General features: G+C 28.2%; 53 protein-coding genes, 1 rRNA gene and 1 riboswitch (1 of these 55 running past the window's edge). Of the genes, 10 read left to right on the top strand and 44 right to left on the bottom strand.

Annotation, left to right across the window (positions count from 1 at the left end; genetic code table 11):
* Positions 1–332, bottom strand: a 16S ribosomal RNA gene (locus I4U89_RS12235); the annotation flags it as partial.
* 488 nt (positions 333–820) lie between these two features.
* Here I4U89_RS12235 and trhA point away from each other — a divergent pair.
* Positions 821–1,468 carry a PAQR family membrane homeostasis protein TrhA gene (gene trhA / locus I4U89_RS12240; protein ID WP_195940635.1) on the top strand — a complete coding sequence of 216 codons (648 nt, stop codon included), beginning with the start codon at positions 821–823 and terminating at the stop codon, positions 1,466–1,468.
* Between the two features lie 49 nt (positions 1,469–1,517).
* Here the strand turns inward: trhA and I4U89_RS12245 are convergent, their stop codons facing one another.
* From I4U89_RS12245 to I4U89_RS12280, 8 genes are all read right to left on the bottom strand, one after another.
* On the bottom strand, positions 1,518–2,936 hold the full coding sequence (locus I4U89_RS12245; RefSeq protein WP_195940636.1) for a HAMP domain-containing sensor histidine kinase: 1,419 nt from the start codon (positions 2,934–2,936) through the stop codon (positions 1,518–1,520).
* Positions 2,937–2,956: 20 nt separating this feature from the next.
* Entirely contained in the window at positions 2,957–3,676 is a 720-nt protein-coding gene (locus tag I4U89_RS12250) for a response regulator transcription factor (protein WP_195940637.1), read from the bottom strand.
* A gap of 178 nt (positions 3,677–3,854) precedes the next feature.
* Entirely contained in the window at positions 3,855–4,610 is a 756-nt protein-coding gene (locus tag I4U89_RS12255; protein WP_195940638.1) for a hypothetical protein, read from the bottom strand.
* Positions 4,611–4,612: 2 nt separating this feature from the next.
* Entirely contained in the window at positions 4,613–5,500 is an 888-nt protein-coding gene (locus I4U89_RS12260; protein WP_195940639.1) for an ABC transporter ATP-binding protein, read from the bottom strand.
* A 23-nt stretch (positions 5,501–5,523) separates the two neighbouring features.
* Positions 5,524–6,552: a hypothetical protein gene (locus I4U89_RS12265; protein WP_195940640.1), complete on the bottom strand. Its 1,029-nt coding sequence runs from the start codon at positions 6,550–6,552 to the stop codon at positions 5,524–5,526.
* 159 nt (positions 6,553–6,711) lie between these two features.
* Positions 6,712–7,896, bottom strand: coding sequence for a hypothetical protein (locus I4U89_RS12270; protein WP_195940641.1), 1,185 nt, complete (start codon positions 7,894–7,896; stop codon positions 6,712–6,714).
* 221 nt (positions 7,897–8,117) lie between these two features.
* On the bottom strand, positions 8,118–10,487 hold the full coding sequence (locus I4U89_RS12275; RefSeq protein WP_195940642.1) for a heavy metal translocating P-type ATPase: 2,370 nt from the start codon (positions 10,485–10,487) through the stop codon (positions 8,118–8,120).
* A gap of 12 nt (positions 10,488–10,499) precedes the next feature.
* Entirely contained in the window at positions 10,500–10,868 is a 369-nt protein-coding gene (locus I4U89_RS12280) for a metalloregulator ArsR/SmtB family transcription factor (protein WP_195940711.1), read from the bottom strand.
* Positions 10,869–11,074: 206 nt separating this feature from the next.
* Between I4U89_RS12280 and I4U89_RS12285 the strand changes: the two genes are divergently transcribed.
* Positions 11,075–11,551, top strand: coding sequence for a hypothetical protein (locus I4U89_RS12285; protein ID WP_195940643.1), 477 nt, complete (start codon positions 11,075–11,077; stop codon positions 11,549–11,551).
* Positions 11,552–11,692: 141 nt separating this feature from the next.
* On the opposite strand, the gene I4U89_RS12290 is transcribed toward I4U89_RS12285, so the two are convergent.
* Positions 11,693–12,775, bottom strand: a complete 1,083-nt coding sequence (locus I4U89_RS12290) for a hypothetical protein (protein ID WP_195940644.1) — start codon at positions 12,773–12,775, stop codon at positions 11,693–11,695.
* Between the two features lie 255 nt (positions 12,776–13,030).
* Between I4U89_RS12290 and I4U89_RS12295 the strand changes: the two genes are divergently transcribed.
* Together I4U89_RS12295 and I4U89_RS12300 are read left to right on the top strand one after the other, a co-directional pair.
* On the top strand, positions 13,031–13,759 hold the full coding sequence (locus tag I4U89_RS12295; RefSeq protein ID WP_195940645.1) for an HAD family hydrolase: 729 nt from the start codon (positions 13,031–13,033) through the stop codon (positions 13,757–13,759).
* A gap of 102 nt (positions 13,760–13,861) precedes the next feature.
* Positions 13,862–14,647 carry a hypothetical protein gene (locus tag I4U89_RS12300; RefSeq protein ID WP_195940646.1) on the top strand — a complete coding sequence of 262 codons (786 nt, stop codon included), beginning with the start codon at positions 13,862–13,864 and terminating at the stop codon, positions 14,645–14,647.
* A gap of 134 nt (positions 14,648–14,781) precedes the next feature.
* Here the strand turns inward: I4U89_RS12300 and I4U89_RS12305 are convergent, their stop codons facing one another.
* The 6 genes from I4U89_RS12305 to I4U89_RS12330 all read right to left on the bottom strand — a co-directional run bounded on the left by I4U89_RS12305 (position 14,782) and on the right by I4U89_RS12330 (position 19,336).
* A complete protein-coding gene (locus I4U89_RS12305) occupies positions 14,782–15,273 on the bottom strand; it encodes a hypothetical protein (protein WP_195940647.1) in 492 nt (163 codons plus the stop codon).
* 9 nt (positions 15,274–15,282) lie between these two features.
* Positions 15,283–15,726, bottom strand: coding sequence for a tetratricopeptide repeat protein (locus tag I4U89_RS12310; RefSeq protein WP_195940648.1), 444 nt, complete (start codon positions 15,724–15,726; stop codon positions 15,283–15,285).
* A complete protein-coding gene (locus tag I4U89_RS12315; protein WP_195940649.1) occupies positions 15,716–16,555 on the bottom strand; it encodes a DUF5685 family protein in 840 nt (279 codons plus the stop codon). The genes I4U89_RS12310 and I4U89_RS12315 overlap by 11 nt, the downstream gene beginning before the upstream one ends.
* Positions 16,556–16,591: 36 nt before the next feature.
* The gene (locus I4U89_RS12320; protein WP_195940650.1) at positions 16,592–17,089 is read right to left on the bottom strand and encodes a metallophosphoesterase family protein; all 498 of its coding nucleotides are present in this window, start codon (positions 17,087–17,089) and stop codon (positions 16,592–16,594) included.
* Between the two features lie 126 nt (positions 17,090–17,215).
* Positions 17,216–17,479, bottom strand: coding sequence for a hypothetical protein (locus I4U89_RS12325; protein ID WP_195940651.1), 264 nt, complete (start codon positions 17,477–17,479; stop codon positions 17,216–17,218).
* A 54-nt stretch (positions 17,480–17,533) separates the two neighbouring features.
* A complete protein-coding gene (locus I4U89_RS12330; protein WP_243279212.1) occupies positions 17,534–19,336 on the bottom strand; it encodes an HD domain-containing phosphohydrolase in 1,803 nt (600 codons plus the stop codon).
* Positions 19,337–19,616: 280 nt separating this feature from the next.
* Between I4U89_RS12330 and I4U89_RS12335 the strand changes: the two genes are divergently transcribed.
* A complete protein-coding gene (locus tag I4U89_RS12335) occupies positions 19,617–19,892 on the top strand; it encodes a hypothetical protein (RefSeq protein ID WP_195940652.1) in 276 nt (91 codons plus the stop codon).
* A gap of 97 nt (positions 19,893–19,989) precedes the next feature.
* Here I4U89_RS12335 and I4U89_RS12340 read toward each other — a convergent pair whose 3' ends face one another.
* From I4U89_RS12340 to purE, 14 genes are all read right to left on the bottom strand, one after another.
* Positions 19,990–21,360: an MATE family efflux transporter gene (locus I4U89_RS12340; protein ID WP_195940653.1), complete on the bottom strand. Its 1,371-nt coding sequence runs from the start codon at positions 21,358–21,360 to the stop codon at positions 19,990–19,992.
* A gap of 210 nt (positions 21,361–21,570) precedes the next feature.
* Positions 21,571–21,891 carry a hypothetical protein gene (locus tag I4U89_RS12345; RefSeq protein ID WP_195940654.1) on the bottom strand — a complete coding sequence of 107 codons (321 nt, stop codon included), beginning with the start codon at positions 21,889–21,891 and terminating at the stop codon, positions 21,571–21,573.
* A 109-nt stretch (positions 21,892–22,000) separates the two neighbouring features.
* Entirely contained in the window at positions 22,001–23,407 is a 1,407-nt protein-coding gene (locus I4U89_RS12350) for a DUF4179 domain-containing protein (RefSeq protein ID WP_195940655.1), read from the bottom strand.
* Positions 23,400–23,975 (bottom strand): sigma-70 family RNA polymerase sigma factor, encoded by a 576-nt coding sequence (locus I4U89_RS12355; RefSeq protein ID WP_243279213.1) that lies wholly within the window; start codon positions 23,973–23,975, stop codon positions 23,400–23,402. Before I4U89_RS12355 ends, I4U89_RS12350 begins: the two co-directional genes overlap by 8 nt.
* A 376-nt stretch (positions 23,976–24,351) precedes the next feature.
* Positions 24,352–25,884, bottom strand: a complete 1,533-nt coding sequence (locus I4U89_RS12360) for a DUF5643 domain-containing protein (RefSeq protein ID WP_195940656.1) — start codon at positions 25,882–25,884, stop codon at positions 24,352–24,354.
* Positions 25,884–26,402 (bottom strand): sigma-70 family RNA polymerase sigma factor, encoded by a 519-nt coding sequence (locus tag I4U89_RS12365; RefSeq protein WP_195940657.1) that lies wholly within the window; start codon positions 26,400–26,402, stop codon positions 25,884–25,886. Before I4U89_RS12365 ends, I4U89_RS12360 begins: the two co-directional genes overlap by 1 nt.
* A 149-nt stretch (positions 26,403–26,551) precedes the next feature.
* Complete coding sequence (locus tag I4U89_RS12370) at positions 26,552–30,340, bottom strand: phosphoribosylformylglycinamidine synthase (RefSeq protein ID WP_195940658.1); 3,789 nt, start codon at positions 30,338–30,340, stop codon at positions 26,552–26,554.
* A 199-nt stretch (positions 30,341–30,539) separates the two neighbouring features.
* Positions 30,540–31,811 carry a phosphoribosylamine--glycine ligase gene (gene purD, locus I4U89_RS12375; RefSeq protein ID WP_195940659.1) on the bottom strand — a complete coding sequence of 424 codons (1,272 nt, stop codon included), beginning with the start codon at positions 31,809–31,811 and terminating at the stop codon, positions 30,540–30,542.
* A 10-nt stretch (positions 31,812–31,821) separates the two neighbouring features.
* The gene (purH, locus tag I4U89_RS12380) at positions 31,822–33,354 is read right to left on the bottom strand and encodes a bifunctional phosphoribosylaminoimidazolecarboxamide formyltransferase/IMP cyclohydrolase (protein ID WP_195940660.1); all 1,533 of its coding nucleotides are present in this window, start codon (positions 33,352–33,354) and stop codon (positions 31,822–31,824) included.
* Complete coding sequence (purN, locus tag I4U89_RS12385) at positions 33,347–33,940, bottom strand: phosphoribosylglycinamide formyltransferase (protein ID WP_195940661.1); 594 nt, start codon at positions 33,938–33,940, stop codon at positions 33,347–33,349. The genes purH and purN overlap by 8 nt, the downstream gene beginning before the upstream one ends.
* Positions 33,934–35,004, bottom strand: a complete 1,071-nt coding sequence (purM, locus tag I4U89_RS12390) for a phosphoribosylformylglycinamidine cyclo-ligase (protein WP_195940662.1) — start codon at positions 35,002–35,004, stop codon at positions 33,934–33,936. Before purM ends, purN begins: the two co-directional genes overlap by 7 nt.
* Positions 34,991–36,364, bottom strand: coding sequence for an amidophosphoribosyltransferase (purF, locus tag I4U89_RS12395; RefSeq protein ID WP_195940663.1), 1,374 nt, complete (start codon positions 36,362–36,364; stop codon positions 34,991–34,993). Before purF ends, purM begins: the two co-directional genes overlap by 14 nt.
* An 11-nt stretch (positions 36,365–36,375) precedes the next feature.
* Entirely contained in the window at positions 36,376–37,071 is a 696-nt protein-coding gene (gene purC, locus I4U89_RS12400) for a phosphoribosylaminoimidazolesuccinocarboxamide synthase (protein WP_195940664.1), read from the bottom strand.
* Positions 37,072–37,073: 2 nt separating this feature from the next.
* On the bottom strand, positions 37,074–37,553 hold the full coding sequence (purE, locus tag I4U89_RS12405; RefSeq protein WP_195940665.1) for a 5-(carboxyamino)imidazole ribonucleotide mutase: 480 nt from the start codon (positions 37,551–37,553) through the stop codon (positions 37,074–37,076).
* Between the two features lie 354 nt (positions 37,554–37,907).
* On the opposite strand from purE, the gene I4U89_RS12410 reads away from it, so the two are divergent.
* Positions 37,908–38,561 (top strand): biliverdin-producing heme oxygenase, encoded by a 654-nt coding sequence (locus I4U89_RS12410; protein WP_243279214.1) that lies wholly within the window; start codon positions 37,908–37,910, stop codon positions 38,559–38,561.
* A gap of 55 nt (positions 38,562–38,616) precedes the next feature.
* On the opposite strand, the gene I4U89_RS12415 is transcribed toward I4U89_RS12410, so the two are convergent.
* The gene (locus tag I4U89_RS12415) at positions 38,617–38,961 is read right to left on the bottom strand and encodes a hypothetical protein (RefSeq protein WP_195940666.1); all 345 of its coding nucleotides are present in this window, start codon (positions 38,959–38,961) and stop codon (positions 38,617–38,619) included.
* A gap of 201 nt (positions 38,962–39,162) precedes the next feature.
* Positions 39,163–40,491, bottom strand: a complete 1,329-nt coding sequence (locus tag I4U89_RS12420) for an NCS2 family permease (RefSeq protein WP_243279215.1) — start codon at positions 40,489–40,491, stop codon at positions 39,163–39,165.
* Between the two features lie 334 nt (positions 40,492–40,825).
* Between I4U89_RS12420 and I4U89_RS12425 the strand changes: the two genes are divergently transcribed.
* A complete protein-coding gene (locus I4U89_RS12425; protein ID WP_195940668.1) occupies positions 40,826–41,692 on the top strand; it encodes a potassium channel family protein in 867 nt (288 codons plus the stop codon).
* 26 nt (positions 41,693–41,718) lie between these two features.
* Here I4U89_RS12425 and I4U89_RS12430 read toward each other — a convergent pair whose 3' ends face one another.
* The 12 genes from I4U89_RS12430 to I4U89_RS12485 form a co-directional block, all read right to left on the bottom strand.
* Positions 41,719–42,741 carry a BMP family lipoprotein gene (locus tag I4U89_RS12430; RefSeq protein WP_195940669.1) on the bottom strand — a complete coding sequence of 341 codons (1,023 nt, stop codon included), beginning with the start codon at positions 42,739–42,741 and terminating at the stop codon, positions 41,719–41,721.
* 79 nt (positions 42,742–42,820) lie between these two features.
* Positions 42,821–44,158, bottom strand: coding sequence for an NCS2 family permease (locus tag I4U89_RS12435; RefSeq protein ID WP_195940670.1), 1,338 nt, complete (start codon positions 44,156–44,158; stop codon positions 42,821–42,823).
* 160 nt (positions 44,159–44,318) lie between these two features.
* Positions 44,319–45,851: a glutamine-hydrolyzing GMP synthase gene (gene guaA, locus I4U89_RS12440; RefSeq protein WP_166506084.1), complete on the bottom strand. Its 1,533-nt coding sequence runs from the start codon at positions 45,849–45,851 to the stop codon at positions 44,319–44,321.
* Between the two features lies 1 nt (position 45,852).
* Positions 45,853–47,316, bottom strand: coding sequence for an IMP dehydrogenase (gene guaB / locus I4U89_RS12445; protein WP_195940671.1), 1,464 nt, complete (start codon positions 47,314–47,316; stop codon positions 45,853–45,855).
* A gap of 213 nt (positions 47,317–47,529) precedes the next feature.
* Positions 47,530–47,631: riboswitch (purine riboswitch) on the bottom strand.
* A gap of 47 nt (positions 47,632–47,678) precedes the next feature.
* On the bottom strand, positions 47,679–48,098 hold the full coding sequence (gene larC / locus I4U89_RS15875) for a nickel insertion protein (RefSeq protein ID WP_207744184.1): 420 nt from the start codon (positions 48,096–48,098) through the stop codon (positions 47,679–47,681).
* A gap of 29 nt (positions 48,099–48,127) precedes the next feature.
* The gene (gene larC, locus I4U89_RS15880) at positions 48,128–48,862 is read right to left on the bottom strand and encodes a nickel pincer cofactor biosynthesis protein LarC (protein ID WP_195940672.1); all 735 of its coding nucleotides are present in this window, start codon (positions 48,860–48,862) and stop codon (positions 48,128–48,130) included.
* A gap of 30 nt (positions 48,863–48,892) precedes the next feature.
* A complete protein-coding gene (gene larB / locus I4U89_RS12460) occupies positions 48,893–49,636 on the bottom strand; it encodes a nickel pincer cofactor biosynthesis protein LarB (protein WP_195940673.1) in 744 nt (247 codons plus the stop codon).
* A 150-nt stretch (positions 49,637–49,786) separates the two neighbouring features.
* A complete protein-coding gene (locus I4U89_RS12465; RefSeq protein WP_195940674.1) occupies positions 49,787–50,302 on the bottom strand; it encodes a GNAT family N-acetyltransferase in 516 nt (171 codons plus the stop codon).
* Between the two features lie 123 nt (positions 50,303–50,425).
* A complete protein-coding gene (gene groL, locus I4U89_RS12470) occupies positions 50,426–52,051 on the bottom strand; it encodes a chaperonin GroEL (protein ID WP_195940675.1) in 1,626 nt (541 codons plus the stop codon).
* Positions 52,052–52,069: 18 nt separating this feature from the next.
* Positions 52,070–52,354, bottom strand: a complete 285-nt coding sequence (locus I4U89_RS12475) for a co-chaperone GroES (RefSeq protein WP_092922004.1) — start codon at positions 52,352–52,354, stop codon at positions 52,070–52,072.
* Between the two features lie 138 nt (positions 52,355–52,492).
* Complete coding sequence (gene cls / locus I4U89_RS12480; protein WP_195940676.1) at positions 52,493–53,983, bottom strand: cardiolipin synthase; 1,491 nt, start codon at positions 53,981–53,983, stop codon at positions 52,493–52,495.
* A gap of 16 nt (positions 53,984–53,999) precedes the next feature.
* Complete coding sequence (locus I4U89_RS12485; protein WP_195940677.1) at positions 54,000–54,875, bottom strand: DNA-3-methyladenine glycosylase family protein; 876 nt, start codon at positions 54,873–54,875, stop codon at positions 54,000–54,002.
* A 175-nt stretch (positions 54,876–55,050) separates the two neighbouring features.
* Between I4U89_RS12485 and I4U89_RS12490 the strand changes: the two genes are divergently transcribed.
* From I4U89_RS12490 to I4U89_RS12500, 3 genes are all read left to right on the top strand, one after another.
* The gene (locus tag I4U89_RS12490; protein WP_195940678.1) at positions 55,051–55,719 is read left to right on the top strand and encodes a deoxynucleoside kinase; all 669 of its coding nucleotides are present in this window, start codon (positions 55,051–55,053) and stop codon (positions 55,717–55,719) included.
* Complete coding sequence (locus I4U89_RS12495) at positions 55,707–56,360, top strand: deoxynucleoside kinase (RefSeq protein ID WP_195940679.1); 654 nt, start codon at positions 55,707–55,709, stop codon at positions 56,358–56,360. The genes I4U89_RS12490 and I4U89_RS12495 overlap by 13 nt, the downstream gene beginning before the upstream one ends.
* Positions 56,361–56,533: 173 nt before the next feature.
* Positions 56,534–57,671, top strand: the 5' portion of a protein-coding gene (locus tag I4U89_RS12500; RefSeq protein ID WP_195940680.1) for a cation:proton antiporter. The gene runs 122 nt beyond the window's last position; only the first 1,138 of its 1,260 coding nucleotides appear in the window; it begins with the start codon at positions 56,534–56,536; its stop codon lies beyond the right edge, outside the window.

A 57,671-nucleotide genomic window follows, 5' to 3' on the forward strand; every position in this document is an offset into this window, starting at 1 on the left:
GTAGGAGTTTGGACCGTGTCTCAGTTCCAATGTGGCCGATCACCCTCTCAGGTCGGCTACTGATCGTCGCCTTGGTAAGCCGTTACCTTACCAACTAGCTAATCAGACGCGGGTCCATCCTGTACCGCAAAAGCTTTGATAAGAAAGCCATGCGACTCTCTCATATTATCTCGTATTAGCATACCTTTCGGTATGTTATCCGTGTGTACAGGGCAGGTTACCCACGCGTTACTCACCCGTCCGCCGCTCTTCACCGAAGTGAATCGCTCGACTTGCATGTGTTAGGCACGCCGCCAGCGTTCATCCTGAGCCAGGATCAAACTCTCAAATATAAGTTTTCCTGCTCAGACTATCATTATCTGAATATCTGGCTTGGTTGTATTCGATTCTTTAAAGAATCATTTTAGTTATATAAATTAACCTACTGTTTAATTTTCAAAGTTCATTTTAAGCGACTGTGTCGGCGCTTACTTTTTTGTTTCATCCGAATCTCTCTCGGACAAGTAATACTATATCACCCTGAAAATACATCGTCAATACTTTTTTTTAATTTTTTTAAAAAAATTATTATTTTTTATATTTTAAATATAATAAATATATCCCAAACTCTTGTATTTAAGAGAATTTCCAGTTAATTTGATTTTATTTTTATATAGTAAATTTTTTTAAAGTATATATACATTTATAATTTAGAGTATAATAGTAATATAGTATTAAAACCAGATACTAATTTTGTTATAATTTGTTAGTTTATTTACTTATTTGTGTAAAAACACGTAAAATAAATTATATATTCAACTTTAATTTATGGAGGTAAATTATGAATAATTATCTTAGAGAGCCAATTAATGGTTTTACTCATCTTGCTGGTGCAATATTGTCTTTTATTGGACTACTAGCATTAGTAATAAAAACAACATTAAATACCCCATCTACCTTAGACCTAACAGCTGTAATAATATTCGGATTAAGTATGATTCTTCTGTATGCAGCTTCCGCAACTTATCATTTAGTTATTTCTAGTGATAAGGTAATAGGATTTTTAAGAAGATTAGACCATGCTATGATATTTGTTTTAATAGCAGGTTCGTATACTCCATTTTGCCTAATTGCTTTAGATGGTTCTACTGGATGGATTTTATTTGGAGTTATAATGGCTACTGCTGTTGCTGGTGTGTCTTTTAAATTAATTTGGTTTAACTGCCCTAGATGGATTTCTACAGCTATATATGTTGCTATGGGATGGGTTTCTATATTCCTTATTAGCCCATTGTATAAAGCTTTATCATTCCATGGAGTTTCTTTACTTGTATTAGGCGGCGTTTTTTATACTATAGGCGCTTTAATATATGCAACTAAACCAAAATTTTTAGACTTTAAATACTTAGGTTTTCATGAAATCTTCCATATATTTATAATGCTTGGAAGTTTAACTCACTTTTTCTGTGTATTTAATTATGTAATATAAATAAAAAAAGGAGAGCTATCATCCTTGATTAGTCTCCTTTTTTATTTATTTAAAATATCATTTCTATTTTAGTACCAATACCTATGTTACTTTCCACTTTTATTTCTCCATTATGAGCCTTTACAATATCTCTACTTATAGCCATACCTAAACCTGAGCCTTTATGGGCATCACCTGTATTAGTCCCTCTATAGTACCTTTCAAAAATATACTTAAGGTCTTCTTGACATATTCCCTTTCCATTATCTTCAATAATTATATGAGTCTTTTCATTTGATGCTACATTTACTTTTATACTTACATCTTCATCATTATGAATAATAGAATTGTATAATATATTATTTATTACTCTCTTCATAAGTAACTCATCTATATCTAATATTATTTTATCTTCACTAGAATTAAAATCTATATCTACGTGACTATATTTAGGATCATTAAGAATGTCTATAATGCATCCTCTAACCAGTGATACTATATTCTTTTCCTCTCTAGATATATTCGAATATCCATCCTTCAGCTTCATAGTTAAATTTAGATCATCTACTAATTCTTTTATATAGTTAGCCTTACTATCTATAATTTCTGCATATTGAGATACTTCATCAGACTCTATATCATAATCACTAGACATTAACTCTGCATATCCTTTTATAGATGCCAAAGGTGTTTTTATATCATGAGATATATTTGCAATCCATTCATTCTTCATAGATTCGATTTTTTTTCGTTCTCTTTCATTTTCTTTCAATGTATCTGCTAGATTATTTAACTTATTAAATACAGGTTTATATATTCCTTTTTCTTTGTAGTATGATTCATAGTTGCCACCAGCTAAATCTTCAACTCCACCTATTATGCTTTTTACAGGTTTAGTTAAAGACTTACTAAACATATACCCTATTACCGTGGCTACTATTATATCTACTACTATAATAGATAATAAAACTTTTGATATTATATTTTTTATTGAATCTGCATCAGTAGTTATATTTATTTTATCTACCTGAGTCATAGGAAATCCAATTAGATATGTATATGAGTAATTATTTATATTTTTTTCAGCAACTAAAACAGTAGATTTATTACCTTCTACCCCAGAATATTTATATGTATTTATTAACTGAACAGGTGTGTATTTATTTTGTATATTATCAGGTGCATTATACTTATAAATCACATTTCCATTATTATCTAATACTTGTATCCATAGACTACTTTTTTTTAAAATTTCTTTACCCTTGTCATTTACATAGACATTATTTATATCATATGTATCATTAAAAATATTTTTATTAAAATCTCTTACAAATGATTCTACATTATTAAATATTCCATGTCCATTGTGTGGTGGGTTTACATTTATCATCACAGATATAAAAATAGCTATAGCTATATTTAATTGAACAACTATCATAGCAACTATTACAGTTGATAAAAGGTACTTTAAAGTTAATTTCCATTTCATACTAAACCATCCTTAGCTAATTATTCTTTTATTACAAATTTATATCCAAGTCCTTTTACATTTAGTATATACTCAGGTTTTGAAGGGTTATCTTCGACCTTTTCTCTTAACCTTCTTATATGAACCATTATAGTATTATCATATCCTATAAAATCATCTCCCCACACTTCATCACAAAACTTTTCTTTACTTATTATCTGATTTTTATGTTTTACCATATACATAAACATCTTCAATTCTTTAGGTTTTAGTTCTAACAACTCTCCATTTTTCTTAACTTCCAAAGTTTTATCATTTACTTCAAATGGCCCTGCTTTTATAATGTTATATTTTTCTTTTTCTTCTACATTAAATTGTTTCTTACTCCTTCTAAGCTGAATTTTTACTCTAAGTGCTAGTTCTTTTATACTAAATGGTTTTGTTATATAATCATCAGCACCTAAAGATAACCCTACTAATTTATCTAATTCTTCTCCTTTTGCTGATAAAAATAGTACCGGTATGTCTGATATTTGTCTTATTTTTTTACATATATCATATCCTTCAATATCTGGAAGCATAATATCTAATATAGCTAAATCCAGATTTTCTCTTTCAAATATTTCTAATCCTTTAGTTCCATTATCAGCTATATAAATATTTTTAAATCCTTCTTTATCAAGTGCCTTTTTTATTAGATTTAATATCTCTATTTCATCATCAACTACTAATATCTTACTTTTTCTTATTAAAGACTCCACTTAAGACCCTCCTATCACAGTAATATAATTTTTATTATTACATATTATTTTTAATTTTACGTTCTTTTTATATTTAATTTATACCATATTTGTACGTTTTATTTTTAATGAAAAAAGAAAAGCATAACTAGTGTTTTGCTTTTCTTTTTATTATTTCTAAATTATTTATATTTATAGACTATCTTTCACTTAAAAATCTTCTCTTAGCTAAATTGTAAAATAATACCACTCCTACTATACTTGTCCCTATAAATACAGCCCATATGCTTGCTGGTAATTTGTATCTTATAATTGGAGTTGCATACATTCCTAATATAGGCCATTCTAAAACATTACTAACCATACCTCTAGCTTCCATAAAGTAAGGTATTGCCATACATGCTCCACCTATTAAAAATGGTACTATTGCATTTTTACTTATTGATGATAAAAATAATCCTAAAGCTGCTAATAAGAATGATCCTATTATTATGTTAATAGTCATCATTAATATCATTTGAATTACTGTCATATTAGATCCGCTATTTCCAAAGTACCATAAATTCTTTAATGGAGTATTTAATCCTTTAAAGTTTAAAGATACTAATGCTCTTAATACCATTGTATATAATGTTGTAATATTTACTATAATAGCGCTTATTCCAGCTGCTATAAATTTACTTATAACTAACTGTTTTTTACCATTTTTTGTAGCTTTTATTAATCCATCCATATTTGAATTATACTCTATAATAAAACTTCCCGAAAACATCATAAACATAGTTAGTCCCATAAATGGAGCAAGGCCAAACCATTTAGAAAATAAATTTGCATATGTTTCATTAACATCAAAATTATAAGTAGAACTATATGCTAGAAATATTGTTAACGCCCAAACAATAATTACCCCAAGCTTAAAATTCTTTTTTATCTCTGCCTTGATAACTGAGAACATTATTATACCTCCCTTGCATCTTCTAACTCAAAGTAGAACATGTAAACATCTTCAAACCTTGGTTCAGTTAGTTTTGAATTTTCATATGATGGTGCTTTATCGCTTATTATTCTTAATTGAGTATCTTCAACCCCACGATTTATACTTACTACTTTGTAATTTCTTTGAATCTCATTTACTTCACTTTCATTATTTGTAGTTATTGTATATACTTTACCTTTCATATCTTCTAAAATTTCTCTGTGAGTTCCTTTTAGTAATAATTTTCCATCTTTTATCATAATAGTTTCTTTAGCTACTGACTCTATATCAGAAATTATATGAGTTGAAAGTATTACTATTGTTTCCGTTCCTATATTTGATAGTAAATTTCTAAATCTAGTTCTTTCTTGAGGGTCAAGACCTGCTGTTGGTTCGTCTAATATTAATATTTTAGGGTTATTAAGTAACGCTTGAGCTATACCAACTCTTCTTTTCATTCCTCCAGAAAATTTAGATACATTCTTATTTCTTACTTCATAAAGACCTACTAATTTTAATAGCTCATCTACTCTTTTCTTAGCTTCACTATTGCTCATTCCTTTAAGAGCTGCCATATACATTAAGAATTCTCTCGCTTTAAAGTTTTTATATGCATCAAAGTCTTGTGGTAAATATCCAACTAATGCTCTATATTCATCATCTAAAGACTTTATATCTTTTTCGTTATATAATATTTTTCCACTACTTGGAGTTGTTATAGTTGCTAGTTGCTTCATTAAAGTTGATTTACCAGCCCCATTAGGTCCTAATAAACCATATACTCCACTATTTAAAGTTAAACTTATATTTTCATTTGCACTTTTATGTTTATATGTTTTAGTTAAATTTACAATTTCTAATTTATTCATTTTTACTTCCTCCATATTTTTATTTATCTATTTAATATTTTCTTGAATACGTAAACATTTAGTAGTATCCCAGATAAAACTATTAATACTAATGTACTTAAGCAAGTTGTGACTAAGTCAAAATTCATTGAGAATAGTTTAATTTGTCCCATATATGCAGTAGATATAAAACTATTTTTTGAAAGTATATCTATAAAACTACATTGGTGTATTATCATCATTAAGTTATAAGGTAAAAATTGTAAAAATACTAATATTTTACCGATAGCTATAAACAAAATTGAACAAGATATAGATTGTATTGAGTTTTTAGTTATAAACGAGAATAAAGCCGAGAATATTGATATTGCTATAAATACTAAAGATACTACCCCTATTTCAGATGCTATATATTGAACAATATTCATCTCTCTAACTAAACTTGCTATATTAGATATTCTATATGCTTGTAAACCTCCATTTATCGGAGCTCCGTATTGAATATATGTTGCTATAAAAGTTGCAATTAAATAAATTGCGTAAACAATAATTGGTAAAATTATTGATATTAAAAGCTTTGAATTTAAAGCTTTATATTTATTTTTAGATGATAAGATTATAGTATCTACATTTGATAATCTTTCATCTGTATATAAATTTGAAGAAAGTGTAACTATTATAGCTACAATAAGTAGTGTAGCTAAAGGAAAAGTTGCTCTATTTTCAAATACTTGATAGAATGTTACATCTTTATATTTTTCACCATTATCTTTATTTAGCTTTTCTTTTGACATTTTGCTAATTTGCTTTTCATTTTCATCTTTTAAGCCATGAGTATTCTTATTGGCAATCGACTTTATCTCATTTACTTTATTATTTAATTTTTCTTGTGCTATTACATCTCCTGGTCTTTTGTCGATTATATATTCATTTTTACTTTCATCAAAATATTCATTTTCAGTTTCTAACATAGGTTTTACAAACCCAAGTTGTATAAATAAAAGTCCCATAAATATAAGTGCTATTATTGAGGTTTTATTTTTAACTATTTTTTTTAATTCCCATCTTAACATGTTTGTTCTCCTCTCTTGTGATTACAAATTTATTATATATATCTAGATTTACACCATCATAAACTTAATCTTAAATAAACCTTACAATTCAAATTTTTCTAGCAAAATAAATAAGGGCAAAGCTATCTTTTACATAACTTTGCTCTTATTTACAGTTTTTTAATTATTGTTATTTGCTAAATCAACTAATTTTTGTCCTTGTTTTAGCAATTTATTATAATCATTTTCTTCTTTTATCTGATTTATTTTATCTTCTGTAATTTCCTTATCTAATATGCTAAAATATTTCTTTAATATTTCATATTGAGTTTCTCCATTTTTATCTTTATTATCTTCTATATCTTTTTTCCAATTTATATTTATTTTATCCATTATCAGCCCTAAAGCAGATCCCGTTTCATACTTCATTGGTCTTTCTAAATAAGATGGTGATTCTGCTATTCCATCTGCGATACAGTTAAAGGCATGTGAGAAAGTAACGTAATATGGCTTTTCTTTATTTGCAAGAACTCTTAATTTTCCACCTATTAAATTACTATATTTATATTCAATATATCTTGCAGTTCCTTCTATTGCTTCTGTATTTGTTTCTGCTTCTAATTGTGGCCATTTTTCATATCTATAAGCACGTATAATTGTCCATTGTTTTAAATACTTCTTAACTTCTTCTTTGTTATTAGCTTCCATGCATTTATCTAAAAGCTTAAATTCTAATCCCATTAAAGCATAGTTTTCCTTATTTACTGGATAATTTTCTATATATTCTCCATCATTTTTATCATATGTCCAATCCTTTTGGTTATATGTATGGAATGATTCATGTAATAAAAATGAAGAAAAATCAAAATATAAATCTGGATTTTCTATCATTTTAGGATTATATTTAAAGTAAAAAATATTTTGACCATCAATAGTTACAGTGCCGAAGTTTGAAGGCATCCAAGTTGAAATCATACTTGTATCAAATTTACTTATTCTATAAACCTCTGGTAAATTTAAATATTTAGGCATAACTATTTTCTTTGAAAAAATACTTTTTTCAATTTCTTTTACATTAATTGCATAAGCGTATTTTCTCATAATTCCTTTATCTTTATTAGTTCTTATTAAAATTAATGGTTTTTCATTGAACTTATAATTGTCAGTCCATAATTCATCTCCATTTTCATTGAACTGTTGATATATACTTGATAATTGTTCAAACATTTCTTTATCTATAGAATTAAATTCTTCATATTTAGTTTTATAAGTTTTATTTAATACAATGTTACTTACTATAATTCCTAATAATAAAACCATAATGGCTGAGATTATTATAAGTACTTTACTCGACTTTATTTTCATTAAATTTCCTCTTTTTCATTTATAGTTTTTTATTACTTACTTATTATATATAAATAAATTTACACTATTATAAACTTAATCTTAAATAAACCTTACAATTTTAATTTTTCTTATTAATATACAAAGTATACTTAAAAATAAAATTTGTTTCTTCAATACAATTTTCTAATCATAATAATAGAAATAAAAAAACGAACTCATTTGAGTTCGTTTTTTTATTTCTATCTCATAGCTCTCATTGCATTTAATACTGCTATTAATGCAACACCAACATCTGCAAATATAGCTTCCCACATAGTAGCAACTCCACCTGCTCCTAATATTAAAACTATAGCTTTTACAGCTAATGCAAATATTATATTTTGCCATACTATCTTATTAGTTTTACTTGCTATTTCTATTGCTTTAGATATTTTACTTGGTTCATCTGTCATTAAAACTACATCAGCAGCTTCTATAGCCGCATCTGAACCTAATCCTCCCATAGCTATACCTATATCAGCTCTAGCTAAAACTGGAGCATCGTTTATTCCATCTCCAACAAATATTACTTTTTCTTTTTCTGATTTTCCTTCATATATTTCTTCTAGCTTATCTACTTTTTCATTAGGAAGTAGGTTTGAGTATACTTTATCTACTCCAAGCTCTTTTGCTATAGCTCTGGCTACTTTTTCATTGTCACCAGTTAACATTACAACATCTTTTATTCCTAATGATTTTAGATTTTTTATAGCTTTTTCACTATCTTCTTTTACTTCATCTGATATTACTATATATCCTCTATATACTTGATTAACAGCTATATAAACTACTGTTCCAACTTCTTTAGCTGGTGAATAGAATATATTTTCTTTTCTCATTAATTTTTCATTACCTGCTAAAATAAGCTCATTATTATAGTTTATTCTTATTCCATAGGCTGCGATTTCTTCATAACTAGTTATTTTATCTAAATCTACTTTTTTATCATAATAGCTTAATATTGATTTTGCTATTGGGTGGTTAGAGTTTGCCTCTGCAAAAGCAGCGTATTCTAATAATTTTTCTTCAGATATTCCAACTGCATTAATCTTAGTTACATTAAACACACCTTTTGTAAGTGTCCCTGTTTTATCAAATACAACTGTATCAACATCTCTAAGCGCCTCTAAATAGTTACTTCCTTTTATTAATATACCATTTTTAGATGCAAATCCTATTCCACTAAAGAAACTAAGTGGTATAGATAAAACTAATGCACATGGACAAGATACTACTAAAAATACTAAACCTCTATATAACCACTCACTAAATGTAGCTCCTGGTATTATAATTGGAGGTACAACTGCTACTAAAACAGCTCCTATAACTACTGCTGGTGTATAGTATTTTGAAAACTTAGTTATAAAGTTTTCAGTTTTAGATTTTTTACTACTTGCATTTTCAACTAAATCTAATATTTTAGAAACTGTTGATTCTTCAAATCCTTTTGTAACTTCTATAGTTAATAAAGCATTTTTGTTTATAAATCCTGATAATACAGACTCTCCTTTTGATACTTCTCTTAATACAGATTCTCCTGTAAGTGCAGATGTATCTACCATTGAATATCCATCTATAACAACTCCATCTAGCGGAACTTTTTCTCCTGGTTTTACAACTATTACATCACCTATTTTAACTTCTTCAGGAGAAACCACTTTAAGTTCTGATCCTTCTTTTAAGTTTGCATAATCTGGTCTTATCTTCATAAGTGATGTTATAGATTTTCTTGATTTTCCTACTGCTATACCTTGTAAGAATTCTCCTAATTGATAGAAAAGCATAACTCCTACTGCTTCTGGTAATTCACCAATTGATAATGCCCCAATTGTTGCAATAGACATTAAAAAGTTTTCATCAAACATTTGACCTCTTATAGCATTTTTTAGTGCTTTTAATAAAACTTCTCCACCTACTATTACATAGGCTATTATAAACATTGCATCTGCAAGTTTACTTTCAAATCCAGTTGCAATTTGATATATCCCAAAAATATATACTAATGACCCTATTACTAACTTTATTATATCTTTTTTATTTATATCATTCTTTTCTTCTTTAACTTCTGATTTTTTAATATTACCATTTTCATTTTTTATTTGTATATCTAAACCTGGTTCTGTTGCATTTACTATGCCTACTATTTTATTTATAGTTTCTTTTTCATCAAAAGATTTTCTTATATTTACTGTAAGTTTTTTGTTTATAAAATTTAAATTTGCAGAATCTATTTCTTCTAACTTAGATACTTTTTCATTTATTACTTCTGCACAGTGAGCGCAATTTAATCCACCTAATATTAATTCTCTTTTAATGACTTTAGAATTTGAGACTATTTCTATATCTAATCCTGGCTCTGTATCATTTATTATCTTTATAACCTTTTCTATAATTTCTTCTTCATTTACACCCTCTTGTATGTTTAATACAAGCTTTTTATTTATAAAATTTAAGTTTGATGATTCTACACCATCTAGTTTAGATACTTTTTCATTTATTACTTCTGCACAATGTGCACAATTTAATCCACCTAGTATCAGTTCTTTTCTAATTATACTACTAGCATCCATAACTCACTCCTCCTATCTTTTGTATGTTTCTTGTATATGACATAAACCACAATCAAATATTTTGCTTATGTGACAATCATCTAAAGAATAATAAACAACCTTTCCTTCTTTTCTAAATTTAACTAATCTAGCTTGCTTTAATACCCTTAGCTGGTGAGATATTGCAGAGTGAGTCATTCCTAATAAACTTGCAATATCACATACACACATTTCATCTGAAAACAGTGCATATAAAATTTTTACTCTTGTTGTATCTCCAAATACCTTAAATAATTCTGCTAAATCATATAGCATCTCTTCTTCTGGCATTGATGTCTGAGCTCTTTTTACTATATCTTCATGAATTTCCTCGCAATTGCACGAGTTTATTTTTTCTTTTATATTTTCACTCATATCTTAATTCCTCCAAATTCATAACAATATATGAATAATTGTTCATATATATAATTATATGCCCATGTCCAAATTTTTGCAACTAATATTAACTATTTTTTTATAAAATGCACATAATAAGATTTTTAGTAATATATATATTATTAAAGTGAATTGTTATTTAGTAAGTAATACTTTAGGAGGGATGATTTACTATGAGTTTTGATAATTTCTCACACAAACAAAATGGCGATATGGATCCTAATTATATATACCCTACACCTTATATAGATCCTATGATGTATGTTAATCCTTATTATAATCAACGCCAAATGGACTACGGTAATTCTGGGTACTATATGACTTATATGAATCCTTATATTAATTATCCTATGATGGATAATCAATATGCAATGTTAGATGATGATTTCTATTTTGATGATATGGACATGGATATGGATAGTGTATATATGAATCAAGGTATGAATATGATGCCTCAAATGATGAATAACATGTCTATGATGCCTCAGATGATGGGTAGTATGCCTATGATGCCCCAAATGATGGGTGGTATGAATATGATGCCTAATATGATGATGCCTATGATGCCGGGCATGATGTATAATCCTTGTATGATGATGGGTATGATGCCTCAAATAAACATGGAAGAATTTGATGAGGAAGAAATGTAATTTTTTTTAATTTAATTGTTATAAAATTTTAAAATTTGTCCAAAATAATAATGTATTCCTCATAATATTCCCCCAATATTATAAATACAGAATAAAGCCACTGACAGTTAAGTCGTGGCTTTATTTTTTATCAATATTTTACTATTCTAAGAAATAATCAAAATCATCTGCACCAGATTCTACAAAATCATAAAGTACATTTTCCTCAAAATACATTTCCTCTTTAATTTCTATATAATCGGAATAATTACATTGAAGTAACTTGTTTATATATTTTTTATCTCTATCACTGTAAGTTCCTACAAAAAACTCATTCCCTATTTGATAATAAATAGCCTTTATGTCATTACTTATAAGGTACACTTCTTTTGCTACATGGTGATTATCAAAATTAAATCTAGTGAAGAATGTTCCCTCTTCCATGTCACTTCTTAATAAAAATGGATTATCTATATAAAACTTTTCTATAAACTCTTCCTTATTTTTTAAACTATAAATGCTTACGAACTCTTCTTTTGATATTTCATCAAAAACTTCAAAGTCAAAAATTCCTTCTTTATCTCCTACTAAAATAGAGTTTATCTTAAATCCATTTTCTTCTTTTGATATACTAAAAGCTATTCTACATAAATAATATCCATCACTATCTTCGTAAAGTGCTTCGCTTATATACCTTCCATTACCCTTTGGTATTACTTTATTTTTTAGGAGTGTTCCATTTATGTTTGTAATATGCATATTACTTATCTCTTCACTTCCTGAAAAATATCTTAAACTTTCTCTATCCCATGCTATAAATCTCATAGTCATATAATTTATAAATTCTACTTCATCAGTAATTTTCTTGCAAATTTTAGGATATATATCTTCAAGTTTTAATTTTGGTTCATAATTTTCGATAATATCTATATACTCTTTTACCTCTCCTGGTAATGGTTTTTCATAGTAAAAATTTTTATTTCCGTAATAATTAACTAAAAATAAAGCTTCTTCTTCTGATATATCTATTCTATCAGCTCCCAATCCACCCATTAATCTTTCTTCTTCTCTATGAGACTCATCTATAGTAGGGTTTTTTAAACTTACATAATCTGCCAGTCCAAGTCCTTCTGAATCTAGCAAAAAGTATTGATATATTTTATCATTTTTTTCTTGCCATATTATTAAAAGTCCCATACTTCCCATTAATCTAGAATTGGTTACCTTTGCATATTTGAATTTCACAAAATCACTTCCTTATTGGAGATATTTATTTAATATATTTTCTTAAATATCAATATAATTTCTTATTAATACATATGTTATAAATAACATATAGTCTCATAAGATATTCTGTAATTAGATTTTAACTATTAACTATAAATTATAATATAAAATAATAAAATCTACCAAAAAAAATTTAAATTTATTTTGTATAAGTTCACAACTTAAATAAATTTTGTAATATAATAAAATAAATGTTTAATAGAGGTGATATTAATGAGAAATATAGCAGCTTTTTTTGATATAGATGGTACTCTCTATAGAGACTCTCTTATGGTTGAACATTTTAAAAAGCTTATTAAGTATGACATAATAGATCAAAAAGCATGGTACGATAATGCAAGAGATGCTTTTATGAATTGGGATAAAAGACAAGGTAATTATGATGATTACTTAGATGATGTTTGTAATTTATATGTAGAATCTCTAATAGGACTTGATAAAAATTATATTGATTTTACTAGTGATCAAGTTATAAAGCTTAAGTCAGATAGAGTATATAAATACACTCGTTCAAGAATAAAATGGCACTTAGAAAATAATCATATAGTAATATTTATATCTGGTAGCCCTGATTTCTTAGTTGGAAAAATGGCTGAAAAGTATAATGTTACTGATTTTATAGGAAGTAATTATGTTTTTGAAAACGGAACGTTCAATGGCACAGTAATTCCTATGTGGGACTCTAAAAGTAAGAATACTGCTATTGATGACTTCGTAAAAAAATATAATATAGACTTATCTATTTCTTATGCTTACGGAGATACAAATGGTGATATTAATATGTTAAGAAGAGTTGGCAACCCTATAGCTATAAATCCAACTAAAGAACTTCTAAATCACATAGCAAAAGACCCTGTTATATCTAATGCTGCTAAAATAGTAGTCGAAAGAAAAGATATAGTATATTCACTTTCTCCGAACGTAGATATCCTTAGTATATAACATAAATTTAATTATCTAGTCTAGATAATTTTTAATAATAAATATTTGAAAAGTCCTTGATATAATACTCTTGGGCTTTTTAACTTATTAAAGGAGGTTAATATGAATCATAAAGAAAATAATTCAAATAACAACTTAGAAGATTCTATAGAAAAGCTTAGTAAAAACTTATATCTTGAATCTCCTGACTTATGGATTGAGTTTTCAGGAAAAGTAAATGATAATATTTTTGATGAAATGGTGCTATTTTTTGCTATTAAATATAATTATAAATCTATAGTAAAGCATGCTATAAGCAATAACCTTATCGACTTAACTGCGCCTTCTAAAAATAATGCTTATCCTAATATAAAAGAACATCTTATTTTCATAGCAAAACAAAATAAGGCTTTAGATATACTTAATTACCTTGAAAATCCTTCGTCTTGTGATGATATTAATGAAGATATAGTAGTGAAAGAAATAAATGATTCTATATCGAATTTAAACGACAATAGAGAAAATAAATATTTTCCAAAGTACCTTTGTAGCTATTGTAAACACAACGTTTTTGAATCTGGATATAGAGTTTCTGAATCTGTAGAATATAAATACTCATTAGAAGAAGATAAACCCATAGAAATTTCTAGAGAGCTATCTAACTTAATCGTGTGCTGCAATTGTAATAAAGACCTTAAGGATGTATCTATTGAGGGATTAAATGAGTTATGCTCTATACAAAATTGTACAAATTGTGGTTCAAATTTAACTGTAGTTGGAATTACAGATAAGTCTAAAATGTCTTTCGATAGTGATTTAGGTAAATTTTCTAATATATCTAAGTCTTATCATTGTTCTAAATGTGACAGGGAAATTAATGAAAAACAAAGAGAATTTTTTAATATATAGTATAGACTAATTAATTCTATTCTATGAAATATGCACTATAAATTTCTACAATAGAATTTATGAAAATATATTTATATAAAAGAAGGAGCACCTTTAGATTGATATATTCATCCTAAGATGCTCCTTTTATATATTTATATTTTTTTTAGTATTTTTTTAAGCTTATTATTGTAATATTCTATAAATAAACTATAAATATGGTCATATACTAAAAATGCAACTTCAAAAAATATTATTGTAAAAATATTTATAGGTATATATATAAATTCTTTTATCATAAAACATACTATACCTATTGTAATATTAGCAAATACTAATTTTAATATATATTCAATGTATATTGATCTATCTTGTTCTATTATATATTTGAATAATCCATACACTCCAAAAGTAAATATATATAAAATCCATTGAAACTTATTAGCTATAACAAAAAAACTTAGTATAAACACTCCTAAATAAAAGGCAACTCCCATCTTAGGACCAAATTCCATTATAACTATAGAAATTACTAGTGAGGCAATCCCCATTAAAAATAATGTATTTATAGGTATTATGTTTATAAGCATTAATATAATTATGTTTATTGCTAATAAGACTCCTCCTAAAGCTATTTTTTTACTCATGTTAATACCCTAGAAGCAATCTACTAAGTCTCCACCACAGCACTCACAACAAGAATCTAAACACCATAGCTTCATACAATCTTCGCAACAATCATCTCCACAACAGCAACAGCAGTCATCACAACAACAGCAACAACATCCGTCTAAGTCCGAACGTCTTCTTCTATTATATCTATATGATCTATCTCTATAATCATCTCTATAGAAGTTATATTGTTTTAAAGCTTTTTCATATTCAGGATTACCAGGTTCTATTGTATTAGCTTTTTTTATACATTCTTCACCTTCTTCATAGTATCCTATATTCATAGCAGATACTCCATTTAGATAATACCAATTTGCACATCTATCTTTCATTTTATTTAATAGCTCATATGCCTTTTCAAAATCTTTGTTATTCATTAGTTTAATTATAGGACTAAACATTTCATTATTATAAGTATTACTGTACATTTACTTCACACCCTTTTTCTAATATATTTTGATATCTAAGGTATACTCCTGAATACACTATATTTTCTATTATTCCTCTATTTATTTTTATATCCAAATTATCTATACTATTAGATAACATTCCTAAAGACATGCTTATAAGCTTATCTACTCTTATTTTTAGTTCATCTTTTTTATTTATATATTCTATAAATGGATTATATCTACCTTTTTTATAATCTTTTTCTAAGTCTTCATAGGCATCAAGTATATATATATATTTGCCTACATTAAATCCAATTCTTCTTAAATCATACTCAAACTCATCTTCTTTATATGCAAAAATCTCTGCCATAAGATTTCCAAAAGTATTCGATACCATATCTATATTAGTATTATTTTCTTTTTCTAATTTATATAAGTTGTCTAGCTGAGCTTTTATTGTATCTGCTTTTTTAGGATACTTTTCATAAGCTAATTTAAGCTTTTTCTTATATATACTATATGCTAGTTTATCTTTTATGCCATTATCATCTCTTAAATTATCTTCTAATTTATAATATGTCAAAAGTACATTCATGCTTGCTGCATATTCTGTAATTTCATTTGTTATTTTCTTTTTCTTTTTAAATGGATTTACTATACATCCTTCTTCTATAACTGAAGATTTAGGTCTATAAACTGAAGTTAATACCAATATTAAAAATGTTATATCATAGTTTAGAGATAACCTTGATATTTCTCCATGATTATCTTTTAGATATTTGCATAACCCACAGTAATATCCTCTGTAATGTTCATATTCTCTAAATGTTAGGTCCATTTTATTAACTTTTACATAACCAAACATATTTTTATCCTCTCTAGTAGTTTTTTTAATCTATTTTTAGATATTTATAATCTCTACATATATATCTTCAAATTTTATTAATTCATTATCTATTTTATTTATAACTTCTTCATTAACGTCTATATATAATTTCACCATAGTAGTAGGTAGTTTAAACCTTTTCGGTCCTACTGATCCTGGGTTTATATATATTGTATTTCTTTCTTTAGTTATAGATAATTTATGGGAATGGCCATATATAATGATATCAAAATCCTGATTATTTAAGTCTATATCTTTATCTCTTATATTATGTATTAAATATATTTTTTTACCTAATACATTTAATATTTCTTTTTTCTTGATATCCAAACTTTCTATATCTTTATCGCAATTACCTATTACTACCTTTACTTTAGCTATACTTTCTAAATCTTTAAGTAATTTTATATTTCCTATATCACCTGCATGAATTATAAGATTGCAATCTTTTAAGTTAGCTAACACTTCTTTTCTCAAAAGTCCATGTGTATCTGATATAACTCCAACAATCATTATATTATCTCCTATATATTTATATCTTATATAATAAACCTTTTTTGTATATTTTAAAATAAGCTAGCAGAAATTATCTACTAGCTTACTTTAGATTATTATTTGATAATATTTGTATCTAAATACTCATAATATAAATTTATTTGTATCACCACAAGTGCTTTCAATTGTAACTACATCTAGCCCTTTATACTCCTTAAATAACCACTTTATATCCTTCATGACTTGATTTACTTGATTGCTACTCAAGTTATTTATAAAATACTCTTTTCTCATATCCTTATAACTCTTATCTGTTAAAAAGTTCCTGATTACTGTAAATGCAAATACATTTGGTACGCTACTTTCTGTACCTTTTTTGTGTCCTTTTCTTCTTGTATACATTCTCATTTTATACTCCTCCAAGACATATTAACCTTAATTAAAGTATATATATCTTAGACTTTATGTATTACTAGATTTTTCTTTACTTATTATATCTATAAATATATCTGTAATCTTAGGGTCAAATTGAGTACCTCTACAATGCATCATTTCTTTTATAGCATCTTCTTTATTTTTTACTATATTATATCCTCTATCACTAGTCATAGCATCATAGGAGTCCACTATATTTACTATCCTAGCCATAATAGGAATTTCTTCTCCTTTAAGGCCCAATGGATACCCTTTACCATCATATCTTTCGTGATGCGCGAGAATACCTATAGCAACATGTGATAGTTCACTTGATGTTTGAAGTATTCTGTACCCTTTTTCTGTGTGAGATTTTATTATATTAAATTCTTCTTCAGTTAATTTTCCTTTTTTTAAGAGTATCTCTTCACTAATCCCTATTTTTCCTATATCATGTAACTTTGTTACTAGCTCTAATTCATCTAATTGAGCAGTTGTAAATCCTAGCCTTTTTCCTATTTTAATCGCATAATTTGTTAGCCTTTGAGTATGTTGTTCGGTTTCTAATTTTTTTTCTTGAAGGGATTTATTTAATGAAAATATTATGGAACTTCTTACGCTTTTAGAATTTAAAAACTTTTGTCTATATAACTTTTCTTCTGCTTCTTGGAGATTTGTATAAATATCTTCACCTAAACAATTTTTTATAGATGATCCTAAAGAAATACTCATATCAATAAGATTAAAGTCACATTTTTCACATTCGTCAATTATTTTAGATATTGCTTCTTCACATTTTTGTTCATCACAATTTGGCATAAGTATAACAAATTCATCGCCACCCCACCTAAATATGAAGTCTTCCTCTCTAGTTACACTTTTTAATATCTTGGCCATTTCCTTTAATAATCTGTCTCCTTCAAGATGACCAAATGTATCATTTATAACTTTTAGACCATTAACATCTCCCATTATAACTCCTATAGGAAGATGTTCAATATTATTTAATTCTTCTTTTTTCTCCTCAAAACAAGCTCTATTGTATACCCCGGTTAAGCTATCGGTAAAACTAAGTTTCATTAGTTTTTCTTTAAGTTCTATTTTTTCAGTAACATCACTAGATATACCTACTATTCCCCATACTTGATCTTGTTCATCTATAACTGGTACTTTTATAGTTTCTTCTATTCTTTCTCTCCCATCAGGACATTTGATTCTTCGCTCAATAACTTTCATTTTTTTACTTTCTATTATTGCTTTATCTTCTTCCATAAATCCTCTAGCTACTTCTTCAGATACAGTTTGGGTTTCAATATCATTCTTCCCTATCATGCTTTCTATTCCTAATGCATAATAATGTTCTTTCCATTTTTTATTATACCCTATATATTTACTGTCTCTATCTTTATAGAAAATGTATTGTGGCAATGTATCTATTATTGTTCTTAATATATTTTCTCTCTCTTCTAATTTACTTTGCTTTTCCTTTAAAGGTGTTATATCTATTAATATACCAATTACACCTATCATTTCTTCGTATTCATTTATATAAGGAGTAACATAACACTGTCTAAATTTACCATTTATACACACTTCAAAATTTTTAGGCTTTTTAGTTATAATTACAGACTTAAAGTCTTCATTACATATATAATTATTGCTACATTCTAAGCATTTGTTATTTATTACACTTATATCTTCATTATTTCTAAAGTTGTATATATGTTTAAATGCCTTGTTCACGGCAATTAATTTCCCATCTAAATTTTTTATCCATATTGGAAATGGTATATTATCCATTATTATATTATTACTAGTTTGTGTATCTTCTTTCTCGGTTTTAAATAACATTAACCCTCTCCCCCTGTTTATTACTACCTAAATAATATTATAAAATAATGATTTTTATATTTCCACATATATTAAATATATTAGATCATAAAAATATTTTACATTTTATATATTTCCTAACTCCCTTTAGGTCAAACATGTTATCTCTTTATCGCTTATTTAAAAATGGGTATTCTTAATTGTTTTTATACTAAATTTTATGAATAAAAATTTTGTATCCTTAATAGTATTAATTAAAGGTAAACAAGCCTAAGATTATTATCGATATAAGGAGGATACTATGTTAAATGTATTTGATAGAGATTTAAATGAAAAAACTAAATCTATAAGAAGTAAAGGGTATATTCCAGGTGTTATATATGGAAATAAATTAGATAGAAGCATACCTATTTCAGTATACAAAACAGATTTTACTAGATTAATAGATTCTAAAAATCATAATGGTTGTATTCAACTAAATCTAAATAATCAAGTATACAAATGTATTATTACAGATGTTCAGATAGATAGTGTGAAAGATTTATTCTTACATATAGACTTTAAAGAAGCAAAATAAAATATAAAAAAGGAGAGTGAAACTCTCCTTTTTTATATTTTAACATTAGTATCTGTCAATCAATATTCTTTTATATATTCAATTATATTTACTACAATTACATTATTTGTTCTAAACTAGAATTTTGATCATTAGATGACTTGTGCTTTTTATATTTCTCAATTGTTAAAATCATACATAGTATAGTTAACGTAATTAGTTCAGCTAAAGGTAGTGATAAGAAAACTCCTCTAACACCTATTATTGGAGGTAAAATCATTGTTAATACAAACTGAAACAAAAATCCCCTTCCTACTGACAATATGTTAGCATATATATTTTTTCCTATGGCTTGATAATATCCACTCATTGCAAATATGACACCTATGACAGGGCTTCCTAAACAATATATTAATATTTCGTTATATGCAAATTCTATATTTTCACTACTTATTCCAAAGATTTGTATAAGTTCTCTTCCAAATGAATTAATTCCTATGTATACTAATGTTCCACCTATTGCACATATACCAATAGTTATATATAATAATTGTCTCATTCTCTTTATTTTGTTCGCTCCATAATGATATCCTATAAGAGGTTGTAGTCCTTGAGATATACCCATGCAAGTATTAACTAAGAAACAATTAATATAAGTTGCAACTGTATATATAGCAACATCTACCGTAGTTCCATATAAGTACATTGTTTTATTTTGAACAAATAATATTATTCCGTATGATAACTGTATTGCAAAACTTACAAATCCTATTTTAAGTATTTCTTTTAATATACTTACATCTATTTTTAAATACTCTTTCTTAATCTTTATATTAGCGTTTCCTTTTACAAAGTAGTATAGTGATACAACTGTTGATATAAATATACTAGCACTAGTTGCCATAGCAGCACCCTTAACCCCATATCCAAGTTTCATAACAAGCACCCAGTCTAATATGATATTACAAATAGCACCTATTCCTATCATCATCATTGATAACTGTGGTCTACCATCTGCTCTTACTATTGGATTTAGTGCTGTTGAAAACAAATATGGTATGGTTATTAAGTAAATTACACTATAATATTCTCTTGCATTTTCTATAGTATCTTTTTCTGCCCCTAACATCTTAAGTATAGGCTCTCTAAACATAAACCCTAAAATCATAATTATTGCGCCTATTAGTACTATAGATGTTACAGATGTTCCTAAACACTTTTGAGCACTTTCTTTATCTTGTTTTCCAATATGTATGGCAATTATGCTACTTGACCCAATCCCTATCATAAGGCCTGTTCCAACTATAACAGTTACAGCTGGCCAAACTATATTAACGCTTGCAAGACCTACCTCTCCCACTCCCTGACCTACAAATATACCATCTACCATAGTATAAATAGTATTTAGTACAACACCAATAACTGATGCAATTACAAACTTTGCCCATACTTTATGTATTGGTACGTTTAGAACTTGTTCTATTTTCATCTCCTTATTTTTATCCCCCTTTAATTTCACCATAAATAGCTACAGATAAGGCTATTTATAGTCTATTTCTCTAGCTTGAACATTATTTAATTTTCAGTTTCCTTTGCATATTATAGCACCTTATTATACAGATTGATAGAATGTTTTTAAACTGTAATAATTTTATTTTTTACCAATATTAACATGGTATTTATATATAGTTTTACAAATTTAAAATAAAAAAATCATAGAGATTTTTATGTTCTCTACGATTTTTTTATATTCTATATAGATATTAAATTGTTCCATTAATTTATTATTTCTTTTTATAAGTTCATCTAATTCACTTGGACTTAATTCTTTATTAGACAATAATGCTATATCTACTATCTGATTACAAATTAACTCTACTTGTTCTTTCTTACTTTCATTATCTTTTAATGTAATAAGATTTTTGATTATAGAACTATTGTTGTTTATAACTAATGTTTTCTCTTCTTCAAAATCCATACCAAAGTTCATTCCTGCAAATTGAGATTTCATCTCTGCCATTCTTCTACTTTGTTTAGATATTAATATAATAGCTGGAGTTTAAATTATTTAGTTAATCTTACATAGAAAAATAAAAGCTACTCATTTTTATAAAGTAGCCTTTATATTTCTATTTATTATTATCTTTTTCTAAATCTATTTTTATTTGCTTATCATATAATAGTCTCATAGAATTTTGTGTAAAAGTAGATACTTTGCTTATATTTCTTATATCATCTAAATTATTATCGTGTCCTTCAAGGTCCAGTATTGTTGTGTATCTACCTGTTCTTCTATCTATTGATTCTTTTATAGTGCTACTTATATTTAATTCTTTTCCATCTTTATCAAAGAACCACAATTGAGCATAACGTGGTTCTACACCATCTTTATAGTAAGTATATCTTATTTCTTTATCTGTAATCTGGATATCTTCTACAATTAGTTTTCCATGTTCACTAGTTTCAAATACTATTGGTAATTTATCTATACTTTGTGGTTCTAAATCGTAATTTTCTATTGTTTCATCATATGATATAGGAACTAATGTCAATGATTTTGTATTTTTATCTGCCTTTAAAAATTCATATGAGTTAGTTGCTATCCCAGTTTCTGGGTTCGGTCCACTACCTCCTTTATCTACTACATCCAATGATTTTCCATCTTGATCAAATAACGCAAATGAATTTCCTAACATAGGACTCCAATCATCAAAAGTTTTAGTGCTCTTTTCATTTATAACTATTTTATTTGCAAGTGGAGATATTATTACTTTTTCTATATTTATATTATGGTTTACGTCTACTTTTTTCCCGTCATAGTCATAAGTACTATTTACTATAAAGTCTTTATTTATATCATAATTATATGTTTCTTCAATAGCTCTAGATTTATCTACCTTAGTAAATATACTCCAATTCCCTTTAGTTCCAAATATTTCATCAATTCGTAGCTCAATCTCAGTATTATTAGGTATCTCAATATTGCTTACATCTATTTTTCTCATACCTTTTAATTCATTGTCAGATACATATGTAGCTTCTTGCTCTATTATTTCTCCTTCTATTACATCTTTACCGTCTATATATAGCTTTTCTATAGGATTTGCAAAATATGCTTCTTTATACGATTTGTCTATTTCTTTTATATTCTTATCAGTTTTTACTGTATGGAAGATAGTAATATAATTATCATCTACCGATATACTGTTTATTGTAAACTCTATTCCTTTATCTTCTACAGTTAAATTTAAATCTACTCCTGTTTTTTCTAAATCTTTTTTATCTGACTCATATAAAGACTCTTTATTATCATAGAAATAATTTAATATGTTTTTTATTATAGGTATAGAATCAGCTATAGAAGGATTCATTATGCCCACTCCAATTATTCCAGTTCCTATAGCAAGTATTGTAATTGATGCTATTCCTAGTTCTTTATATTTTCTTCTTTTATTATAATCAATACCTCTCTTAATTGCATTTTTAGTTACTTCATCTATATTGCTTGGAATTTTTATATCATCAAATTTACTCATTATTTTCCTCCTTCAATATATCGTATAACTTCTTTTTACCTCTTCTTATGTATGATTTTACTGTATTTTCATTACACTCCATAACTTCTGCAATCTGAGATGTTGTTAAATCTTGAAAGTATTGAAGTATTATAGGTGTTTTATATTTTTCATCTAATGAATCTATTGCATCATATAAATCTATATTTTCTTCTATGCTCGAATAAGATATTTCCCCTATGTAGTCTTCAACTTCCTCATCTTGAAATTTACTATAATGCCTATTTTTCATATTTACATTGTTTATAAGTATTTTAGTTATCCAAGTCTTAAATAGATTTTGATTCCTAAGTTTGGAAATATTTATATATGCTTTATATACAGTTTCTTGATAAATATCTAATGCATCATGCTCATTTTTAGTATACAAAAATGCTGTTTTATAAAGATATTCTTTGTACATATTTATTATTTTTTCAAAAGACTCATCACAACCACTTTGAGCTTGTTCTATTAGTTTGTACTCATTATATTCTCTTTGTTTTTTATTAAAAAATTTAATCTTTTTCATAGCTATATTTTCAATCATTTTACCCTCCCCCGTAATCATGATCACATATATTAGATGAATGAGGTGTTTATATAGTTGCAAAATTTTTTATTTTTTAATTAATATTTTCATACTATTCGTGACAGTATTAATTTTATACTTTTAATATAAACTATTTATTAACTCATTCCTTTTATAATCAATAAAAAATTCGCTTCGCTTAAGCCACTGCGTGGGCGCTACACTTCATATCGCCAACGACTTCGTCCATTGGTTAAAATATCTTTTTTACGCTATACAAACTGATTGGTATTTCTTAACTGCAATAGTTACCCATAGTTTTTTAAGTATCATAATTTCCTTAAGCGTAAAAAAGAGAAAGCATATTTTACTTTACACTTTCTCTTGTAATCTATTATTTTAAATTAATATTCATAGTATGACCGGAGTTTAAATTAATTTCTTTTTGAATAGGTACTGCTAATTTATATTTTTTATTAACGTCTATTTTATCAATTATAAATGTAGCTAGTCCACTTGCATAATGTGTATCTTTTGCATTATTCCAATGGCTATTCGATGGCCATTTTCCCTTATGTGTTACATATATTCCACTATAAATATCTCTCATATCTTCATCAAATAACACTACTTGACTTAAAACATTGTAATCTCCATTCACTTTTAGCATTATAGTTGTGTTTTTATCATTTACAGTTATATCTTTTATCGTGACGCTTGTTCCATCTCCTGTATTAATACTTTTTCCTATCAATTCATCAATAGTATAGAATTTTTTTTCTTTATCTATGTTTAAATTATAGCTAATTTTTTCTCCTTCATATTTGTGTGCAGGTTTTGCATCCACATTTAAATCTCTTTTTTCAACAGGTCTAGAAACTATTATATCTTCTACTTCACTACCTTCATCCATTGTAGTAGTCATCTTGATTATATCTTGACCATGAATTTTGCTCGGTATAGATTGTTCATCAGTGTAAGGAGTTATTTTTAAACTTTCAATATTAGATAAATCATCATAAATTGCTATTGTGAAATTCCATGCTTTTTCATCTGTATGACCATCTATCTGAGCATTTCTATATGCTTTACCATTATTATCTACTATTTTATATGAAGCAAATACCCACTTATCAGATATATTCTCATCTGCTGTCAATTTTATATAACTAGCTAGTGGCGTTACTTCTATACTCTCTAAAGTCATAGTTTTACCGTCTAACTCTATTTCATCTTTTATGTTAATTCTCTTTATAGATTCTACCTTATCTGTTTTAAAAGAAAAATCCCAATTTCCTTTTAACTCTTTTATATCATTACTTTTCCATTCATTTGACTGTATTTCTAAACCTTGTAATTTTATATATACATCTACATTATCTTCTAGTTTTATATCTCCTACATCGGCAGTTACTACTAAGCTAGCCTTATTATCATCTATTTTTCTTATATGTGCTCCCCAGCCTACAATATTTTTATTATCCCCTATACTAACTTCTAAATTTGCATATAAGTTATGTTCTAGGTCACTTTCTTCGTATTGCTTAAAAAAATCACTTTCAATTATCATATTGGCAATAAATTGATAGTTATCTAATGTACTATTTTCTAGTGTTACAATGGCTTTGCCATCAGAAATTACTATGTTATTTTTTTTACTTTCATGTTTTAATTTATTGCTATATGATTTTGGTAAAACACTTTCTACAAAGTCTATTATGGCACTTTCTATATTAGGAAATGCTTGTACTACTACTGGGAAAGTTAATCCCAAACTTATCCCACCAATTACCACTACACTTGCCACTCTTTTTATTATCATAGAACTATTTCTTATTTTCATTGGTTTTTCTTGTCTACCTTTTTCTATTCCTCTTGAAACTGCTTGATTTAACTTTTCTTTAGGTATATTTATATTATTTTTCATTATATATTTTCCTCCCCAACTAATGATCTCAATCTTTTTAAACCTCTGTTTAAATAAGTTTTTGTAGTTCCTATTGGTATACCCAACTTATTAGATATTTCATTTAAAGTTAAATCATCAAAATATTTAAGCTCTATTACCTTTTTATGTTTTTCTTCAAGCTCATCTAAAACATTGATTACATCTAGCTTTTGGTCTATATCTATTTCTTTATCAGGCCCTTCAATTTGATTTTGTTCTTCTAAGTATGTAACTTTTTTATTTTTATTTATTGTATTTATAGATATATTTATAAGTATTCTTGTTATCCAAGTATCGAAATATTTAGCCTTCTTAAGTGTATCTATTGATATATAAGCTTTATATACTGTCTCTTGAACTATATCTAGAGTATCTTGTTCATTTTTTACATATGAATATGCTATTGTATATAGATTGTCTTTTATGTCATCAATTATTTCTATAAAAGCTTTTTCATCTCCCCTTATAGCCCTTTTTACTTTTAATTCCTTTAGCATTTATTTACTCCTTTTTAGTATTTGGTAATTACCTTTACACTAATTAGACAATTCATTATACTATATGGTTTCATTTTTTATAATTTAATTATTTTAAATTTAAATTAAAATAGACTATCTAAAAACTTAGATAGTCTATTTTCTATATTTTATTTAAAGTAATTTACTCCACTTTCAAATATTCTTTGTTCTTTTTCTCCTAATATATTTTTCATTACATGGTTGCCAACTCTTTCAGAGTGACTCATCTTACCAAGTATTCTTCCATCAATACTAGTTATTCCTTCTACTGCATAGAATGAACCATTTGGATTAAACTCTATATCATAAGTAGGATTATTGTCAAAATCTACATACTGAGTAGCTATTTGTCCATTAGCTATTAGTTCTTTCATAACTTCTTCACTAGCTACAAACTTACCTTCTCCATGAGATATTGCTATACTATGAGTATCTCCTACTTCTGTTCCTGATAACCAAGGAGACTTGTTTGATGCTATTCTTGTTCTTACAACTTTAGCTTGATGTCTTCCTATATTATTATAAGTAAGTGTTGGTGCATCTACTAATGTATCCCTTATTTCACCATATGGTACTAACCCAAGTTTTATAAGTGCTTGGAATCCATTACATATTCCTAGCATTAATCCATCTTGTTTAGTTAAAAATTCATTTACAGCTTCTTTTACTTTTTCATTTCTAAACACTGTTGCTATAAACTTACCAGAACCATCTGGCTCATCACCTGCACTAAAGCCTCCAGGTAACATTATTATTTGAGACTTTCCTATTTCTTTTACTATTGTATCAATAGATTCTTCTATATCATTGTATGTTAAGTTTCTAAATACTTCTATATTTGCTTTCGCTCCAACTTTTTCAAATGCTCTAGCTGAATCATATTCACAGTTTGTTCCTGGGAATGTAGGTATAAATACTCTTGGTTTAGCAATTGTTATAGAAGATTTTTTACCTTCACCTTGAGATATAAAGTTTATAGTTTCTACTTTGTCTTTTATATTTAATGACTTTGTTGAGAATATAGGCTCTAGGGTGTCACAATGAGCTTTATATAATTCATCTAAGCATATTTCTTCATTTTCAATAAATATTTTTTCTTCTTCTATTGTTGTACCTAGGACTATATAGTCATATCCTTCTAATATACTTAAATCATTTTTGGACAATTCAAGAACTATATTTCCATATCCCGTTTCAAATAGGTTAGTAACTCCTTGTTCAAACTTAAATCCTACCTTATTACCAAATGCCATCTTACTTATAGCTTCACCTACTCCACCATATCCTAGTGCATATGTTGATAACACCTGCTTATTGTGTATAAGTTCTGTTACTTTATTTAAGTTTTTCTTTAATAAATCAAAGTTAATCACACCGTTATCTAGTTTGTCTGTGTATAACATAACAACTTGTGAATTACTTTTCTTAAACTCTGAAGATACTACTTTTTCTGCATCCACAGTATCAACAGCAAATGATACTAATGTTGGTGGTACATCTATATCTTTGAATGTTCCAGACATACTGTCCTTGCCACCTATTGCAGGTATTTCTAGTCTATTTTGAGCATAATATGCTCCTAAAAGTGCTGCAAATGGTTTGCCCCATTTAGTTGGGTCATCCCCAAGTTTTTCGAAATATTCTTGTAAAGTAAGCCTAATCGAACTATAGTTACCCCCAATAGCCACAACTTTACACACAGATTCTACTACTGCATATAATGCACCATGGAATGGACTCCATTTTCCTATCTTTGGATTGTATCCATAAGTCATTATAGTTGATGTATTAGTTTCTCCACCAAATACAGGTATTTTTGCTACCATCCCTTGAGCTGGTGTTGCTTGGTGCTTTCCTCCAAATGGCATTAAAACTGTATTTGAACCTATTGTGTTATCAAATCTTTCAACTAGTCCTTTTTGTGAGCATACATTTAAATCTGATAATACATTTATAAATCTTTCTTTTATGCTTATATCTTCATTTTTTATACTTCTGAAATATGGATTTTCTTCGTCCACTTTGTCTACATGTACTTTTGTAGTCTGTTTAACCCCATTAGTTTCTAGGAAGTTTCTACTTATATTTACTATCGCTTTGTCATTCCAGAACATTCTCATATATCCACTGTCTGTAACTGTAGCTACATGAGTAGCCTCTAAGTTTTCTTTTCTTGCTAATTCTATAAATCTTTTTTTATTTTTAGCTTCAACAACTACTGCCATACGTTCTTGAGACTCTGATATAGCTATTTCAGTACCGTCAAGTCCATCATATTTTTTAGGAACTAAATCTAAATTAATATCTATACTATCTGCAACCTCTCCTATAGCAACACAAACTCCACCAGCTCCAAAGTCGTTACATCTTTTTATCATTTGAGCAACTTCTTTATTTCTAAAGAACCTTTGTATCTTTCTTTCGTTTGGAGCATCTCCTTTTTGAACCTCTGCACTACAAGTAGTTAAAGATTTTTCACTATGCTCTTTAGATGAACCAGTTGCTCCTCCACATCCATCTCTTCCTGTCTTTCCTCCAAGAAGTATTACTATATCTCCACCTTTAGGAATTTCTCTAATTACATTTTCCTTTGGAACTGCTGCTATAACTGCGCCTATTTCCATTCTTTTAGCAACAAAATCTTCATCATAAACTTCAGCAACTTGACCTGTTGTTAATCCTATTTGATTACCATAAGAACTGTATCCATGAGCTGCTTCCGTAGTTATTTTTCTTTGCATAAGCTTTCCAGGTAGTGTATTTTCTAAAGTTGTTCTAGGGTCTGCACTTCCTGTAACACGCATTGCTTGATATACATAGCTTCTTCCTGATAATGGGTCTCTTATTGCTCCACCTAGGCAAGTAGCTGCGCCTCCAAAAGGTTCTATCTCTGTTGGATGGTTGTGTGTTTCATTTTTAAACATTACTAAGTATGGCTCGACTTTCCCATTTATCTCAACATCTACATTTATGCTGCAAGCATTTATTTCTTCACTTACATCTAAATCTTCTAACTTCCCATCTTTTCTTAATTCTTTCATGGCTATTGTCGCTATATCCATTAGACATATATCTTTTTGTCTATCTACATAAACCTTATTTCTTGAATTAAGATACATATCATAAGCTTCTTTTACTATATCTGTATATTTACCATCTTCTATTTTTACATCTTCTATTTCTGTCATAAAAGTAGTATGTCTACAATGGTCTGACCAATAGGTATCTAATACTTTTATTTCTGTTATGGTTGGATTTCTTTTTTCTGTATCTCTAAAATAGTTTTGTATATGTTCTAAATCACCTAATGTCATTGCTAAGCCATTACTATTTAAAAACTCTTTTAATCCATCTATTTTTAATTCTATAAATCCATTTAGTACTTCTACGTCTGTTGGTATTTCACTTTCTATTTTTAATGATTCTGGCTTTTCTAATGATGCCTCTCTACTATCTACAGGATTTATACAATATTCTTTTATTCTATTAAAATTTTCATCACTTATATTTCCACTAAGTATATATACTTTAGCTGTATTTATAGTTGGTCTTATTCCTTGATTGACTATTTGAATACATTGACTTGCCCAATCCCCTCTTTGATCATACTGCCCTGGTAAATATTCTATAGCAAATATTCTTTCCTTTGTTTCATCACTATTTGTAACATCTAATGTTTCATGATAAACAATATCTAAATTTGGCTCTGAGAATACTGTTTGAGATGCTTTTTTATATACTTCATAATCTATTCCTTCTATATCATATCTATTTAAAATTCTTATACTTTCTATTCCCTTTATATGTAAGCTTTCTATTAAATCCTTTTTTAAAGCTTTAGCTTCAAGATCGAATCCTGGTCTTTTTTCTACAAATATTCTTCTAACACTTGACTCTAAACTTATAGTATTTAACATATCTTATCTCCCTTTTATAAAATTAAATTTTGACTCCATTGAGTAATTCATTAACACATTATTCAAATCTTATTTTTTCTTAAAATTTAAATAACCTGTTAACGAATTACTTTTTTAATTAAATTTAGCAATTTCTAGTATGCCATACTTAATACATATAACATACTAGAAAAAATTCTATTACAAGTTTAAAATATATTTAAATTAATTCTTCGCACAATGTTATTCCTATATCTGTTCTATAGTGCATTCCTTCAAAATTTATTCTTTTAATATTTTCATAAACTTTTTTTGCTGCCTCTTCTACAGTAGGTGCACTAGAAGTTATACCTAGTACTCTACCACCATTAGTTACTAGTTTTCCATCTATGAGCTTAGTCCCACTATGAAACACTACTATGTCATCATCTAATTTATTAAGACCTTCTATGACTTTTCCTTTTTCATAGTTATCTGGATATCCTCCAGATGTAAGCATCACACAAACAGACTCTTCTTTTTTATAGACTATATCTATTTCATTTAACTTATTGTCTAGTATTGCTTCAATTATATTATTTAAATCTGTTTCTAGTCTAAATAATACTGATTGAGTTTCTGGATCTCCAAATCTTACATTATATTCAAGGACTTTAGCACCTTCTTCAGTTATCATAAGACCAATAAATAATATACCTTTATAATCTAATCTATCCTTTTTAAACCCTTCTAAAGTTTTTAACAATATTTCCTTTTCTATTTCCTTAGCTAATTTATCTGTATATATTTCACTTGGAGAAAAAGTTCCCATTCCACCAGTATTAGGGCCTTCTTCATTGTTGTATACTTTTTTGTGATCTTTTGCACTTACCATAGGAATTATAGTGTTATTATCTACAAAAGCTAATATTGATGTTTCTATACCTTTTAAAAACTCTTCTACAACTATTTTATTTCCAGCTTCTCCAAACTTTTTATGACTCATCATTTCATGTAAAGCTTGTATTGCTTCTTCTCTATTTTGTGGTATAACAACACCTTTACCAGCCGCTAATCCATCTGCTTTTATTACTACTGGATATCCAAAAGTGTCTATCTCATTTTTAGCGTCTTCTATATTTGTATACTCTCTATACTTTGCAGTAGGTATATTATATCTTATCATAAAGTCTTTAGAAAAAGCCTTACTTCCTTCGAGTCTAGCGCATTCTTTGTTAGGTCCAAATATTCTAAGTCCACACTTTTCAAATTCATCTACAATTCCTTTTACAAGCGGTACTTCTGGTCCTACCATTGTTAAATCTATCTTATTTTCTTTAGCAAATGCTAAAAGTTTATCTATATCACTATCGTTTATATCTATACACTTTGCTACTTCTGAAATCCCGGCATTCCCTGGAGCACAGTATATTTTTTCTATATTTTTTTCTTTACTTAGTTTCCAAGCTATAGCGTGTTCTCTACCGCCACCACCTACAATTAATACCTTCATAGTTTCCCCCCTAGTGTTTAAAATGTCTTATTCCTGTAAACACCATAGTCATTTGATTTTTATTACAAGCATCTATAGATTCTTGGTCTTTCATAGAACCACCTGGCTGAACTATTGCATCTATTCCATATTCGTGTGCTAGTTCTACACAATCGCTAAACGGGAAGAATGCATCTGATGCAAGTATTGCTCCCCTAAAGTCTTTATCTTTATTATTTTCTAGAGCATTTTTTAATGCCCATATTCTTGAAGTTTGGCCACATCCTAGAGCTAAAGTTTGACCATCTTTAACTATAGCTATTGCATTTGACTTCATATTTTTTACTACTTTCATACCAAATTCCATATCTTTTAATTGACTTTCACTTGGTCTGGCTTCTGTCATCACTTGACACTTTTGAGCTAAAGTATTGTTTCTATCTTGTATTAATAATTTTCCATCAAGATATTTCATATCATATGGTTGTAAACTCTTTTCTATTTTAGCTAACTTTAAAACTCTAAGGTTTTTCTTTTGTTTTAATATATCTAGAGCTTCTTTCGTGTAATCATATGCTACTACTATTTCTAAGAATATGTCATTCATCATCTTTGCAGTTTTTGCATCAACAGTTGAAGTTATTCCTACTATTCCACCAAATATAGATACTTTGTCAGCCTCATAACATTTTTTGTAAGCCTCTAAACTATCTTTTCCTACTCCTACTCCACATGGATTAGTATGTTTAATAGCTACACTAACAACATCTTTGCTATCTTTAAACTCTCTCATTACCTCCAAACATCCATGTAAATCATTTATATTGTTAAATGAAAGCTCTTTTCCATTTAATTGTTCATAATTTAATATTGAGTTTTTAGCATTTGGTTGAGTATATAAAATACCATTTTGATGTGGATTTTCGCCATACCTTAAAGCTTCTTCTTTTTGGAATGTTAAATTTAATATTTCAGGATAAGTATCTCCTACTTGCTCTGCAAAGTAAGTTGATATAAGTGCATCATATCTAGCTGTTGTAGAAAAAGCCTTATACGCTAATCTTTTTCTATCTTCTAAACTTAAATCATTATTTTTTAATTTTTCTATTATCATGTCATAATCATTTACATCTACTAATATAGTTACATCTTTATAATTTTTAGCTGCTGAACGTATCATAGATGGCCCACCAATATCTATATTTTCTATCATCTGTTCATGGCTTTTACCTGCTTTTAGAGTTCCTTCAAAATCATATAGATTAACTACTACTAAATCTATTGAGCCTATATTATATTCATTTATTGTATCAACATGAGATTTTTCATCTCTTTTATAAAGTATTCCTCCATGTATATATGGATTTAGTGTTTTAACTCTTCCATCTAACATTTCAGGAAACTTTGTTACATCCTCAATAGTTATAGCTTTTACTCCATTTTCTATTAGTGTTTTAAATGTATTACCTGTAGATATAACTTCATACCCTAGATTATTTAGCTCTCTAGCAAATTCTACTACTCTACTTTTATCTGTCACACTTATTAATGCTTTTTTACTCATTTATAAACACTCTCCTACCCACAATACTTAATTTATTTTCACAGAACAATCTTATACTTTCATTTAATATTTCATGTTCAACTTCTAATACTTTTTTTGCTAATGTTTTTACATCATCAATTTGCTTAACTTCAACTATTTTCTGCATTATTATTGGTCCATTATCTGCAACTTCATTTACAAAATGAACTGTTGCTCCTGTAAATTTAACCCCATAATCTATAACTGCTTGATGTACTTTTTCTCCATAATAACCTTCCCCACAAAATGAAGGTATTAATGATGGGTGTATATTTATAATCTTATTTTTAAATTCTGATACGAACTTAGGACTTATTATCTTTAAGTATCCTGCTAAAACTACTAAATCAACTTCATGCGCTTTTAGTATTTCTATAATCTTGTCTTCATTAGTTTCATATATTGCATCTATATTGTTATGCTTTGCTCTTTGTAGAGCATAGGCATTTTCTTTGTTTGATACTACAACACTAACGTTGCCTTTTATGTTTCCCAACTTAGTTTCATCAATAATTGATTGTAGGTTAGTTCCTCCACCAGATACTAAAACTCCAATATTTAGCATAAATTTACTCCTTCATGCGTATCTACAACCTTTCCAATTATATATGCTTTATCTTTCATTAAGCCCTTGTATTTTTCATCTATATTTATTTCTTGCTCTCTAGTATTTATATAATTTACAACTTCTTCTGCTCTTTCTCTATCTACAACTAATACTAATCCAATTCCCATGTTAAAACTCTTATGAAGTTCTCTTTCTTCTATAGAATTAAATTCTTCTATCATTTTGAATATAGGTGGTTTTTCCCATGAACTTTTATTGATATCTATACCTAAACCTTTAGGTATAACTCTAGGTATGTTCTCTATAACTCCTCCACCTGTTATATGAGCTATAGACTTTATTTCAAATTTATTTATTAAATCTAAAACCAATCCTACATATATTTTAGTAGGAGTTAAAAGTGATTCTCCTAAAGTCATCCCTATTTCTTCTATATACTGTTCTAATTTATAATTATATGTATCTAAGAAAATCTTTCTTATAAAAGAATATCCATTACTATGAACTCCACTTGATGATATTCCTATAAGCACATCTCCATTTTTAACATTTTGACCAGATACTATTTTTTCTTTGTCAGCTATTCCAACTGAGAATCCTGCTAAGTCATATTCATCATCAGAATACATACCTGGCATTTCAGCAGTTTCTCCACCTATAAGTGCTGCTCCTGCCATTTTACATCCTTCTGCTATTCCAGAAACTATTTGTTCTACTTGCTCTGCAACTAGCTTTCCAGTAGCTATATAATCTAAGAAAAATAATGGTTTTGCACCTTGGCATATTAAATCATTAACACACATGGCAACTAAATCTATTCCAACGGTATCATGTTTATCTAACATTTGAGCTAATTTTAACTTCGTCCCAACTCCATCTGTAGATGATAGTAATACTGGTTCTTTCATAGTCGTAAAATCTTTTAAACTATATAATCCACTAAAGTTTCCTAAATCTCCTATTACATTGCTGTCATAGGTAGATTTTATCTTTCCTTTTATAAGGTCTACTGCTCTATTTCCCTCATCTATATCTACCCCAGATTGCTTATATGTTAGCATGGCATAATTCCTCCCTATCGATTTTCTTAACTGGATAATCTCCATCAAAACAAGCTTTACAGAATGTAGATTTTTGTTCAGTAGCTTCTAACATTCCTTCTATTTCTAAGAATTCTAATGAATCACACCCTATATATTCTTTAATTCCTTCTATATCATGTTGTGATGCTATTAACTTTGAACGATTTGGTGTATCTATTCCATAGTAGCAAGAATACTTAACTGGAGGTGATGTTATTCTAAGGTGAATTTCACTAGCTCCTGCATCCTTTAGAGATTTTACTATTGCTCTTGAAGTTGTTCCTCTGACTATCGAATCATCTACAAGTATTACTGACTTTCCTTTAACTACACTCGCCAAAGGATTAAGCTTTATCTTTACCCCAATTTCTCTTTCTTCTTGAGTAGGTTTTATAAATGTTCTTCCTACATATCTATTTTTGACTAATCCTTCACTCACAGGTAGTCCACTAGCATTTGAATATCCTATTGCCCCTGCCCACCCTGAATCTGGAACTGGTACAACTATATCAGCTTTAACGCTATCATCCTTAGCTAAAATTTCTCCACATTTAATTCTGAAATCATATACGTTTACATTATCTATAGTTGCATCATTTCTAGCAAAATATATATGTTCAAATATGCAACTTCTTTTCACTGTTTTATAATTTTCAGAATAAAAATAAGACTTCATTTTTCCATTTTTTATAACTATTATTTCTCCTGGCTCTACGTCCCTTATAACTTCTCCACCTATTATATCTATTGCACAATCCTCAGATGCAAATATAAATTTTTCATCTTTCTTACCTAATATTAATGGTCTAAATCCATGAGGATCTCTAACTGCTACAAGTTCATCTTCACCCATTATTACTAGTGAGTATGCCCCTTTTATATAATCCATTGTTATTTTTAAACTATCTACTATATCACCTTTATAATATCTAGCAAGTATATATAAAATTACCTCTGTATCAGAATTAGCTTGAAACATATATCCATCTTCTTCTAACATATCTCGTAAATAGTTTGCATTTACCAAATTACCATTATGAGCTAAAGCTAATTTTCTCTTTCTACAACTCCCAACTAATGGCTGACAATTAGCCATATAACTTCCACCAGCAGTTGAATATCTTACATGTCCTATTCCCATATTTCCTTTTAACTCTGTTAAATCTTTTTCCTTGAATACATCTGATACTAATCCCATATCTTTTTTGTAGTTTATTTTTTCATTATCAACTACTGCTATACCACAGCTCTCTTGACCTCTATGTTGCATAGAGTACAAAGAATAATATAATTCTTTAGATATATCTTTATTTGAATATATACCTACTATTCCGCACATATTATATCCCCCTAATTACTCATTCTTGCAAGGACTTCTTCATATCCTTGTACAAGGTCTCCCAAATCTCTTCTAAATCTATCTTTATCCAATTTTTCATTAGTATCTACATCCCAAAGTCTACATGTATCAGGAGATATTTCATCGGCTAAAATTATATTTCCTTCACTATCTTTACCAAACTCTAACTTAAAATCTACCAGCTTTAAATTCATTTTTAAGAAAAAATCTTTCATAACTTCATTAATCTTTAGAGTTTCTTTTCTTATAAAATCTATTTCTTCTCTAGTTGCTAATTTCATAGCTACTGCATGATCATCGTTTAGCATTGGGTCCCCATATTCATCATTTTTGTAGCATAACTCAAAAATTGGCTCTTCTAAAACTATCCCTTCTTCTATTCCAAATCTCTTACAAAATGATCCTGCTGTTATATTTCTTACTATAACTTCTAGTGGTAAAATTTCTACTTTATTAACTAACATTTCTCTTTCTGATAAGTTTTTTATGAAGTGTGTTTTGATTTGTTCTTTGTGTAACATTTCAAATATTATTGTTGATATTTTATTATTTAATATCCCTTTTGATGATATTTCAGCTTTCTTCTCCCCATTAAATGCAGTTGCATCATCCTTGTAATGAACTATGTACTCATTTTCATTTTCTGTAGAATATATTTGTTTAGCTTTTCCCTCGTATAATAACATAATTAATTCCCCCTTAAATTTTTATCATCTTCTAATACTTTAGCTTCCATTTCTTCTCTATATAATTTTAAATCTTCTTTTAATTTTGGATATTTTATACTCATTATTTGAAGTGCCATTAAAGCTGCATTGAGCCCTAGGTCTATAGTCACAGTTGCTACTGGTATTCCCTTAGGCATTTGAACTATTGATAAAAGTGAATCTAAACCATCCATAGTAGATGATTTTATTGGTAAACCTATTACAGGTATTAATGTATGAGATGCTATTACCCCTGGTAGATGTGCTGCCTTTCCTGCTGCTGCTATTATTACGTCTGTATTGTCTTCTATTTCTTCTAAGAAACTCATAAGTTGCTTTGGCGTTCTGTGTGCCGATAAAGCTCTAACTACTACTTCTACATCATACTTTTCTAATAAATTTATTCCTTCTTCTAATTTAGGATAATCTGATTTGGAACCCATAACTACTGCTACTTTCATTTTAAATTCCCTCCGTTTTTTTATTATAAATACGATATATTTAATCCGCACTATAATTCGAACTTTATATTTAAATTTTATATTAATATTCACATATAATCAAGTATTTATTTTGTTTTTTGTTGATTAAATTCGATATTTAATTATCATTTACATAATTTAATTATATATTGTTCGATAAATGTATAATTAAATTATGTTTTATATGAAATTATCTTTCATTAGGCCCTCTACTTTATTTATCTAACGACTTAGTTGATTTTTAAACATTTTTCGGTCTATATTGTAAAAATTTTTATAATTTTGGTTTAGCTTATTACTTATTAGGTATAAATTTAGTAGATAATTAAAATTATGAAGAAAGAAGATGATTTTATGGATATGAATTTCCTAAAAACAATTCAAAGTGACACAAAAAAATTACATGATATGGCAGAGAATACAGGGTTCATAAAAAGATTAGTAGATGGTAATGCTACTATTGAAACATATGGTGAGTATATCTACAACCTTTACTTTGTATATAAAGCTATAGAAGATAATTTAAGAAAACATGAAGATAATGAAGTTTTAAAAGAGTTTATAACTCCCGAAGTTTTTAGAGCTGAGTCTTTACTAAAAGATTCTAAGTTCTTATTAGGAGATAAATTTAACTCAATGGAAATTTGTGATTCAACTAAGGTCTTTGTTAATAGATTAAATGAGTTATCTAAAATAAATCCTAATTTATTAGTTGCTCATGCATATACTAGATATTTAGCAGATTTATTTGGTGGCAGAACAATATTTGAAATAGTTAAATCTAAGTACAATATTAGTGATGATGGACTTAACTATTATGTCTTTGATAAAATACCAGATTTAAAAGCCTTTGTAATGATGTATCATCAAAAGCTTAATTTAATAAATTTAGATAACGAAGATAAAAAAGATTTTTTAAATGAAATTTCTTTATCTTATATTTTTAATATAAGTTTATCTAATGAGTTAGAGTATTTAAGATTCTAATATAAATAGTTAATAAAAAATAGCTACTTTTAAAAATGTAAAAGTAGCTATTTTTTTATCTATTTTTGTTCTTATAACTAGGAAGAAAACTAAATGTTTTCCATATAATAGTAAACATATAAATCAAACATGAAAATAGTAAAATTGTAATTAACATCTCTGGTAGCTTATAATATTTATCTATAGTGAATATAGTCCCTTCTATTATTAGTAAAAATCCTATAGTGTAATTAAGTCTTATGTAGTATTTTTTATATTCCTCATTATCTTTCATTTTTTCTATACAACTAAACGTAAGATTAGAGGATGGTATAACCCCATTCTTTCTTACTTTATTTGTTGAATATATAGTATATATCCCCATGACTATTAAAAATATATTTACTATTATTCCAAACATAGTAAATGCACCCTCCTTTATATATTACCTTCTTCTCATAGATGTTTCTATCTTTAGTTTAACATTTATTTGTATTTCTAACTATACTTTAGCTAATTTGTAATAAATTATAATTTATGTACTCTACAGATTTAATCATTAATTTAATTCATAATTTTCTTAGCATGAAAAAAGCCACTCACTGAGTGGCTTTTTGTTATTTTATAAGAATATAAACTTACATATAAATAATATTGATAATATTATTAGTGATAAATTTATTTCATTTGTTCTTTTCGTCGCTATCTTTAAAACTACAAATGATATTATACCAAATATTATTCCATCAGCTATACTATATGCAAGTGGCATCATAGCAAATGTTAAGAATGCTGGTATAGCATTTGTAAAATCTGAGAAGTCTATCTTAGTTAATGAACTTGCCATCATAACTCCAACTAGTATAAGTACTGGAGCTGTAGCTTGAGTTGGTATAGCTGTAAATACTGGAGCAAAGAATAATGCTAGTAGGAATAATATTCCTGTAGTTATTGCTGTTAATCCAGTTCTTCCACCTTCACCTATACCTGCCGCACTTTCTACATAAGCTGTTACTGTAGATGTTCCAAGTAATGCTCCTACTGTAGTAGCTATTGCATCTGCAAATAATGCTTGTTTAGCTTTTGGTAACTTACCATTTTCATCTAACATATCACCCTTTGAAGCAACCCCTACTAAACATCCTACTGTATCAAATAAATCAACAAATAAGAATGTAAATACAACTACTATCATATCAAAGCTAAATATTTGTTCCATTGGAACTGAGAAAGCTTGCATAAATACTGGCTTTAATGATGGTGCAGCTGATACTACACCTTCTGGAGGAGGAACTAATCCACCTACCATTCCTACAATAGATATAGTAAGCATTGCTACTAAAAATGCTCCTTTTACATTTCTAGCTATTAGTATTGCTGTTAATAATAATCCGAATATAGTTAGTAAAACTAAAGGATCCTTTAAATCTCCTAGTGCAAGTATTGTAGCTCCGTTTACTACTATTCCTGCATTTGATAATCCTATAAATGCTATAAATAATCCGATTCCAGCTGTTACTGCATGTTTTAAGGCAGTTGGTATACAATCTATTATCTTCTCTCTTACATTAGTTATTGTAAGTAATATAAATATAATTCCTTCTATTAATACTGCACAAAGAGCAAACTGCCAACTATACCCCATACTTAAAACTACTGTATAAGCAAAGAATGCATTAAGCCCCATACCTGGTGCTAAACCTATTGGATAATTTGCCAGTAATCCCATAGCACAACTTCCTATAAATGCTGCTATTGCTGTTGCAGCAAATACTGCACCTTTATCCATCCCTGCATCTGCAAGTATATTTGAATTTACTACTAAAATATATGCCATAGTCATGAATGTCGTTATTCCTGCTATAACCTCAGTCTTTACGTTTGTATTATGCTCTGATAGTTTAAATACTTTTTCTAGAACACCCTTATTCATTGTTTGAGTTGACTGCATTTTTACCTCCATTTTCGAATTTATAATTAAATATTATTTAAATAATTCGTCTTTAACTTAACTTTACATTATTGATTATATTATAAGGTACATTTCTTTTCAATAGTTTTTTTGAACTTTTTATTACTATTTTAAAATTAAGTTCGTAATTTATTTAAATTTAATTAGATTTTAATACTATTTTGCTCCTAATGTTCTTCTTTTTGACTTATTTTTGCCTTATTTATAATTTTTTCACGTATAAGTGTTATTTTGACATTATGTGTTTTATAATTTAAAATTATTATTAATATAGTTCGATTTCAAATCACATATATAAGTCGGGGGTTTTATTTTGTTAGTAATTACAAGAAAAAAACGAATTATCTATAATTTTACTATGGTAATGCTTTCATTACTGATTGCTAGTATTTTAATTATTCAATTAACTATACATATTAGCTTCAAAACATCATTACTTTTATCAAATGTAGCATACTTTATATGGATAGTTTTTGTTATAGATTATGTAACTAGATTTATTATTAGTAATAATAAAAAGTTTTTTATAAAAAATAACGTGATAGATTTAGTATCAATAATACCTTTTCATACGATATATGTATATATATCAAACTTAAGTAATTTCCATATTGGAAAATATGTAATCTTATTAAAATTAGTTATGGCTCTAAGAATATTAGCCATAATAAAAAGAAGTAATAGTAATTTTTATCGTTTAATAAGAACTAATAACTTTAGTTATACTCTTTTTATAGCTGTTATAATAATACTCCTAAGCTCTATTTCTATGAGCTATTTGGAACATTGGGATATTGGAGATTCTCTTTGGTGGAGTATAGTTACTGTTACAACAGTAGGATATGGATATATATGTCCTAAAACTTTTTCCGGTAGAATAGTAGCATCGATTCTTATGATATTTGGTATAGGATTTATAGGTTCACTTACTTCTACGCTATCTACATATTTTATAAAAAAGGAAAATATAAGACATCACCATAAAAAACATAAAAAACATCATTCTCTACTTCAAGATAGCCTAAAAGATGTAGTTATTGGTGCTAGATTTAGTAAAGATGAATATAAAGATATGGTTATACTAGATATAGTAAATAGATTGGAAAACTTCGATGATTTAAGCGAAGATGATATAAATACTATGTGTAATGTACTTTCTTCTTTAAAGAAAAAAAGCTAGAGCATAATTTTGCTCTAGCTTTTGATTTATCCTTGAGTTTTCTCATATTCTGCTGTAGTTGTAGGTACTTTTATTTCTCCATTTTTAACTTTTTCTTTCATTTCGTTAACATAGTTTAATACATCTTGTGGGATTAATCCATCTTTTTTCTCTACTATACCAACTCCACCTTGCTTAAGTCCGTATACTTTTTCTTCTCCACCTTTTAACTTACCTTCTACTAATTCTTTAACTGTATCATATACACCTACATTAACTTTCTTTAATGCTGATGTTAATACATTTTTTGGTGCTAAATTACTTTGATCTCTATCTACTCCTATAGCATACTTATCTTTCTCTTTAGCTGCTTCTATAGCACCTAATCCAGTAGCTCCTGCTGCTGATAATATTATATCTGTGTTATTTCCGTACATTTGATTTGCTATTGATTTACCTTTAGCCGCATCTCCAAATGTACCTGCATATTGTACACTTATATTTGCGTTTGGATTTGCAGTTTTTACTCCGTACTTAAATCCATTTTCAAATCTTGATATTATTGGATTTTCCATACCACCTAAGAATCCTACATTATTAGTTTTAGTCATCTTACCTGCTACAAGACCTGCTAAGAATGTTGCTTCATTTTCTTTAAATAGTATTGGTGTTACATTTTTTGGAATATCTTCATAAGTTTCATCAATTATTGCAAATTGTTGATCTGGATAGCTTTCAGCTTCTTTCTTAATATCATCCTTCATAGTGTTTCCTACACCTATAACTAAGTCTACACCTTCATCTATAACACTTTCTATGTTTTGTATGTATTCTGATGCTTGTTTAGATTCTATAACTTTTACTTTTATACCTAATTCCTTTTCAGCTTGTTTAAGACCTTCATATGCTGATTGGTTGAATGATTCGTCATTTATTCCTCCAACATCTGCCACCATACCTACTTTTATAGTTTCTTTTTCACCTTTAGCAGAATCTGAACCACATCCAACTAAACTTAATGATGCTACTATTATAGCTGTACTTAATGCTGTTATTTTTTTAAATTTCATATTTTTTCCTCCTGATGTATTTTTTCATATATGTCTATATTGCTTAGTATATCTAATTTATATTCTTAATTTATTGATTTTATAGTAGTGCAAATTTTAATATAAATACTATTGATAATACTATTAAAGATGTTTTTGCTTCACCTTTTCTTCCTGATAATAATTTTAATACTGTATAAGATACTATCCCAAACATTATTCCGTCTGCAACGCTATATGATAAAGGCATTACTATAAATGTTATAAAGGCTGGTATTGCATCTGTTAAATCATCAAAGTTTATTCTAATTATAGAACTTGCCATCATAAACCCAACTAGTATAAGTACTGGAGCTGTAGCTTGAGCTGGTATTGATGTAAATAAAGGTGCGAAGAATAATGATATAAAAAATAGTATTGCTGTAACAATTGCAGTTAATCCAGTTCTACCACCTACAGCTATTCCAGCACCACTTTCTACTGTAGTGGCAAGTGTAGATGTTCCTAGCACTGAAGATATAGTAGTTGAAACTGATTCAGCTAATAATGCTTTTTTTACTCCTGGCATATTTCCATTTTCATCTATTAGATTAGCTCTATCAGCTATACCTAATAAAAATCCTATAGAGTCAAACATATTAACAAATAAAAGAGTTAATACTATTACTAACATATCTAAGCTAAAAATATCAGCTTTTCCTACTTCAAATACTTTCATAAATACTGGTTGTATAGATGGTGGTACATCTATAACTCCTTGCGGCATTGGTACTATTGCAAATAACATACCTATTGCTGATGTTATTATTATAGATATTAAAAATGCTCCATTTACTTTTCTTATTAATAGTGTTGCAGCAATTATCAAACCAACTATAGCAAGTATAACTGTCGGAGACTTAACATTTCCAAGGGATATAATAGCTCCACCTTGTCGTATTATTCCTGCATTAACAAATCCTATAAACGTTATAAATAAACCTATTCCAGCTGTTATAGCATGTTTTAAAACATCTGGCATACACTCTATGATTTTCTCTCTAATATTAGTTACTGTTAATAAAACAAATATGATACCTTCTATAAACATTGCACATAGAGCAAATTGCCAACTATATCCCATACCTAAAACTACTGTATAAGTAAAGAATGCATTTATACCCATACTTGGCGCTAATATTATTGGGTAATTAGCAAGTAATCCCATTATTAAGCATCCTATTGCCGATGCTATTGCCGTGGCTGTAAAAACAGCTCCCTTGTCCATACCCGCTTGTCCTAGTATTGTAGGATTTACAACTAATATATATGCAATTGTCATAAATGTAGTAATCCCTGCTAATACTTCTGTTTTAACATTTGAATTATTTTCGCTAAGCTTAAATATTTTTTCTAAAACATTAACTTTTCCTTGGTTATTCTTTACCGTATTTTTCATTTATACGCCTCCTATAATTAACATTTCAGAATTTTTTCAATTTTTATATTATATTTTATTTTATAATGTAATATTTTGTCGATGGTTTTATAAAAATAAAAGGCTTATAGCCTTTTATTTTTATAATGTAAAGTGTATATGAAGTAATTATATTATAATCTTATTCCCATTCTATAGTTCCTGGAGGCTTAGAAGTTATATCATAAACAACTCTATTTGCTCCATCAACTTCATTTACTATTCTATTTGATATTTTCTCTAAAACATCATATGGCATTTTGTACCAGTCAGAAGTCATCCCGTCAGAAGATGTAACAGCTCTTAAACCTACTAAGTAAGCATAAGTTCTTTCATCTCCCATAACTCCAACAGTTTTAACATCTGGTAAAGTAGCGAATGCTTGCCATATTTCTTTATATAATCCAGCTTTTTTTAATTCATCCATGTATATAGCATCAGCTTCTCTTAAGATATCGCATCTTTCTTTAGTAACTTCTCCTATAACTCTTATACCAAGACCTGGTCCTGGGAATGGATGTCTGAATATTAAAGCTTCATCTATTCCAAGTTCTAAACCTATTTTTCTAACTTCATCTTTAAATAATTCTCTTAATGGTTCTACTATTTGGAATTCTATATCTTCAGGTATTCCACCTACATTGTGGTGAGATTTTATAGTAGCAGCTTCTCCATGTCCACTTTCTACTACGTCTGGATATATAGTTCCTTGAACTAAGAAGTCCATTTTTCCTAACTTTGAAGATTCTTCTTCAAATACTCTTATGAATTCTTCACCTATTATTTTTCTCTTAGCTTCTGGTTCAGTTATTCCTTTTAATTTTCCTAAGAATCTATCTTCACAGTTAACTCTTATTAGATTCATATCAAACTTATCTCTGAATATTCTTTCTACATCATCGCCTTCATTTTTTCTAAGTAAACCATGATCAACGAATACACAAGTTAAGTTATCTCCTATAGCTCTATGAACAAGTACTGCAGCAACTGATGAGTCAACTCCACCGCTTAATGCACATAAAACTTTTTTATCTCCGATTGTTTCTTTTAATTCTTTTATTTTATCTGCTATGAAAGAATCTGTTGTCCAATCTCCACTTACCTTACATACATTGTATAAGAAGTTTTTAAGAACTATATCTCCTTCTAAACAATGTTCAACTTCTGGATGGAATTGTACTCCATATAAGTTCAGTTCAGCATTTTCCATAGCTGCTACTGGACAATCAGCAGTGTAAGCTATTGATTTGAAACCTTCTGGTAAAACATCTATTAAGTCTGTATGACTCATCCATACTGTACTTGTAGTTATACCTTCAAATATAGCTGATTTTTCATAAGTTATTGATGTTTTTCCATACTCTTTTTCACTAGTATTTCCTTTTCTTACATTACCACCTAATATGTGAGCCATTACTTGTATACCGTAACAGATTCCAAGTATTGGTACACCTATTTCAAATATTTCCTTAGCTATCTTAGGAGAATCTTCTAAATATGCACTATTAGGTCCTCCTGTAAATATTATACCCTTTGGATTTTTTTCTTTTATTTTCTCTATAGGAGTCGTATATGGTATTATTTCACAATATACGTTATTTTCTCTTACTCTTCTTGCTATTAATTGATTGTATTGACCTCCGAAGTCAACAACAAGTACTAATTCATGCTTCATATTATATCTCCCCTTGCATACTATAGTTTGGCGCTTCTTTGCTTATTGTTATATCGTGTGGATGACTTTCTTTTAAAGATGCTGCTGTTATCTTAACAAATTGAGCATTATCTGTTAAATCTTTTAATGTAGGTGCTCCACAGTATCCCATACCTGCTCTTATTCCACCTATCATTTGGAATATTATATCTTCTGCTTTTCCTTTGTAAGGAACCATTCCTTCAACACCTTCTGGAACTAATTTCTTAGCATCATTTTGGAAATATCTATCCTTTGATCCTCTTTCCATTGCCCCTATAGATCCCATTCCTCTATAAGTTTTGTATGATCTACCTCTATAAAGAACTGTTTCTCCTGGACTTTCTTCAGTTCCAGCAAACATTGATCCCATCATACATACTGCTGCTCCACCTGCTAATGCTTTAACTATATCTCCTGAGAATTTAATTCCTCCATCTGCTATTACAGGCACTCCATATTTTTTACCAACTTCTGCACAATCTATTACAGCTGTTAATTGTGGTACCCCTATACCTGCTACTACTCTTGTAGTACATATTGATCCTGGTCCTATACCAACCTTTATACAGTCTGCTCCAGCTTTTATTAAATCTTCTGTTGCTTCTGGTGTTGCTACATTTCCTGCTATAACTTGAAGCTGTGGATGAGCATTTTTTACTTTTTTAACTGCATCCATAACCCCTTTTGAATGTCCATGTGCACTATCTAATACTATAACGTCTACATTAGCCTTAACTAATGCATCTACTCTATCTAATAAATCTGCACTTATTCCGACAGCTGCACCACATAAAAGTCTTCCATGAGCATCCTTAGCAGAGTTTGGGTATTGTATTTTCTTTTCTATATCTTTTATAGTTATTAATCCTTTTAAACGACCTTCTTCGTCTACTATAGGTAATTTTTCTATTTTATGCTTTTTAAGTATTTGTTGGGCTTCAACTAAGTCTATTCCTTCCTTAGCTGTTACTAAGTTTTCTTTAGTCATAGCCTCTTCTATACTCTTAGTCATATCATCTTCAAATTTTATATCTCTGTTAGTTATTATTCCTATTAGCTTATTATTTTCATCTACTATAGGTACCCCAGATATCTTATATCTAGCCATTATATCATCTGCATCTTGTATACAATGGTCTTTTGATAAGTAGAAAGGATCTACTATTACACCACTTTCACTTCTCTTTACTTTATCAACCTCTAATGCTTGTTCTTCTATTGACATATTTTTGTGTATTATTCCTATTCCACCTTGTCTAGCCATAGATATAGCCATTTTAGATTCAGTAACAGTATCCATTCCTGCACTCATTAAAGGAATATTTAATTTTATTTCTTTAGTTAAATAAGTCTCTAATTTAACATCTTTAGGTAATACCTCAGATTTTTGAGGAACTAATAAAACATCATCAAAAGTTAAGCCTTCTTTTAGTATAGTTGCCATGGTAGTTCTCCTCCCTTTATTTTTTATATATACGAATTTTATTTCCATTATTTCAATTATTTATTCGTGTTATAAATGTATACAAAAAAACCTGTATAATAACTTCGTCTTATTCTCATAAAAGTGAAATTACTATACAGGCTTCCAAAATATCTATTCTAGCCAACCTATAAGGATTTTAATCAGCCTACAAGTTTACTTTATACGATATTCTGTGATAATAATTTCACTCATAGTCAAGATATTTACGGTATCTCGGTAGAAACTCTCAGACCATATTTCTGAGTATATACGAGTGATGGTATGTATTCATTTATAAATAATTTCTTTAGGTTAAATCCTAATTTATCAAAATTTATTATTTATGTCAATATCTTTATATTAAATTCTTTATATATAATATTGTTTATTTCTAGAAGAATTTTTGTAAACGATATCCCATGATTATCTGCTATTTTTATGCAGTCTTCGTACTCAGGTGTTACTTTTATTAAATTCCCTTTGTAGTACCCAAGCTTTACAGATACTTTTCCATAAATAGTTTTAATTTTGCGAAATTCTCTTTTTAATATCACTCTATCATACTTAGAATATCTCACTCCAAAAGTAGATGTTTCTTTTAGTAAATGTTCGGTTATTTTTTCTAAATCATCTTCTTTGCATATAACCGATAATTTTACTGCTGGTCTATTCTTTTTCATATATATACTCTCAGTATATATATCTAGAGCTCCTTCTTGTAATATTTTATTGTATAGGTGCGAATATATCTCTGATGACATGTCGTCAATATTAGTAGTTATTTCATATACTATTTCCTGTTTTTTTTTATACCTAGAATACTTCTTAGCATATTTGGTACTTCAAACTTCTTATATCCTATTCCATACCCTACTTTATCCACTTCAAACTCTATATCATCTACAAACTCATTACATAATGCCTTTATTATACCTGCTCCTGTTGGAGTTGTGCATTCACCCTTCACATTATTTAACTTAACTGGTACACCTTTTAATATTTCTAATGTTGCTGGTGCTGGTACTGGCATAAGTCCATGGTCACATTTTACAAATCCTGACCCAAGAGGAACAGTACTTGCATATATATTATCTATGCAAAGTAAATCTATTAAAATACATGAGCCTACTATATCAACTATAGAATCTATTGCTCCCACTTCATGAAAATGTATTTTATCTATAGTCGTTCCATGTACTTTAGCCTCTGCTTCACCTATTACAAGAAATACGTTCTTAGCCATTTCTTTTACATTATCGCTTAAGTAACTAGAATCTATGATTTCAAATATATCTACTAAATGCCTATGTGAATTATTTTCTTTAGTTATCACATCTACATTTGTTCCAAGTATTCCACTTTCATTTTTAGGTGTAATCTTAACCTCAAATTCTTCTTTTATATTTAGCTTATTAATTTCTTCTAAGAATATTTCTTTAGGCACCCCTAAATCTAACAAACTTGATATGGTCATATCTCCAGAAATACCATTAACCAAGTCTAAATAAAGTATTCTTTCTTCCATAATACAACTCCTTGACGTTAATTGATGTTTTTAATCCAATTTATTTATCATAGATGCCAAGTATCCTGCACCAAATCCATTGTCTATATTTACTACTGATATTCCCGATGCACAACTATTTAACATAGTTAAAAGAGCTGATAAGCCATTAAAGTTGGCACCGTACCCAACTGAAGTTGGAACTGCTATAACTGGTACATCTACAAGTCCTCCTACTACACTAGGTAAAGCACCTTCCATACCAGCAACTACTACTATTACCCTTGCACTTTGTAACTCTTCTGTCCTATATAGTAGTCTATGTATTCCTGCTACACCTACATCATATATTCTCCCAACATCATTACCTAAGAACTTAGCAGTATGATATACTTCATCTGCTACGGGTATATCAGAAGTTCCACCTGTAACAACTAATATTTTTCCTTTTCCCTTATTTTCTATAGGATGATTTTTTATCTTTAAGATTTTGCATGTTTTATCATATTCACAATTATCATATATAGATTTGATTTTCTCATACGTTTCTAATCTACATCTAGTACCTAATATGTTAGATCCTTTTTCATACATCTTTTCTATAATACCTATTATTTGCTCATCACTTTTGCCTTCACAGTAGATGACTTCTGGGTATCCATTTCTTATTTGTCTGTGATGATCTATATTAGCATACCCTAAATCTTCATAGGGTAGCTTTTTTAACTTATCTAACGCTTCTTCTATATTTATATTATCATTTTTAAAATCACTTAATAACTCCCTTAAGTCCATAGCTTACCCCTTTCAAATAGTTTTATACTTTAAATTATATCCTCATATATATTTTTTTTCCATATTATACTTGCTAAACGAAGTATTTAAGTTTTAATACTATGTGATATATATAAACTTATTGTTATATTAAAATCAGGACTAAAATTATTATCTTAGTCCTGACTTTTGTATATACTCTATTATTAACTTTATAGACTTATGATTTAGAACCATTACCTTTTCACCCTTAGTATCATATTCTCCATTAAAATTAAATCCTATTTTCTTATACATTTCTAATGCCTTTTCATTATCCTCATATATACTTAAATAAATTTCTTCACATCCATACTCTTCATAGATTCTTTTTATAAGTAACTTTAAACTCAAACTTCCATATCCCTTACCTTGGTATCTTTCATCAATTAAAAACCTATCAAACCATACCTGTTCATTTCCATTTGCAAAGTGTTTGTCAAAAGTATCATCTAAAAAACCATACATAGCAAAACCTATAAGAATATCTTCATCATATATTCCTACTGGTCTCCATACAGAAAATTCATCAGATTCATCTAAACACTCTTTTACGGTTTCTATAAATCCTTCTTGAGATTTTGATACCTTAAGATTTAATACTTCACTATAATTTTGATCACTTACCCCTTTTATCATTAACTTCATTTTAACACCCTTAAACATATATGTTTTTTATTTAAATTTTATCTCTATACTTCAAAATTAGTTTCTTATTTCAAAAATAAAAGGAGTAACATTCGTCACTCCTTTATTGTAACTAGTTTTTAATTACATCATTCCTGGCATTCCAGCTCCCATTCCTGGCATTGGACTATCACTTTCTGGAAGGTCTGCAACAGCAGCCTCAGTAGTTAAAAATACTCCAGCTATAGAAGAAGCATTTTGTAATGCACTTCTAGTAACCTTAGTTGGGTCAACTATACCAGTTTCTATCATATTTACGTATCTTTCATTTAAAGCATCAAATCCAATTTCAGCTTCTTCATTTATTACTTTTTGTATTATTACAGCACCTTCAAGACCTGCATTTATAGCTATTTGTCTTAATGGCTCTTCTAATGATTTTCTTATTATCTTAGCACCTAATTGTACTTCGCCTTCTAGTGTCTCTATTAACTTATCTACAACTGGTATAACACTTACTAATGCAGTACCACCACCAGCAACTATACCTTCTTCTACAGCCGCTCTTGTAGCATTAAGTGCATCTTCTATTCTTAATTTTCTTTCTTTCATTTCAACTTCTGTAGCAGCCCCAACCTTTATTACAGCTACTCCACCAGCAAGTTTAGCTAATCTTTCCATTAACTTTTCTGTATCAAATTCAGAAGTAGTTTCTTCTACTTGATGTTTTATTTGATTAACTCTGTTTTCTATAGCTACCTTATCACCAAATCCATCTACTATTGTAGTACTTTCTTTAGTAACTTTTACAGAACCCGCTCTACCTAACATAGTTAAGTCAGCTTCTTTTAAGTCATATCCTAATTCTTCAGATATAACAGTTCCTCCTGTAAGTATAGCTATATCTTCAAGCATTGCTTTTCTTCTATCTCCAAATCCTGGAGCTTTAACAGCAACAACTTCAAATGTTCCTCTTAATTTATTAACTACTAGTGTAGATAATGCTTCTCCATCTACATCTTCAGCTATTATTAATAACTTCTTACCTTGTTGAACTATTTGCTCAAGAACTGGTAATATGTCTTGTATATTAGATATTTTTCTATCTGTTATTAATATATATGGGTCATTTAATACAGCTTCCATCTTATCTACATCTGTTACCATGTAAGCAGATACAAATCCTCTATCAAATTGCATACCTTCAACAGCATCTAGTTCAGTATGCATAGTTTTAGATTCTTCAACTGTTATAACTCCATCTTTTCCTACTATCTCCATAGCTTCTGCTATTAACTTACCAACTTCTTCATCTCCAGCAGATATAGAAGCAACTTGAGATATAGATTCTTTAGTTTCTATAGTTCTTGATTGTTTCTTTAATTCTTCAACTGCTACTTCAACAGCTTTTTGTATACCTTTTCTTAGTAATACTGGGTTAGCTCCAGCAGTTACGTTCTTTAATCCTTCTCTTATTATAGCTTGAGCAAGTACCGTTGCAGTTGTAGTACCATCTCCAGCTACATCATTAGTCTTAGTAGCAACTTCTTTAACAAGTTGCGCTCCCATATTTTCAAATCTATCTTCTAATTCTATTTCCTTAGCTATTGTAACACCATCATTAGTTATAAGAGGTGCGCCAAATTTCTTATCTAATATAACATTTCTTCCTTTAGGTCCTAATGTAACCTTAACTGTATCTGCTAATTTATTAACACCATTTTCTAAAGCTTTTCTTGAATCTTGTGCAAATTTTATTTCTTTAGCCATTTCTATCCCCTCCTATTATTATTCAACTACTGCTAGTATTTCACTTTGTCTTAATATTGTGTACTCTTGCCCATCTATTTTAACTTCTGTTCCTGCATATTTTTGGAATAAAACTTTATCTCCAACTTTTAATTCCATAACTATTTCTTTTCCGTCAACTATTCCACCTGGTCCTACTTCTAAAACTTCAGCCATTTGTGGCTTTTCTTTAGCAGCTCCTGGTAAAACTATACCACTTGCAGTTTTTTCTTCTGCTTCTAACATCTTAATAACTACTCTGTCAGCTAATGGTCTTATTTTCATATTTTTCCCTCCTAAATGAATTGTAAATATGTAAAATTTATTATAAACAAAATAATTGTTATCACTCTTTAGATTAGAGTGCTAACAATTATTATAATATATTAACTTCCCATATTTTTCAATAGTTTTTGTTAAATTTTATAATATAGGCGAGAACAATCTAGCTATTGATTCTCTAACCTTTTTACCTAATTTACGCTTAGAAAATTCATCTAATGTTAACTCTTCGCTATTCTTTAAATCCTCAAAAAAATCTTTACTCATTCTTTCTACAATTTCTTTATCATATATAAATGCATTTATTTCGAAGTTAAGCATAAAACTTCTTAAATCCATATTTGCAGATCCTGTAGATGCTATTTTATCATCTATTATCATTATTTTTGAATGTATAAATCCTTTTGTATATAAATAAACTTTCCCCCCCGATTTTAATATATCATCAAAGTATGAATAGGAAGCATTGTTGACTATTTTATGATCAGCTATCTTCGGAAATACGATTCTTACATCTACTCCACTTAAGGCTGCACTTTTAAGTGCTATGAGCAAACTTTCATCTGGTATAAAATATGGAGTTTCTATATAAATACTTTTTTTAGCTTGGCAGATAGCACAAAAATAAGCATAATGTATAGATTCCCAATCACTATCAGGCCCACTAGCTATTATTTGGACCATACTCTGACCACATTTTTTAGGACTTGGGAAATATTTCTCTTCTGATATAATCTCTTTTGTTGTATAATACCAATCTGTTAAAAATATTGTTTGTAGCATGTATACTGAAGTTCCTTCTATTTTTATATGAGTATCTCTCCAGTATCCAAACTTTTTATTCTTACCCATATATTCATCGCCTATATTTAGTCCACCAGTGTATCCTATTTTTCCATCTATTATAGCCAACTTTCTATGATTTCTATAATTTAATTTTCCACCCATCATTGGAAACTTAGCTGGTAAAAATGCTACTATTTCTATTCCATTTCTCTTCATTTCATTAAAAAATTTTCTATTAAACCAAAATCTCCAACATCCTACATCGTCATATAATATTCTTATCTTTACACCCTCATTGGATTTTTTGATTAGCAACTCTTTTAATTTTCTTCCTATTTCACTATCTTTTATAATGAAGTATTCTAAATGTATATGCTCTTTTGCATTTTTTATGTCTTCTAAAAGATTTTTAAATTTTTGATTTCCATCAATATATACACTTATTTTATTATTCGTTGTAAATGGAAGTTTTCCTGTATTAAGTAGTAAATTTATTACCCTTTTTTTACTATAGTCTTCTATATTTTCATTTAGTAATTGATTTGTATTAATTGTACTTTGTTCTATATTTGCGATTTCCTCTATTCTCTCTAAGTTTTCAAATACTTTGTCTTCTCTTATGCTACTAGCTAACTGCTGAGTTTTAAATAATTTTCTCTTTCTTATATTTCTTCCTAATATAGCATATATAACTAAACCTATCCCTGGAAGTAATATAAAAATTAGTAACCACGTAACAGTTCTAGCAGGATCTCTATTCTCAAGTATTATAGACATAGAGATAATCGCTCCAACAATATACGATATGGTCAAGTAGCTTAAAAACAAAAAAGCTCCAATACTCATAATTTATACCTCATCTTTATCTGCCTATACCAAGCTCCCTTGCATAATAGAATAAATACTGTTGTGCAAACCCAGCTAAATTACCAAATTTATCAATAGCATAAGTTCTCATTTTAGGTAAGCTCATATCTTCACTTACATAAAATTCTTGCATAACTCTTTTTACCCATACATCAACAGGGAAAGTGTCATACTTTTGCATTCCAAATAAAGCTATACAGTCTGCTACCTTTGGACCTACTCCATTAAATTTCTTTAATTCTTTTATACAATCATCAGTACTTAAACTTGTATATCCAGATATATTTTCATTATCTTTTATTACATTCTCAGTTGTACTTTTTATGTATTTATCTCTAAAACCAGTTTGACATGCTCTTATTTCTTCTTGTGAAGCCTTGTTTAACTCTTCTGGTGTTGGAAAAGCAAAATAATCCTTGCCTCTATAATTCCCTATATAAGATCCATAATTTCTTGATAGATTTTCTATTGCTTTTTGTATCATCGGAATTCTATTGTTAGAAGATATTATAAATGAAATTAACATTTCCCATCCATCTTGTTTTAATATCCTTATACCATAACCAAACTCAGATGCCTTATTTAAATGGTCATCCATATTTTTTAGAGTATTTTTTATATCTGTGTAATTTGTTCCTAAATCAAAGTAATTATACCAAATATCTTCAAAATCCTTTAAATTTGTATTATCTAAGTAAACTTTGTTATTTTTTTGAGATACATTTATTACCCTACCTTTTGCAACCCCAGTATATGAGTTATCTGCCTCTTTATGCCATCTAAAGCATTGCCCACATTCAAATATATGCTTAGGATTAAAATCTGCTACATCTTCTAGTATTACTGTATTATTTTCTTCATAAACTTTCATTTATATATACTCCTTTTTTGTAATTATTCTTAATAATACTAATTTACCCATATTTTATATAAATTAAATCTTCTTATATTCTATCTATCAAATTTTTCCTAAAAATTCTAGAGTAGAATTTAAAATTTTTTTCTGATAAAATACAAAAGATATTATTTTTAGAAGGTGATTTCATATGAAAAATAGAGGAATATTTATTGCTATAGAGGGGCCTATCGGTGTTGGGAAAACTACTTTAGCAACCATACTTAATGAACATTTCGGTTATACTCTTCTTAGGGAGATTGTAGAAGAGAATCCTTTTTTATCAAAATTTTATACTGATATAAAAGAATATGCTTTACAAACAGAAGCATTTTTTCTATTTAATAGGGTAAAACAATTAGAAGATATAGAAAAAAACCAATTAAATAAGTCTCATGGAGTTGTTAGTGATTACCATATAATAAAAAATCTTATATTTGCTGGTATAACTCTTGATAATAATCAATTCCATAGATATAAGCAAATGTACAATATATTTGTGAATGATCTACCTCAACCAGATATAGTTATCTACTTAAACTCTAATACAGATGTCTTAATGAAAAGAATAGCTATGAGGGATAGAAGCTTTGAAAGGCAAATGGATAGAAATTATATACATGAACTAAGCACAGAATATAAATATTACTTTAACCCTTTATCTATAAAACATAACTTTGTAGGTAAAGAGCCATTGATAATTGAAATAGATAATTCAAATCTAGACTTCTTAAACAAAGAAAAGGATAGACAGTTTATAATAGATAAGGTAGAAAATGCAATAAAGGCATTAGAAGGAGAAACAGCATGTTTAATTTAGTAAATCAATGTAATAAGCCTCTAAATAGGGACTTATTCATAACAGTAGCAGGAAATGTTGGTGCAGGAAAGTCAACTTTAACAAAGATAATTGGTGAAAAATTAGATTTTGAAACTCATTTTGAAAAAGTCGATGGTAATCCATACTTAGAAGATTTCTATAAAGACCAAAATAAATGGGGATTCCACCTTCAGTTATATTTCTTAGCTCAAAGATTTAAACAACAAAAGGAAATAGATTGTAACGGATTAAATAATATACAAGATAGAAGTATATATGAAGATGTAGAGATATTTGCTAGAAATTTATATGATAACGGAAAAATGACTAAAAGAGATTATATAACTTACAGAGATTTATTTAATGATATGGTTCCTCATCTTAGAAGACCTGACTTAATGATATATTTAGATGGTTCTATAGATACTATAATTCATAGAATAGGTCTTAGGGGGCGTGAAATGGAAAAAGCCGTTGATATAGAATATTGGAAAAATCTTCACAACAGATATGAAAAATGGATATCTGAATATGATCAATCACCTGTGCTATATGTAAATATAGATAAGGTAGATTTAGTAAATAACCCAGATCATGTAGACCTGTTATGCAATGAAATAAAGAGAATTTTAGGAATGTAGTGTAAACTACATTCCCTTTTTATATGGACAATCTTTAATGAACTATATATTTAAAATAACCATTTGATAATTTTTTAATAATATTATACAGTTCCATTTTTCAAAAATATTAATACTATAAAAAATAATATTATTTTTATAGTATTAATATTTTAAAATGTGAGGTGTTTTAAATGGAAGATTCTATTCAAATTATAGCGAGTAATAATTTACTTATAACCTTTGCAATTGTTGCTATGACCGGTATTATTTGTAGTAAATTAAGTGAATCACTAAAAATACCTGATGTTGTTTTATTTCTACTAGCAGGTATTTTACTAGGGCCCTATTTTCTTGAAATGATAGATCTTAGTTATTTCGAACTAGAAAAGCAACTTATCCTTACTTTCGGTTCTGCCTTTATACTTTATTTAGGCGGAAAAGAAATCAATTTAAAAATATTAAAAAATGTAAAAATAACTGTTTTTTTGCTTTCTACATTAGGTGTCATTGTTTCATCTATTTTAGTAAGTCAATTTGTAAAATTTAACTTCCAGATTCCTTTTATTACAGCTCTACTCATAGGTTCAATAATTTCATCTACTGACCCTGCTACATTAGTACCTATTTTTAATAAAATTAAAGTTAAAGATAAGGTGGCACAAACAGTTATAAGTGAATCGGCATTTAATGATGCTACTGGAGCTATTTTGACATCTGCAATTGTTACAATTTTACTTTCTGGTAAATTTTCTTTAACGCAAAATATATGGGATTTATCCATAATGATTATTGTGGGTTCTGTAGTTGGCTGTATTACTGGTATTGTCCTTTTAAAACTAGTCAACGATAAACCTTATGGTGTTTTTAAGGATTTTGCTCCAATAATATCTATCCTTTCAGTTATTATAGCTTATGAAATTGCAACTAAATTTGGTGGAAGTGGCTATATGGCTTGCTTTATAGTTGGAATAATTACAGGTAATAAAAAAAATTTCAAGATTTGGCTGTCTCAAAAATCATACGATGCTGATTTTTATGTTGCTGAAACCCTAGGAACCTTATGTCGTATGGCTATATTCATTATTTTAGGTAGTCAAGTTGAATTAATTGTATTAACAAAATATTTCCTACCATCATTATTGGTTGTTTTAGCATTTATTTTTATAATAAGACCAATCTGTATTCTGATATGCGCTATCCCTGACAGAAAAGCAATGTGGACAAAAAAAGAATTGTTATTTATGATGTGGGTGAGAGAAACCGGAGTTATACCTGCTGCACTTTGTGGTATAATTTCTACTATGAAAATCCCTGGTTACGAGATAATCT

The organism is Romboutsia sp. 1001713B170131_170501_G6, assembly GCF_015668195.1.
Classification (GTDB): Bacteria; Bacillota; Clostridia; order Peptostreptococcales; family Peptostreptococcaceae; genus Romboutsia_C.

Bases quoted from the DNA above. Each gene is read 5' to 3' on its own strand.
- I4U89_RS12335 (WP_195940652.1), top strand. From the start codon at position 19,617: ATGTTAAATGTATTTGATAGAGATTTAAATGAAAAAACTAAATCTATA.
- larC (WP_207744184.1), bottom strand. From the start codon at position 48,098: ATGTCATCAGAGATATATTCGCACCTATACAATAAAATATTACAAGAA.
- I4U89_RS12300 (WP_195940646.1), top strand. From the start codon at position 13,862: ATGAATCATAAAGAAAATAATTCAAATAACAACTTAGAAGATTCTATA.
- I4U89_RS12415 (WP_195940666.1), bottom strand. From the start codon at position 38,961: ATGTTTGGAATAATAGTAAATATATTTTTAATAGTCATGGGGATATAT.
- purC (WP_195940664.1), bottom strand. From the start codon at position 37,071: ATGTTATTATACGAGGGAAAAGCTAAACAAATATATTCTACAGAAAAT.
- purN (WP_195940661.1), bottom strand. From the start codon at position 33,940: ATGCTAAATATTGGAGTTTTAGTATCTGGTGGAGGAACTAACCTACAA.
- purD (WP_195940659.1), bottom strand. From the start codon at position 31,811: ATGAAGGTATTAATTGTAGGTGGTGGCGGTAGAGAACACGCTATAGCT.
- I4U89_RS12295 (WP_195940645.1), top strand. From the start codon at position 13,031: ATGAGAAATATAGCAGCTTTTTTTGATATAGATGGTACTCTCTATAGA.
- I4U89_RS12275 (WP_195940642.1), bottom strand. From the start codon at position 10,487: ATGGATGCTAGTAGTATAATTAGAAAAGAACTGATACTAGGTGGATTA.
- purE (WP_195940665.1), bottom strand. From the start codon at position 37,553: ATGAAAGTAGCAGTAGTTATGGGTTCCAAATCAGATTATCCTAAATTA.
- I4U89_RS12315 (WP_195940649.1), bottom strand. From the start codon at position 16,555: ATGTTTGGTTATGTAAAAGTTAATAAAATGGACCTAACATTTAGAGAA.
- I4U89_RS12305 (WP_195940647.1), bottom strand. From the start codon at position 15,273: ATGAGTAAAAAAATAGCTTTAGGAGGAGTCTTATTAGCAATAAACATA.
- cls (WP_195940676.1), bottom strand. From the start codon at position 53,983: ATGAGTATTGGAGCTTTTTTGTTTTTAAGCTACTTGACCATATCGTAT.
- groL (WP_195940675.1), bottom strand. From the start codon at position 52,051: ATGGCTAAAGAAATAAAATTTGCACAAGATTCAAGAAAAGCTTTAGAA.
- I4U89_RS12485 (WP_195940677.1), bottom strand. From the start codon at position 54,875: ATGAAAGTTTATGAAGAAAATAATACAGTAATACTAGAAGATGTAGCA.
- purF (WP_195940663.1), bottom strand. From the start codon at position 36,364: ATGTGCGGAATAGTAGGTATATATTCAAATAAAGATATATCTAAAGAA.
- I4U89_RS12325 (WP_195940651.1), bottom strand. From the start codon at position 17,479: ATGAGAATGTATACAAGAAGAAAAGGACACAAAAAAGGTACAGAAAGT.
- larC (WP_195940672.1), bottom strand. From the start codon at position 48,862: ATGGAAGAAAGAATACTTTATTTAGACTTGGTTAATGGTATTTCTGGA.
- I4U89_RS12310 (WP_195940648.1), bottom strand. From the start codon at position 15,726: ATGTACAGTAATACTTATAATAATGAAATGTTTAGTCCTATAATTAAA.
- I4U89_RS12355 (WP_243279213.1), bottom strand. From the start codon at position 23,975: ATGATTGAAAATATAGCTATGAAAAAGATTAAATTTTTTAATAAAAAA.
- I4U89_RS12345 (WP_195940654.1), bottom strand. From the start codon at position 21,891: ATGGCAGAGATGAAATCTCAATTTGCAGGAATGAACTTTGGTATGGAT.
- purH (WP_195940660.1), bottom strand. From the start codon at position 33,354: ATGAGTAAAAAAGCATTAATAAGTGTGACAGATAAAAGTAGAGTAGTA.
- I4U89_RS12265 (WP_195940640.1), bottom strand. From the start codon at position 6,552: ATGTTAAGATGGGAATTAAAAAAAATAGTTAAAAATAAAACCTCAATA.
- I4U89_RS12340 (WP_195940653.1), bottom strand. From the start codon at position 21,360: ATGAAAATAGAACAAGTTCTAAACGTACCAATACATAAAGTATGGGCA.
- I4U89_RS12430 (WP_195940669.1), bottom strand. From the start codon at position 42,741: ATGAAATTTAAAAAAATAACAGCATTAAGTACAGCTATAATAGTAGCA.
- I4U89_RS12270 (WP_195940641.1), bottom strand. From the start codon at position 7,896: ATGAAAATAAAGTCGAGTAAAGTACTTATAATAATCTCAGCCATTATG.
- I4U89_RS12255 (WP_195940638.1), bottom strand. From the start codon at position 4,610: ATGTTCTCAGTTATCAAGGCAGAGATAAAAAAGAATTTTAAGCTTGGG.
- trhA (WP_195940635.1), top strand. From the start codon at position 821: ATGAATAATTATCTTAGAGAGCCAATTAATGGTTTTACTCATCTTGCT.
- purM (WP_195940662.1), bottom strand. From the start codon at position 35,004: ATGCTAACATATAAGCAATCTGGGGTAGATATAGATGAGGGAAATAGA.
- I4U89_RS12435 (WP_195940670.1), bottom strand. From the start codon at position 44,158: ATGAAAAATACGGTAAAGAATAACCAAGGAAAAGTTAATGTTTTAGAA.
- I4U89_RS12330 (WP_243279212.1), bottom strand. From the start codon at position 19,336: ATGTTATTTAAAACCGAGAAAGAAGATACACAAACTAGTAATAATATA.
- I4U89_RS12260 (WP_195940639.1), bottom strand. From the start codon at position 5,500: ATGAATAAATTAGAAATTGTAAATTTAACTAAAACATATAAACATAAA.
- I4U89_RS12285 (WP_195940643.1), top strand. From the start codon at position 11,075: ATGAGTTTTGATAATTTCTCACACAAACAAAATGGCGATATGGATCCT.
- larB (WP_195940673.1), bottom strand. From the start codon at position 49,636: ATGGACTTAAGGGAGTTATTAAGTGATTTTAAAAATGATAATATAAAT.
- I4U89_RS12320 (WP_195940650.1), bottom strand. From the start codon at position 17,089: ATGATTGTTGGAGTTATATCAGATACACATGGACTTTTGAGAAAAGAA.
- I4U89_RS12475 (WP_092922004.1), bottom strand. From the start codon at position 52,354: ATGAAAATAAGACCATTAGCTGACAGAGTAGTTATTAAGATGTTAGAA.
- I4U89_RS12350 (WP_195940655.1), bottom strand. From the start codon at position 23,407: ATGAGTAAATTTGATGATATAAAAATTCCAAGCAATATAGATGAAGTA.
- I4U89_RS12365 (WP_195940657.1), bottom strand. From the start codon at position 26,402: ATGCTAAAGGAATTAAAAGTAAAAAGGGCTATAAGGGGAGATGAAAAA.
- I4U89_RS12245 (WP_195940636.1), bottom strand. From the start codon at position 2,936: ATGAAATGGAAATTAACTTTAAAGTACCTTTTATCAACTGTAATAGTT.
- I4U89_RS12420 (WP_243279215.1), bottom strand. From the start codon at position 40,491: ATGCAGTCAACTCAAACAATGAATAAGGGTGTTCTAGAAAAAGTATTT.
- guaA (WP_166506084.1), bottom strand. From the start codon at position 45,851: ATGAAGCATGAATTAGTACTTGTTGTTGACTTCGGAGGTCAATACAAT.
- I4U89_RS12495 (WP_195940679.1), top strand. From the start codon at position 55,707: ATGTTTAATTTAGTAAATCAATGTAATAAGCCTCTAAATAGGGACTTA.
- I4U89_RS12410 (WP_243279214.1), top strand. From the start codon at position 37,908: ATGAAGAAAGAAGATGATTTTATGGATATGAATTTCCTAAAAACAATT.
- guaB (WP_195940671.1), bottom strand. From the start codon at position 47,316: ATGGCAACTATACTAAAAGAAGGCTTAACTTTTGATGATGTTTTATTA.
- I4U89_RS12465 (WP_195940674.1), bottom strand. From the start codon at position 50,302: ATGAAGTTAATGATAAAAGGGGTAAGTGATCAAAATTATAGTGAAGTA.
- I4U89_RS12360 (WP_195940656.1), bottom strand. From the start codon at position 25,884: ATGAAAAATAATATAAATATACCTAAAGAAAAGTTAAATCAAGCAGTT.
- I4U89_RS12370 (WP_195940658.1), bottom strand. From the start codon at position 30,340: ATGTTAAATACTATAAGTTTAGAGTCAAGTGTTAGAAGAATATTTGTA.
- I4U89_RS12490 (WP_195940678.1), top strand. From the start codon at position 55,051: ATGAAAAATAGAGGAATATTTATTGCTATAGAGGGGCCTATCGGTGTT.